Below are 57,671 nucleotides of genomic sequence, written 5' to 3' on the forward strand. Positions count from 1 at the left end.
TACAGTAATTTGGTGGTCATTATCTGCATCTTCGTAATTGGCATACAGCTCAGCAGCTAAGGCCGTAAGACTAATTTCACCTGTTTCGGGGTTAATCTCATATAAATCAAAAGCTTGATTATCTACTGTGACGGAAATATTTTCGGTGATAGCGTAGATCAAGTTTTCATTATCAACATCGGAAGCCTGAACTTTACCAATTACGTCATCTTTATCGCTATTTTCGTCGTAGTAAAAACTATATGTCGCAATAGTAGGATCTTCTCCTTCAACAGCTTCAGCTTCGTCGAAAGAGTTGCCTGGATTATATCCATCCTCAGAAGTTGCGTCGGTATAAATTGTCCCCTCAAAGACCGGAGCATCATTAGTACCATTAATTTTCACATCAACTTTGTGAGTTGCTCCATCATCTGATGTAACTTCAAAAGATAAGGTTAATGAGTCACCAGTGTTCATGCTGTTAAAAGCATCACTTGCCTCAAACTTCCAACCACTTTCTGTATAAGTCAACGTACCGAAATCTTCCGGATTATCAAAGCCATCTGGCAAACTGAAATCACCAACTTGATTAACACTCGTAGGCGCATATGCACCGAGAACAAACTCAGGAATATCACCGGCTTCAGGCACTTGAACTGCTATATCTACCATTACTGGTGAATCTGTTTCATTAACTTCTTCTAAAACATATGAACCGCTAACTTGATTCGACTCTTCAAGATAGACAGTGGCAATTGCACTTCCACCGTTGATATCAGTCACTGTCACTTCTATGGTATGTGAGTTATCAGCTAAACCACCTTCACCTGATTCATCTTCAAAATCATTAGTGAATGCCTGAGCTCCTTCGTTGGTAAGGTAGATGTTGCCATTGCTATCGATACCATACGCATCGTAGTCAACACCATCTATAGTTACCGTAACATTGTTTGTGATTTCATAGGTCAATGTTGCGTCATCACTATCGACATCAGTAGCGGCGACTTGCCCGACGACAGCGCCAGTAGGTGAATTTTCCTGATAAGTGAAATAGTAGCTATAGTTTGTATCTCCACCTTCTTCAGAATCATCAACAAAGTAATTGTCATCTTCTGCGTCTTCAGAAGTGTATTCACTTTCAGTAAAAACCGGCAGGATATTAGGAACATCTTCTACAGCAAACGGAGTTGTCGCAATTGTTGGCGGCTCATCTTGCACCAAATCTTCATTCAAACTTTCTGTCTGACTAAGACTACTTCTGGCAAAACCTTCTGTACTAAAAGCAGTTGCAGCAATTAGGCTTGCCAGTTGCATGATAACCGTACCACTAGTGCCCAGAGCAGAACCATTAGTTCCACCAGCCGCAGTTGCCTGATCCGGATTCAATGTTGGGTCTACACCATCCTCTAATTGAGCAATGATGTTCGCAATCTCTGCATCAAAATCGAGATTAAGTGGGGTTTGACCTTCATCACCCAAAACTTCTTGAGCAGTGACTTGAGGATTAGCACCATCTCCAACGGTAACAACAACCTCACCGGGAGCAGGCTGAGCACCAGCGATAAGTTCTCGAATTTGACCTTGCCTATCAATGACCAAAGTTATGTTAGCTAACATAAACTGGCTGAGTGTACGTGCATTCATGAGCCTATTCCCTATGTGCGTATCGATAACACGTATGAGCACCCTCTATACATTTTGCTTCTTCTCAGGTGTTCACACGCCACTGCGTGAGCGGTTTTTCATGCTTTAACATTAGTAATGGCTAATTGCACATTCAACTCATTTAGTAGAGTGAAGAACCAAACATCAACTAAGGTTTCAATATATAAGGAAAATTATCATTGGTACTTTCTTGAACTAAACTCACAAAATCCTATTTTATAAACTAAGCTTGCTTAAACTAAGGCATGACCTTTGGACGCTCGCCACCTACAAAATGAAGTATCTCAATGGTCGAGTAAGAGATAATTCCATACTTAAGGAGCTTCATAGTGAAACGGAACCTTTCATTCTTAACAGGATGTTTGATACTGGCTTCCGCCTCTGCTCACGCACAAACACTCGAGCAAGCAGTGGCAATCGCTTTTTCAAATAATCCTGATATCAAGGCTAGCTACAATCAATACGTCAGTACAGTGAATGACAGCAAGGCGTCAGGAGGAAAGTACCTGCCAACTATCGACTTAGATGCAGGTATTGGGTACGAAGGTATTCGTCCGGCATCAACAAGTGGACGTGAAGATACCGACCTCACCAGAAAAGAAGCAAGCATCATCCTTAATCAATTGTTATGGGATGGTAATGGTACGCTTAACGATATGGATAGAACGGCCGCTGAAGCTGAATCCACGAGATTACAACTGTTAGATGATGCATCGAACTTGGCGCTACAGGTAACCGACGTTTATCTAAACGCAGTGAAAGCGACAGAAATTCTCGCCCTTTCGGAAAGTAACCTAGCGGTTCACATAGACATTTATCGCGACATTAAAAAGCGAGTCGACTCAGGTGTAGGCTCAACGGCAGATTTAACTCAAGTAGAAGCTCGTATTGCCAAAGCTCAAGGCAACCTGCTTGCGGCTCAAAACAACCTTTTTGATACTCATACCCAGTTTCGCCGCTTAGTAGGACAAGAGCCACTAGGGTTAATTTACCCTCGCGCCGATGAATCTAAGATTCCTTTGTCCCTCTCAGATGCGTTAGTCGAGGCATTTGATAAACACCCTGTGATCAAAATTGCCAAAACAGATGTAGATGCTGCTCGATTCCAATACAAGCAATCTAAAGCTCCTTACTACCCCACCTTTTCCATCGAAGCTCGTCAAACATGGCGAGACGATGCAGGTGGTTATGAAGGTGATGCGGATGAAACCGTGGCGATGCTGCGGATGAGATATAACCTTTATAACGGCGGCAGCGATAGCGACCGTAGTGAAAGTTCAGCTTATCAACTGAATAAAGCAAAAGACTTACGAGATAGCGCTTATCGTCAAATAGAAGAGAGCTTACGGTTGTCTTGGAGTGCGTTGGATTTAACACTCCAGCAGAAAAACTTCCTTGCTGACCATGTAGACTCTGCGGCACAAACGGTTATTGCGTACGAAAAACAATACGGCATTGGCCAACGAACCTTACTAGACTTATTGAACACCGAAAATGAGCTGTTTGAAGCTCGCAAAGAATACCTCGATGCTCACTATTCTGAACAGTACGCCAAGTATCGTGTGATGAACGCGACTGGCGTATTAATAGACGCGCTTTTGGTTGATGTTCCCGAAGAGTGGACCAAGGAAGTGGAGTATTAATTATGAAGAAGAACATTCTATCACTAGCAATACTCGCTGGTCTTACCCTATCGATGTCAGTTTATAGTGCTGAAGAGTACGAATACATGGCAACACCTACGGCCAACCAAATTGCCGATCTACAAGATGATGACCAAGATGGTGTAGTCAATGGTCGCGACATTTGTCCTGGAACACCTTCGGGTTCTGAAGTGGATAATGATGGTTGTGGGGAAGTAAGACGCGCACAAGACCAACGTCAACTGCGTATTTTGTTTGCTAATGACTCCTATGAGATTAACCCCGTCTTCGCCAGCCAGATTCAAACCATGGCGGATTTTTTGAAGATATACAAATCTGCATCCATTGAAATCCAAGGCTACACCAGCAAAGTGGGTACAGATGAATACAATTTGGAGCTATCGAAAAAACGGGCAGAAGCCGTTGAGCAAAAACTTCTTTCCTATGATATCAGCCCTAACCGAGTCAGAATTGTTGGGTATGGTGAAAGTCGTTTAGAGGATGAAGGCGATGATCCTGCGGCGCATGCAGTAAACCGAAAAGTCACTGCAACTGTGGTCGGTCTAAAGGAAAAAGTTGTCGAAGAATGGACCATATTCTCAACACTCCAAAAGCGCTAGGATAATCAACATACTGGTCGCTTAATATTTAGATGTATTCAGATACAAACAGAAAAGCCCCTCAGACTGAGTCGAGGGGCTTTCTATTTTCAGCATAAATCGATAGCTATACTTCTTCGATTATGCTGATTTTTTCTTTGGCAATGAAACACTCAACAAGAAGTAACCGACGACCGCTGCCAAGGTTGAACCCATCAAGATACCAAGACGAGCATAAGTATCGAAATTCACGAAGTCAGCGCCAAACGCCAGCGATGAAATGAAGATCGACATAGTAAAACCGATACCACACAGCACAGACACGGCGAAAATATGTCTCATACCCACGCCTTCTGGTAATTTTGCAATACCAAGTTTTACCGCAACCCAGCTGAAGCTAAAGATACCTAACGGTTTACCAATAAACAGACCTAACGCTACACCTAGCGGCAGAGCTTGAGCCAGACCACTCAGGGAAACACCTTCAAGAGAAATACCTGCGTTAGCGAATGCGAACAGAGGTAAAATACCGAAAGCTACGTAGGAATGAAGACCATGTTCTAAGTGCTTAAGCGGTGAATGCTCTTTATCTTTTCCTTTCAGTGGAATAGAGAAACCAATCACGACACCTGCTAATGTTGCGTGAACACCGGACTTCAATACCGCTACCCAAAGAATGAAACCAACGATCAAGTAAGCGCTAATCTTGGTCACATGCTTAGCATTCATAAAAAACAGTACTGCCGTCATTAGGAAGCCAACGGCCAACGCCATCGTAGATAAGTCACCGCTGTAAAACAGTGCAATAATCACGACAACACCCAAGTCATCAATAATTGCCAAAGCAAGCAAGAACACTTTCAAACTGATTGGAACACGACTACCCAGTAACGCCATGATACCCAGAGCAAATGCGATATCCGTTGCGGCAGGAATAGCCCAACCTTGAATCGCCGTTTCGTTTGAAATGTTAAACATGACATAAATAAGTGCAGGGGCAAGCATACCACCTACGGCAGCGATTGCCGGGAAAATGGCAGTTTCACGCGATTTCAGAGCCCCCTCAAGCAACTCGCGTTTTACCTCAAGACCGATCAACAGGAAGAAAATAGCCATCAAGCCATCGTTGATCCAGTGTGAAACAGACATCCCCAAAATGTATGTGTGAAGACCCGCTTGGTAGAACTCATTAAGCGGAGAATTGGCAATTACCATAGCCACAGCTGCTGCAATTACCAGAATTATGCCACCAGCAGACTCCATTTTTAAAAAGTCGCGAATGATATCAGTCATTTATCGTCCTTATAATTTCGTTATGTCGATACATGAATCAGAACAGATACACAGGAGTTTAGTACTTTAGAACATTCTTGAACAATCGCTTGTAATGACTCAACACATCGGATTTTCCGAAACAAATGAACTTTTCGCACATATATTCCGTATTAATTGCTATTTGGTAAGTATAGGAAAGAATTAATGGTCTAAACAAAGTTAGTTATTGAAATATCTCACCTCCTGATATGGAAAAAGGAGCATTAGCTCCTTTTAAATATTCATTTTCACACAACAGTTAATAACCCGTTAACTGCATATAGCCGTGTGCGATATCAGAACCAGTGGTATTTATTGACCCTTCCCAGTAAGGAACAATGAAAGGCAACCAAGATTGTTTGTTCACTGGCGCTGTCTTCAGGTCGATATTGTATCTTGGCACCATGATACGCCATTCCAAAGGCATTACTCTCCCCCCCTCAATGACAGTTTTGTTGAGGGGCAGGATAACAATGTCTTTGTTATCTAAAACGATGGTTTTTTCTTTTGAAGATAAGCTACCAAACAGATATGGAAGCTCTTCGTCATGTCGATAACGATTTACTGACAAAGTGGTGTCGTCATCCAGTTTCAAGACAAACTTGTCCCAACCCTGTTGCGTATTCGACATCAAACCTGTGCCCCACTCTTTGCTCATGAAAGCAGTGCCTTCAACGGCTATCGGGTCAGTCTCTTTCGTCAACTTCAACTGACCATAAACCTTAAGAAATGGTGCTTGCAGATTGTAAGTCGCTGTAGGTTCTGTCTCGTGTTTTGTTTGAAAGCCTTGTTCTCCGGGTAGCACGTACGGACCATCCAAATCACTGTATAACGATAAACTAAACGTGTCCGTTTTAACATCAAGATGCCCGGGGAAAGGATTTCTACCCAGCGATCGCCAAGTCCAATCATCAATCCACATGCGCAGTGGCAAAGCACTCACTCCAGCTTGACCAATACCACCGCGGGCAACACGCTGCTCTCGCCAAATCTTTCTGCCGGTCGATATCACTACCGATGAGAAATAAACTTGTGAGTTTAACCAGCCGAGTTCCTCGACTCGCTCGTCATGAGCAATACGGAAATAGCTCCACTGAACAGAGTAAGGATGACCTTTTTTGTCACGCACATTAGCAAAAAAATGGAACCACTCATGCTGATGCTGCGGATGAAATGAAGAATCGTCCGGTAAAACGACAGGATTGTTAGGTAACACTGGCGCGAAAGCACGCTTCACATCCGCAGACAAAAGCGAGCTTAACTCACGGTTTGGTTCCACATCGTCTTCAAATTTGTAATCGCGAAAAACAATACTCGCTATGGAAACTATTGCGGCAAGGATTAAGAAACCAATCAAATATTTGAGGCTGACTCGAACTTTCATTACAAAGCGTCCCTCAATGACTTCATCGGTGACTTACGAAGTAAACGGATAATAGGCAGAGCTCCTGCAACGATCAGCGCTAGCATCGAAAGAATGGCCGTTTTTACATAGGTTATAGGAGAAACTATCAGTTCCATTGTCCAACCAAAAGAGTGACGAATCACCACATCTATAACCAGTTTCGCCAGACCTAAGCCTAGTGGCATCGCAATCAGCATCGATATCAAACCAAAAACAAACAATTGTAATGCACCTAAGCCAACCAATTCTTTTCCAGACACCCCTAAACAACGAAGCAATGCAATGTGTTTCTGGCGAGAAAGTTCACCAGCCAATGTTGCAAAAAAGATTCCGCATACTGCGATAAGCAAAGTAATGTTGCCTAAGGTATCAGCAATCACAAATGTACGGTCAAAAACGCGCATTGCCTGACGGTGAATCGCGCTGTTATCCATGAGTCGTTCAGCATCAAGGTGGAAAGCCGAATGCAGACGACTATTCAGCTTCTCACCGACTGCGCCTTCATTCAAAACAATAGCTAAAGCGACATCACCGGTGCCTGCAAAAGCGTGTAACCAGTTCGCATGTGACATCATGACTTGGTTGTAAGGGTTACCATAATCATAATAAACACCGACAATTTGCCAGCCAGCGCCAAGAGGCTCAGAGAGATCTACCGTATCGCCCGGTTTCAGGTTCAGTTTGATGGCCATAGATTCACTGATCATGATGCCTTTAGAGTGATGCAAGTAGTACCAGTAGTTAGGAACACCCAGTTTCACCGTCAATGAGTTCGCCTCACCTTCGGAATCACCCGTGCTCACGACTTGCAAGGTACCTTTGTTGGAAGGAAATTCTCTTTCCCAACGCCACCATACGTTTTTCACTTCAGCCTGATTACTTAACCAGCCACTGATCATAGAGGCTGAGCTGTTAGTCGGATACAGATACATATCTGCGGCTAATCGCTGATTAAGCCACTTATCAGTCGTATCTCGAAAGCTACCCACCATAGTAACCACACCAATATTGGCTGCCATGGCAATCATAAATGCCATGGTAGCAACACCACGATAGCTCATACTTGCCGCTGCATCGGCAAAAAACCAGCGAGCTTTTACCCAACGTAAGCTGTAGGAAAAGCTATTAAACAGCTTCCAGATAACGAATGGGGTAAACAGCGCGGCACTCACTAACATTAAAGCAATAATTGTATAGCCCGATGATTGTGTTTTTGGCGCTTGATAAATGGCGATGGCAGCGACAGCTAGAGCGCCACCTATAAAGGCCTGAATACTGAATTCGGAACCGGCAAATCTTGCAAGCGACAAACGAGTACTTAAACGAATAGGCTGAGATTTTAATAAACGTACCAGCGGCCAAGCGCAAGAAGCAAAAGCACCGCACACCGCCATAAGCAAACTGTAACTGCTCCACTCCCAATCCCACTGGATCGAAAGACCTACATTCGCGTTGTACAAATCGGCCAGACTGACAGACACGGAAGGAATTAACTTGTTTGCCAATAAGAGACCTAAGCCATTACCGCAAATCCAGCTTACAAACACTAACGCAAAGAGTTCGAGCATCAGAGCCTGCGCCAGTTGCCAGCCATTCACGCCGGTTTGGCGTAACATACCAACTAAACGCTGGCGCTGTATAAGCGAAAGAGACATCGCTTGGTAGAAAATAAACAACCCGACCAAGAAAGATAGCATGCCCATCGCCGTCAGATTCATGTGGAAAGCTTTAGTAAGAGATTCCAATTCTGAACGTGTACTGCGAACTAAAATCATGCCATTTGGCAAACTAGCCGCCAGTTTTTCAAGTTTTTCGTCAGGCATGGAGCCGCATGCAATAACTGAGAAACCGGAGCTTTTCTTCAGTTGTCGAACCAAAGACATATCAGAAACTAAACGAGTGCCACTCACCATCCCCTGACGATCAATAAGCAACGGACCAAGTTGTTCACCATCATGCAATTGAATCATATCGCCATCTTCCCAGCCTTGGTGAGCAGCTAGCTCTTGCCCAACCATAACCGGATAAGGTGGTTGCATCAGTTTTAGTGCGCTGATTTCGCTCAGTGTTTTTTTACCCATCACAGGAACAACAGCTAGCGGATCAATGCCAAGCAACGTCACGTCCGTACCGAGTTTTGTTGTAAAGCGGTAGCTGTCAAAAGGAACACATTGATGGAAACCATCACGGCGTAATTGGATATAGAAACCTTGGGGAATTTTATTGGCGACTTGTTTCGTACGAATGCGGTAAGGCAAAGGGTTGGCAAAAAGCTTTTCACCACTTTCATAACTTTGACGAGCGTGTTGGTTAATCGCTGTAACACCAACAAGAAGAGAAATACCAAGAGTAAGACCAAACCAGACGAGGATGATCTGCAGAGGATAACGACGATAATGACCGAGTAGTGCTTTAACTACGGGCCATAACATGAAGGTGTCCTCCTTGAAGACGAATACATCCTTCCATATGCTTTGCGACTTTCTCACTGTGGGTCACAAGAAACAGCGTACATTTAAGCTGTCTTGCCAGTGTCGTCAGGAGTCTCATGACCGCTTCTGCGTTACGTTCATCTAAACTACCTGTAGGTTCATCAGCTAGCAGGATTTTCGGTTCCATATATAACGCACGTGCAATAGCAGCCCTTTGCTGCTGACCGCCCGACGCCTCTTCAGGATATCGACCTAACAGTGGCATTAGATCAAGCGCAGAAATGATCTGACGCCATAATCCGGTATCTTCTGGTAAGCCTTTTAGCTGACGGCAAAAACGGATGTTATCAGCAATATTAAGCGTAGGTAGGAGGTTAAACTGCTGGAAAATATGACCGATGTTGTTACGACGATAAGCCGTTCTTTGGAATTCTGAAGTATTGTGCATCGCGAAATCTGGGAACCAAATTTCACCGGAGTCCACAACGTCTAAGCCAGCAATAAGGTTTAACAGCGTACTTTTACCAGAACCGCTTTCGCCCATTAGAGCCAGTTGATCGCCTTGATGAATCGTCAGTTCAGCGCCCTGCAGCACAGGATGGAATTCACCACCATCTACATATCCTTTGCTCAGGTTTACCAGCTGTAACATCAATCATCACCGTAGACTAAAATTGGACTCAGAATCTACACTAATTCCCTTTCAGTAGGAAGTATTTTGCGGCGTACTTACACCGAGTTGTTGCAAAATGCAGCAACTCGGTAGACAAAATTCAACTTCCGATTAAATTTCGCATCCACTTCTTACTTCTCACGCGATAAAAGCACCCAACCCACTTCACGACCTCTTCACTTAAAAACAACAAGTAGATCCATTCAGGGCTGGCATTAAGGTAAAGCGCGGCGAAAGCAGCAAGCGGAATACCAACAACCCATTGGGCAATTAAATCCTGACCTAGACAGAACTTCACATCACCGCCGGCTCGCAGTACACCGACAATCGCCACCATGGGTATTGAACGAAGTACGATACCCAAACTCAATATCAGCATAAATTCTTCAACAAGAACTCTAGTCTCTTCCGTTAGTGCACTAAACGAATTGAGAATCGGAATTTGCAGCAGATACAACAAGCCAGACATAAAAATCGCGGTGATAAAGTTAGCACCAATCACACCAATAGCTTGGTAATAAACTGCTTCATAATTTCGCGCGCCAAGCTGGTTACCAATTAATACTGCGGCGGCGTTAGACAACCCTATCAGCAGGCTCAATGAAATAGATTCGACCGGAGTCATAACTGATAGCGCAGCAAGTCCTTGCACACCAGTTTGTCCCATGATCGCGTGATAAACGAATAACCCGCCAGACCATGCAAGGAAGTTGAACGTGGTTGGCAGCGATAGTTTCAAAAATCGAACCACATTGCTTAGCTCGACCACTTTGCAAAGGTCTTCATAGCGGAACGCCAGTAGGTGTTTCTTGCTGTAAAGATAACCATATAGGCACGCGACTTCTATCGCACCACTTAGCACTGTGGCAATAGCCGCCCCCTTAATACCCAAAGCCGGAACGCCTAATTTGCCGAAGATGAAAACCCAGTTGAGCAATACGTTCGAGGCAATACCAATCGCACTAAAGAAAGTACTGATCCCCGGCTTGTGCATCGCTCGAAGCCCGACTGCCATACTGTTAGCGCTGGCAATGGCAAACATGCTTACGGAAGTAATCACCAAATACTGGCTGCCAAGTTCGTTGACCATGTCTGAATCTGTGGTCAAAGCCATAATGTCGTGCGGGAAAATAACAAACAGGACAACCGTAAACAAAGCAAATATCATCGACATTAGCCACGTCAAAGCTGTACTGCTTCTCAGCCCATCGCGATCACCAGCACCCCAGAATTGCGCGGAAAGCAAAGCGCCGCCCGCTGAGATACCAATCAACATAATGGTGGAGACAAATGTAGCTCGCGCAGCGACACCAACGGCAGCAATTTCAGCTTCGCCTAATTGACCAAGCATTAATACATCGACCAATCCACGGCTCGATAGCAGCAACATTTGTAAGCTGATAGGAAGCGCAATCGCAATTAAGCGACGCAAGAAATCTCCTTTTGTATGGAGCAGAACTTGGGATAACAGAGACAAACGACACCCCTAGAGAGAAAGGATTGATAGAAAGAGAAAAAGTAAGCGGCTATTATACTCATTAGTGCATAATCTAACCAACATAAAGCAAGGATAATGAATGAAAAAAGTACTCGTGCTTGGCGCATCTGGCTATGTTGGTTCACAGCTATTACCCTTACTGCTCAACGAAGGCTATGAAGTCACCGCCGCGGCTCGACACATTGACTACTTACAAGCGCGAGTAGCGCCCCATCCCAAACTGACCATCACCTATCTCGACCTTGCAGATAAAAAGGCAACGATGGACTTGGTTCCACAGTTTGATCTGGTGTTTTTCTTAGTTCATGGCATGGCTCAAGGTCATGACTTTGCAGAGTATGAACTCTCTTTGGCTAATAATTTCAAACAGGCGCTGGATATCAGTCAGGTAAAGCACGTGATTTATCTCAGTGCACTTCAGCCACAAACTGGGAATTCGGAGCACTTAAAGGCACGCCAACAGACGGGTGAAATACTGAGAAAAAGCCATGTACCAGTTACAGAACTGCGTGCTGGCGTCATTATTGGGCCGGGTTCTGCCGCTTTTGAAATCATGCGTGATTTCGTTTACAACCTGCCCGTTCTTATTACACCGAAATGGGTGGATTCAAAAGCCAACCCGATTGCATTGGAAAATTTGAATCACTACCTGCTGCAACTTGCCAAAGAACAACCTACTTCGCATCAGCTTTATCAGGCCGGAGGCCCAGATACTCTCTCCTATCGCGAGCAGTTTCAGGTCATTTGTGACCTCGCAAATAAACCGTTTCGGTTATGGTCAACATCACTGCTTACCCCGCAAATGGCCTCTTACTGGTTAGGAGTTGTTACTTCTGTTCCTTCTAACATTGCCCGTGCTCTGCTTGCAGGCTTAGAACATGACTACATAGCGGAATCAGATCAGCTAACTGCGCTTTATCCACAAACCCTGATTCCCTATCGTGATGCAGTTCGTAGCACTATCGAACATGAGGGGACATTTGTTCGCAGCAAGGTTTGGGGCTTTGAGCCTAACGCATTAAAGAGATGGCAACCGGGTTTTGGCTATTATCCAAAACAGGCTGGCGCAACAATAGAAACAGATTTAACCAACCGTGAATTATGGAAAATCATTAAAACTATCGGCAGTAGAGATGAAGGTTACTTTTTTGCTAACGTTCTTTGGCGTACCAGAGAATGGCTAGATATACTCTTTGGTGGTGGACACCCAGTTCGACGCAGCCCCGAAGGTCCAGAGCTCAAAGTTGGAGACTATATTGATTCATGGAAAGTTATACGCTGTGAACCTAATGAATTTCTATCACTGTTTTTCGGTATGAAAGGCCCCGGTTTAGGGCGATTAGAGTTCACCATTAAAGACCATGGTGACAAGCGCGAACTGAACGTTACCGCTTGGTGGCATCCTCAAGGTTTTCTCGGCCTCATGTACTGGTTTGTAATGATGCCTGCACACCTGTTTATCTTTAACGGCATGGTTAAAGCTATAGTCAGGAAAGCAGATAGTCAGAAAAGCAAAAGTCAAACCATAACTAAAGTGTAAAAAAGGCTCTGAGATTTCTCGCAGAGCCTTTTCATAACACGATAGTAAGCCGTTATTCCGTTTTGAATGACAACGGAATTTCAGCCAGTTGTTTACCCTGATTAGCAGGAAAAACAAGATATTCGCCGTGATATTTTACGTTCGACTTATAGTCAGTTTGCTTATGAACCATAAATCCGGCTGCGCTTGCCATTTCAACAAACTGGGCATGATTACCACGCACAAACCAGTTCATCGGCTTCACCATTAGTTCGCCATCAAAACAAGATTCACACTGTACTGAACATAAGGCTAACGAGTTTTGACCGTCGGTAAAGATCTGCACTTTGCCAACACCAACAAGAGGCTCAGAAGTAGAAACTTCCCAATCCGCCTGCTCCATTTGGTCTAAAAACGCTTCAATCTTTTTATCTGTGACGACGTTATTTGTTTCACTTTCAAAGAAGCTTTTATAAAAAGCTGAGATACGTTTGAAAGTAAACAGCAGCTCTGACTGATTGCCTTTAGAGCGTCCAGCCTTTAGCCAACGCGTTAAATCATCGACTACGCAACGATCAAAGCGCTGTGCTTTAATCGCTTTAGACACCCAGTGAACAAGAAAATGGTTGTTGGCAACTGGCGCATTAACCAGCTTTCCAGATTCATGCTCAGCGGCTAATTCACCCAGTGCTGAGTTAACGACATTTTGAATTTCTAAGTAATATTCTGACACTATGCTTTTCTTCCTAATGTCCAATAGAAGGTTGCTGAAAGTACTGAACAGGCTGACATCACCAATATCATTGGCCATGCCACACCGCTAGGCATTGCTGCTACAACAGCACCTATCACCGAACCGGTACCAAATCTTAACGTTCCCGCTAATGACGATGCCGTACCCGCCATTCTTGGATAACGGCTTAATAATAGCGCCATAGAGTTACTGCCGATGGTTGAGATAGTACCCACAAACATCACTACAAATGGCACTGTACCCCACAGTCCCCAGCTCATCAGCCAGCTGATGAACAGGCCAAAGCCCGCCATTAACTGAATGAACAGACCAAAACGCAACATGGCATGAGAACCGACTTTCTTGACGAAACGTCCGTTAAGGCTGGTCATAGCAATCATAGCGACAATGTTAAGACCAAACAGATAACCGAACTCACTTGGGCTAACGCCATACAAATCAATATAAACGAATGAGCCTGCAGTCAGGAAAGCAAACATACCGGCAAACGAGAACGCACCAGAGAAAATCAGTCCCATCGCAAAGCCAGCACGGCACAGCTGTACATAGTTGCGAATAGTACTACGGAAATGCAGAGGTTGACGATTCTCGGCTGAAAGCGTTTCTGGAATTTTCCATAACACCATAGCAATAACTACCAAAGCAAAGCTTGCTAATACCCAGAATATCGAACGCCAGCCAAACCACACGGCTAAGTGTCCACCGATCATGGGTGCCGCTAACGGTGCCAAAGTGATCACTAGAGTGACGAATGACATCGCACGTGCGAAATCTTCGCGGTCATACATATCTCGCACAACCGCCTGAATCACTACCGCCGCTGCAGCACCAGCAAATCCTTGCGCAGTACGGACATAGGTTAATGCATCAATACCATTGGTGGTAGCACTCACAATAGAAGCGATAGCAAATAATGCTATACCCACTAGCATCACAGGTCGACGACCATAACTGTCGGCCAGTGGACCATGCAGTAACTGACCAATAGCAAAACCTGCGGTGTAAGCAGTCAGCGTAATTTGCACCGCACCCGCGCTCACACCTAAATCTTTGGCTATCGCAGGCATAGCCGGTAGATACATATCAATAGCAAGAGGCGTCAATGCGCCTATCGCTCCTAATACGATAAACATTACAAAGCTGATTTTAGCGGCGTCACTAGCGGGCGACGTAGTATTCGAAGTCATAAATCTCCGTTCGATGTTAGAACCAGTGCATCACGTGAATGACGCACTCAATAATAGCTTAAAGGAAGGACACGAAGTCCAAGCTACGAGAACTGTGAGGAATGTTTTCTTGTAGAGGAAGCAGAGGCTTCCTCATGATTCACTTGTATGACAAGAGCAAACAAGTAAATCCGCAATTACTTCCAGATTGAAGCAACTTCTTCTTCGGTAAGATAGCGATACTCGCCAGGTTCTAATGACTCATCCAGAACGATGTTACCTACTCGTTCACGGTGAAGCCCCACGACCTTATTACCTAGCGCTGCAAACATTCGTTTCACTTGATGATACTTACCTTCATGAATGGTCAGCAGTACTTGCTTCTCATCAATCACTTCCATTTGTGCAGGAAGTGTCAACTCGCGTTCATTACGTAGCTCAATGCCTGTTGCAAACTTCTCTTGATAGTCAGGCTGAATAGGGTCATCAAGCCAGACACGGTACAATTTGTCACATTTGTGCTTTGGTGAAGTAATACGGTGCGACCATTGACCATCATCCGTGATAAGCACTAAGCCCGTCGTATCGACATCCAATCGCCCTGCAAAATGCAAGTCACGCATATTTACTTCATCAAGCAGAACAAAAGCTGTGTGGTTGAAACCGTCTTCGTGCGAGCAAACATAACCTTGTGGCTTGTAAAGCATGATGTAACGCGGACCACTGATTCTAATTTCACGTCCTTGCCACTCAACGTCCGATTGCTCAGTAACCTTAAATGAACCAACCTTCTGAACTTCACCATCAACGGTGACTTCGCCACTTTTAAGAATTTGAGTCGACTCTTTACGCGTTGTTCCTAGCGCGTCACACAAAAATTTATCTAAACGCATGAATACCTCATCTGCTTGAAGTCGGGTATTATACGCAAGTCACTCAAATTAGTTGAGCTATTTCACAGAATTATTCGCCCAATTGCATGTATACACTTCGCCCATACCAAGCAGACTCAGTTAAAGCTGTTATTCACTACTTTCGCAAGCATTCCACACCAGCAGTCATAGTGCTGCCAACGGGTGCGGGCAAAAGCTTGGTGATTGCAGAACTGGCAAGATTAGCGAAAGGTCGTGTTCTGGTGCTTGCTCACGTAAAAGAGCTGGTTGAGCAAAACCATGCGAAGTATGAAGGCTATGGTTTAACCGGTTCGATTTTCTCGGCGGGTTTGGGGCGAAAAGAAACCGATCAACAAGTGGTGTTTGCGTCCGTGCAATCTGTGGTGCGTAATTTAGATTCGTTTAAAAACCAATTTTCCCTACTGGTTATCGATGAGTGCCACCGCGTTCCTGACGATAAGAGCAGCAGCTATCAGAAAGTGATTGCTCATCTTCTAGAGCTAAATCCGGGAATGAAAATGCTAGGTTTAACGGCGACACCTTATCGCTTAGGGATGGGCTGGATTTATCAGTACCATACTCGCGGACTGGTGCGTAGCGAAGAGCCACGTTTCTTCCGCGACTGCATCTTCGAGTTGCCTATACAGTATTTACTGGATGAGGGATTTTTAACTCACGCCCGCTTAATTGACGCGCCCGTTCTGAGCTATGACTTTTCACAGCTCAAACCCGCTAATACTGGACGATATAAAGAATCTGAACTGGATTTAGTTATTGAACAGTCTAAGCGAGCAACACCGCAGATTGTGGCTCAAATCATTGAGCTTTCCAAAGACAAACAAGGTGTGATGGTTTTTGCTGCCACCGTGCGTCATGCGCAAGAGATCATGGGGTTATTGCCTGAAGCTCAGTCTGCACTAGTGATTGGTGACACCCCTTCTCCAGAACGTGACCGTATTATTCAGGCATTTAAACAGCGTGAAATTAAGTATCTGGTCAACGTGTCAGTACTGACAACTGGGTTTGACGCACCACACGTAGACTTGATTGCCATTCTGAGACCGACAGAATCCGTCAGTTTGTATCAACAAATTGTTGGGCGTGGGCTTCGTTTATCTGAAGGCAAAAATGAGTGTCTCGTGCTCGACTATGCAGGTAACACCTACGATCTTTATCAACCCGAAGTTGGCGACCCTAAACCGGATTCCAGCAGCGAAATTATCACTATTCCCTGCCCCGCTTGCGGATTCAACAACAACTTCTGGGGCAAGCTCGACACAAACGGCTTTCTCATTGAGCACTATGGACGAAAATGCCAAGGCTACTTCACCGATGAAGAAACCAACGAGCGCGAACATTGTGGATACCGTTTCAGAGCCAAGTACTGCGGTGAGTGTGGTGCAGACAACGATATCGCTGCGCGCATCTGCCACGAGTGTGATGCCACATTAGTCGACCCAGACAAAAAGCTTAAAGAAGCGTTGAACCTAAAAGATGCCTTGGTTTTCGAATGTTTAAATATGGATTTGAGTGTTCACAAAGATGATAAAGGCAAGTCGCAGTTAAGAGTGACTTATATTGGTGACAACAACGCTCAAGTTCATGAATTCTGGGCATTGACCACACCTAAACAAAAAGCCGTATTTAAAGAACGCTTTGTCCGCCCTCATTTAGCAGACAGACACCGTCCTTTCGAAGAGGCATCTCCATCAAAAGTGGTCGATAATCAACATCGCTTCCGTCCGCCACAGTTTGTGATCGCCCGAAAATCTGGCCGCTTCTGGAAAATGCGCGACAAAATATTCGCAGATGAGCTAGTGTAACTTCCAACTCTTTTAGGACGATTGAATTCACATCCTATTCATATTGCGATTTTTATACTGCACCAATCATGACGTAACGGACGCTTCACATGCTTAATTCAAAACTCCATACCGCTACTTTGATTGCTCTTCTAACGGGCTTTTGTTCTGCAGGTGTAACCTCACTGGCCTTTGCCGAGCAGCCTGTGCTTAACGATCCCATTCAAGATACCTACAAAGAAGGGACTCAAGTCAAAATCGACGAAGATCAGGATGAAGTGTACGTCGCGGTACAGAAAGGTCTGATAAAACCCTTTTCGGAACTGTACGCAGCTATAGACAATGAACTTTATGGTCGCCTTATTAAAGTTGAGCTTGAAGAAGATGACGATGAATGGATCTACGATTTAAAATTAGTTCATGAAGATAAAGTGATACGTGTTGAATACAACGCAACAACTCTTGAGCTAATGTCTATCAAAGGCAGAGACGTGCTTAGCATAATAAAAAACCGAGACGCACAATGAAGATTCTTGTAGTTGAAGACGACCAAAAACTCAGTGAACAAATTACAACAGCGCTAGAAGACGCTGGCTGGGTGCCAGAAGTTTCTTATGACGGCGAAGACGCACTGTACAGAGCAACGACCGAAGAATGGGACTGTATCGTTCTTGACTTAGGTCTGCCTAAGCTAGACGGTATTTCGGTACTAAATAACCTGCGCGACCAGCAAATCAATACACCTGTGATCATTCTCAGCGCCCGCGACACACTCACTCAACGCGTCGAAGGCTTAAACGCAGGTGCGGACGATTACCTAACTAAACCCTTTGAACTGGTTGAACTGATTGCACGAATTCGTTCTCAGTTACGTCGAGCTTCCGGTAACGCATCACCGGTTTTACAAGTTGGGAACTTAAGTCTCGACACCAGAAGTTCTGTTGTGATGTGGAAAGACCAGCAGTTAAACCTCACTGCATTGGAATACAAAGTGATCGCTTATTTCATGCATAATCCGGATAAAGTCATCTCACGTACTGAATTAGTTGAACACATCTATAAACAAGATTTCGACCGCGATTCCAACACAATAGAAGTGTTCATTGGCCGAATTCGCAAAAAAGTGGCGCCTGATGTCATCAAAACAGTGAGAGGCTTGGGGTATCAATTGCATGCCCAATAAACACTTTTCGTTAAGACACTCTCCGTTGAAACACCTTAGTATTAAAAACCGCTTACTGCTGGCTGCGATCCTTTGGCTGAGCGCCATGATACTAGCAGCCGGTTATCTTATCCCTAGCATGGTAAAAGACTACTTGGTTGAAGATGCCCAAAGTCAGTTGCGTCTTTCAATGGATGAACTCACCGCTAATTTGGAAGCAGATAGTAACGGCAGACTTAGTCTTAGCCGACGTCTTTCCGACCCCAGATTCAACCAACCCTACAGCGGTGTTTATTGGTCTATGACGATTGGTGAGAACAGTGGCGAAAACTCAATTCGATCCAGATCACTCTGGGACAAAACTCTGGTTAAAGAGCAACACGGGCACAAAACCCTTTATAAGGGAGCAAAAGACGAAAACTTAGTTGTTCTCACTCAAAGCATCTTTTTGCCTGAGTATTCTCGTCCAATACAAATCATCGTTGGTATGGATGAGTCACCGATTCAAGAGACTCTCAAACAAGTCATTGGTCAACTTTGGATCATTCTTGCCCTGCTCTTTTCCGGCGTACTGATACTGATTAGCGCACAGATTTCTTGGTCTTTATGGCCGCTTGGGAAAATGCAAAAAGAACTCGCTTTGCTGCGCAAAGGTGAACAGTCCAGTCTCAATGAAAATTATCCAAAAGAAGTTTACCCGCTGGTAAAAGATCTCAATGCACTGCTGTTCCACTATCAAGAACTACTAGAGCGCGCACGCAACCATGCGGGAAATTTATCTCATGCTTTGAAAACTCCACTTTCCGTGCTTAAAAACGAAGTGGCAAAACTGAGTGACGAACAGAAGCTGGCACTGCAAGAACCTATCGAACAGATTCAGCAACACATCGATTATCATCTGGGCCGTGCGCGCATGGCAGGCGCAGCAAATATACTTGCAGTGAAAACCTTACCCAGCGAGCGAGTGGATGCCATCTCAATGGCTTTTGATAAAGTTTATGCAGCGCGAGAAATCACCTTAGTCAACGAGTTGGACTCCAATCTTTGTGTGGCGGTAGAACCGACAGACTTCGATGAAATGATCGGTAACTTGCTCGAAAACAGTTACAAGTGGGCAAACTCACTCATACGGGTTTACAGCGTTGCTGAAGGTAAAGAGCGGATCAATATCTGTATTGAAGATGATGGTGCGGGTATCAGTGAAGAAGATATAGAGCATGCAATAAAGCGCGGGATTCGCTTAGATGAAACCGTACCGGGAACAGGTTTAGGACTCAATATCGTTAGCGAAATGGCACACAGCTACCGGGGGAAATTGACTCTCTCTAAAGGGCAATTAGGCGGATTAAAAGCAACCTTAACGCTACCTGTACCAACCACTTGATGGATCCTTGCTCAATAAGGGATTCATCTGGATAAGATTCTCCTCAGTAGCGACTTTTTTATTGCTACATCTCTGATTGAATGATAGTATCCGCGCTCGTTTTGATAGACATATTTGATTTATCAAACGTTATTACAACACAAGGTCGCATTGTGTTGTGCATCCAATTTTTACTAATTTTGAGAGTAAATACTATGAAATTTGAAGCAGTAGTACGTACTGAACTAGGTAAAGGTGCGAGCCGCCGCCTACGTCACGCTGGCCTATTCCCTGCTATCGTTTACGGTGGTGAGGCAGCGCCTGTATCAATCACTCTAAACCACGACGAAATCATTAACCAAATGGATAAGCCTGAGTTCTACGAAGGTATCGTTCTAGTGATTGATGGTGCTGAAGTTAAGGTTAAGCCACAAGACGTACAACGTCACGTGTTTAAGCCAAAAGTTGAGCACATGGACTTCATCCGTATCTAATTCCCTACCAAGGAATTAGCTGGATAGAATCCACCTTTTGCATATATAAGATAAATCAGCCTTACCATCTGATAAGTCTAAAAATTCGAAACCCCGATGCTACCAACATCGGGGTTTCACCGTTTTGGATCTTCCAAAAGTCAATTCATAGCACCTACGTTCCACCCACTCTTTTCAACTTAAACCTCTTCTTCAATCAAATAACACTCTGCAACCAGTCAGCATTTAAAAGTTATTATTTTGTTAATACTAAATATAGTGATTACTATTAGATGACGAACCAAGAGGCGATAGTCTTATTGCTCTTTAGAGATAGTGGTCATAGCTGAAGTAAGCCTCATAACAACACTTTACGCAGTCTAACTTTGTGGCTGCACAAATATCAGTGAAGGGAACATAAGTTATGCTCAAAGGATTACGAAACTTAACCGTGGTCATTACGCTGGCCACTGCACCTATTGCGGTTGCTCAAACAATCACAATGACCGATTTAAACACCAATAAAAGCGCCGGTACTATTGAACTCTCAGAGAGCAAATACGGTGTCGTATTTACTCCGAATCTTTCAGGTATCACTCCTGGGACGCATGGATTCCATGTGCATACCAATCCCTCGTGTGACAGTACACAAAAAGATGGAAAAACTGTGTTAGGTGGAGGTGCTGGAGGTCATTACGACCCCAAAGGTACAGGTAAACATGGATACCCGTGGACTGATGATAATCACTTAGGTGACTTACCCGCGTTATACGTGGGAATGGATAATAAAGCCGTCCAACCTGTTGTGGCCCCACGTATAAAACTTTCCGACTTAAAAGGAAGAGCTCTGATGATTCACGCAGGTGGTGACAACCATTCCGATATGCCATCTGCGCTCGGAGGTGGTGGCGCGCGTGTTGTTTGTGGTGTTATAGATTAAGGCTTCAGCAACACAAAGGCTTTCCAATAATTGTCGAGGTTGCGTTAGCACCCTCGACAAGTTTAAATCCTTATTGCTTCTGGCTTTGATGGCTTATATCCAACAAAACTTGGCAAATACCCTCAAATGTTGGTCGAGCCATGATTTCAGGAGCCAAACATTGAGCAACCAGTGCGTCTAAATTCTTTCTAACATCTTCAGCTAAATCATCACAGCGCGCTATCAACTCTTCTAGCAAACATCCGAACGCCCTTGTCTCTAAACGCTGCAACCTCGCCGCTTGAAAAGATTCGTCTGCATTAAAAAAGGAAGCTGCACCATAATCACTTAGTAATGCCTCACCCGATGGCGTTGTCAGTATGTTATGAGCATACAAATCACCATGCATTACACCTTGTTGATGAAGATGATTTACAGCGTCTGCAATAGCACCTGCAACTTTAAATAACGCTGAAGTGGAAAATTGCTTGTCTGAGGAATAAACATCACGTGTACAAGATTCAAGACTTGGCGGCTGAGCCAAGTTATTAAACTCATTAGGGATAAGTTCCATTACAAGGCCATCTGTACCGGAAGGATGATGCTGAATACGTCCAAGAGTCTGCGTTAAAGCATAATGCTGGCCAGCTTTCATAGTTGAGGCCATCTCGCACATTGGCAAACCATCACTGGTCATTGAACCTTTAAACAGTTTAACGGCAACCGGATGGCTCACCTCTTCACGAGACAAACTAGCTCGATAGATCAAGCCTGATGCGCCTTCACCGAGCAACTCATTCATATCTAGTTGATGCCAATTAATGCCCGTCATCGAGTTTTCTAAAGCTTGTGTTTCCAAACGCTCTGTAAAAGGATTTCCGGCATAAGCTAGCCAAGTTAACTTGGGCAAAGTGAATATCCACTCAGGCAGAGCTTCAAGCTGGTTCGCTGACATGCGGATCAATTCCAAACGATGGCAGAGAGCCAAAGATTCAGGCAAAGAGGAAAGCTGGTTTCCCGCCAACATCAGTTTCTGCAGCCTAGAACATTGCCCAATATTGTCAGGCAGGGATTGAACACGATTATCCGTCAAAATAAGCCAGCGCAGCTGGGCAGGTAAAGAGGCGGCGGGGACATCTGCAATCTGATTGGATTTAAAACCCACCATACTTAGCGAGTTGCATCGTCCTAGTACTTCAGGTAATTGTGTAAATTGATTCTGTGAACAAAAAATAACTTTGAGATTGATGAGTTGTTCCAGATCATCTGGAAGTGACGAGAGTTGATTCCCTGTCAGGTCAAGAATCTCTAACGTATCCGACAACGAGAAAATTTCGCGAGGAAACTCAGTTAAACCACAGGATAGCTTCAGTCGACGAAGGCCTTGTAACTCTCCAGAGCGCAATTGTTCAAGTGTGTGCATTATCAACCCGATCAAAAAGAAACCGCGGTAGCGGCGTTCCTAAATTCAAAAAGGGTTGGATTATAACTTAATCGCTTTGGTTACGTAACACGAAGCAAGCCATCATAGCGAGAATCCGAACTGACTATTTTGGGTAGAGTTATACAGTAAGGACGAGCAATAGACTGATTTTATAACCCCACCCTTTATCAGACAGTGGTTTCACCATTTTAGGCTATAACTAGTATCTCCCCATCCCATGGAACACTCCACCGAATAGAGCCATTAGTAACGAAATTATTAGGCTCAAAATAATGAAGGCTGGAATTGAGGCAATGGCAAACTTCACCATAAATACAACCATCGACATAAATGGCATTTTGATATCGACAACCGTCACTTCCTGTTTACCGTTTTCTTGGGACATAGCACTTTCCTTGCAATTAAAAATCAGTGATTACGTTAACGTAATCAGTTTAGTAGTTCTTTGATATAACTACGATTTTCATTTCAGTCAAAATTCAAAAAATAAATGTGATGATGTGTTGCTTAACAATGCTACAAAGCTGTAGACACAGGAAAAAGTACCTACAAATAAATACTTACTGAGTGTTTTATTAATCTATATACCTTCTTCACGCGATAGCCGTCTCAAAGCTTACATTCTACGTTCAGGTTTTATTGGCTACCAAAGCTCTCAGTGTTCATTTATGTATACTGGCTCAACCGTCCTTATATCTCGTTCAATAACTGCAACGCACAGAAAACTAATAGAGAGAAGCGAATGTTCAAAATACTACTCAAAATCGGAGTACTTTTTATCGTCGTCAGTGCGGCTGCCTACTTAGCAAAAATGAACTTCATCTACTTAACCGAAATCGCACTTATCGATTACATCACCTACAGCGGTATCGTCTCATTGGCTATCGCCTTGCTTGCTTTTGATGGCAATCATCCATCAAATCAACATTTTCTATCCATGATAGTGCACAAAGAGTTAGTGCCTAAAGTGAATGACCAACAAGATTACGTAAACAAAGTTAGTTTCTCTCTGTCTTTAGGGATAGTCGGTGTGATATTCATTTTCATCAGTGGTGTTATGGCATGGTTAAACTGATTAAACATGTAATTCTGATTAATGCTCTGGCGATGCTGACAGTCTTTGTTCTATCCCATTATGTTGAACAGTTTAAGACTACTCGGTTCGAAGATTTTCTATTCTATGTTGTGGTCGTAATATGGATTTTTGCAAAGCTGCTTTGGACAGGCGGTATGCACAATAAAAATACTCGAATCGACGATGCAAAAACCGATAGCGTGTATAGTATGGTCAACGAGCACAATTTCGAACAAGAAGAGAAACAGCATTACAGACAAAATTATCAAGCAGGTTTCGTGCTGTTTATTGCAGGATTACCAGCTTTGATTATCGCTTTAGCAATGCATTTTCTTTAGGCTCAGTGTATAACTCTCTATACATGTAAGAGGTAAGTATTACTGAGAGACCTAAGTCGTGAAAATAACCGAATTAAAACCCGATCCCCTTGTTTGCCCGTTGTGTGGTAAGCCCAACGCCTGTATCAACTTAGGCGCACTAGATATCAAGAAATCCTGTTGGTGTAACGATCCCGCAATTTCTTTTCCCGAGGAATTGCTTTCGCGAATTCCACCAGAGCTAAGAAGAAAAGCATGCGTCTGTAGAACTTGTGTATTGAACTATCATATAGAACAAAAACTAGGCTAATTCCCTACTCGTTTATAATTTAATAAAACGCAAACGCTATTAAAAAACTGTTTTTCAGGTTGTATAACAACATTATTTCTAGCACCTATAGAATGGATCACGTTGTTTTAATTAAATATAAACTCAATTACAAAACCTCATATCCGCACTATTAAAAATAAGAAATAACCTCGTTAAAAACAGGAGTAAAATAGAGTAATAATTCTAAACCACCCTTTGTAGAATGTTTTAATAAAACCACAATTTTTTAGTGTTTAATTTTAGAGAAAAATATCAATGAGAAAAGCTAAAAACGATTGTAACCAAAAGAAACAAAGTAATACAAACACAACAAAACCATTTCATCCAATTGATTTGTATAAAGTTATTAGTTAAGCAACCTTAAATCAACCAAGTATTTGCTCTAAAATAATTTCTTTTTTACAAACACAAGCACTAATAAAACACTTGAAGAACAATATGCTACACACATTCATATTTCAAACGTAGATATCTCTATTTCATCAGGATTAACATTTTATCGACATGCGATTGTGTATTGATGCATATAGGGCGAAACGTTGCAGTTATTTTATTTATCACTTAAATTTAAACAAATAATAAGAAAAATAGATCGTCAGTGTTGTATTTGCATTTTTGTCACATGAGGTGATTTATGTTCGGGATAGTAACAAAGAGCATTAGATCCAAACTTTCTATATCAATGGGGATTGCTGTTTTATCGCTCATTATCTTATTTCTAAGTTACGGAACACTAACCAAAAAGCTAAACAAAGGCGTAGATGATTTCGGTAATCAATTCCTTCCTTCTGTTTCTTTCGTCTTGAATGCAGACCGAGATTTATATCAAGCTTATGTTGCTCAACTTCATTATTTGCTTAGCCCGGGTCAAGACGATTTAAAAGACTTCAAAGACAATGCCAAGCAAGCTTATGACCGCATGATGAAGTTTAAAAAATTGATGGATGACCACCCTTTAATCACCAACAAAGTCAGTGACTTCGAAAACCGATTCAAAAAATGGGAACAGTCATCTAACGAGTTCTTCAAACTTGTTGACAGTGGCAACACCAAAGATGCTGAGGCATTACTGGGTTCAACAGTTTCTGATGATTTTCAGAGCCTACGAGATCTCTATGATATTGCCAGCCAAGAGTTAGATTCACAGGCCAACGTCGAAGTGACTGAATTCTCAGAAGAGACTTTAAAGATGGAAGTCTATATGCTGATTTTCGTTGCTTTCATCATCATTCTTACTGGTGCACTTAGCTATGTCGTTCCTAAAGTGCTGGTCAGCAGTGTCAATGATCTCACTCGACGTATCAAAGAAATCAGCGAAGGAGATGGTGACTTAACACAGCGCATCAACTCTAAACGCACCGACGAACTGGGTAAGCTGGCTTCGGCATTTGATGACTTTGTGGCTAAGCTACAAACCCTAATTTCTGAAATCTCATCAAGCAGCACGTCGTTGGAACACAATGCAGTTCAACTTACAAATACTCACGAAAATGCTCAACGCGTAAGTAATGAACAAACGAGAAGCATTGAGCAAATTGCTGCAGCAGTGAATGAATTCAGTGTATCCATTCGCGAAGTGGCAGAACGCACGCTAAGCACAGCGAACGAAACGGATCACACCGCCGAGCTTACCACTCAGGGTATGAAAATCATTGATAACTCGGTAGATGAGATTAACCAACTCGCAAACTCCATCAAAAAAGCCAACCAAGTGATCGAGCAGTTGGCGAGCGAATCAAACAATATCGCTACGGTACTCGAAGTGATTCGTAACATTGCAGAACAAACTAACTTGCTCGCTCTTAATGCTGCAATTGAAGCAGCACGAGCTGGTGAACAAGGAAGAGGATTCGCGGTTGTTGCTGACGAAGTTCGATCTCTGGCAAGCAAAACACAAAAATCCACTGAAGAAATTCAGAACATGATCGACAAGTTACAAAGTGGTGTGAAAGACGCTGTGAGTTCAATCTTAGATGGTTCAAATCGTGTCGAGAAGAACGTTGAACTTTCAGTGAACATTCAGCAAATGTTCGAATCAATTCAGTCTTCTGCAACGATCGTTAGTGACATGGCAACTCAGATAGCCACTGCGACGGAGCAACAAAGCAGTGTGTCAGAAGAGTTAAGCACCAACCTAGAACACTTAAACGAGCAAAACCGAGTGAGTCAAGGTTTGTCTAACGAGATTAACGAAGTAGCGAAACTGGTAGGCAGTTCAGTTAATAAACTGTCTAAAGATGTGGGCCAATTTAAGGTCGGTTAACCCTCATTCCCGAGCATAGACAAAGGAGCACTTATCTGTGCTCCTTTTCATTTTCTCATCAATAATACTGGTAAAAAATAAGGGATTAGGAAGTATATGTACTTAGTTTCATGGTTATAATGACGTTATCTCCCATGTACTAAGGCAAAATGATGAAAGCAAACACACTCTCCCGCAGATTATCCACTTTGGGGCTACTATTCTCAATGTTTGTTAGCGCCTCTGTTCTTGCAACCGAAGCACCGTCAGTAGAAGCAACTAAACCCGCTAAATCACCGGTTCTTGATGTCAAAGTCAACTCAGTCAATGTTGAGTTAACCACCGTCGGTGAAGCCACTAAACAGTTAGCGGAAGCCATGCAAGCCTTGTCTGGCTCACTGGACACCTTAGCGAAAAGTGATGTGGAACTGTCGCCGGAGAACCAACAAAAGCTATCAGAAATGATTGGTAGTGCTACTCAGTTGACCAACTCTGTGAATACCATGCTGGAGACTATTCCTAACACGGCTCGCGAACTGCCTCAGGTTAACGACTCGTTAGCAGGAATTGCGCTTAGCCTTCAATCCATCAACAACGACGTTATCGAAATGCTGGCTCAGTATCCTGATTTTGTCAGCAACACTGAAAAGCTGTTTGATGTATCCAAAGACCATATTCCAAGCATTTCATTGAATGTGTTGGATAACGTAATGTGGAAACTGATAATTACCCTGATTATCGTGGTGTCTATCATTCTGCTTTTGGCGGTTGGCCTGCCAGTTGCTTTCATTTACGGCGTAGTGGCTAAACCCAAAAAAGCGCTGCTGGACAAACTGGAAGCTAAGCAATAGAAGCATTTAATAAATAGGAATACTGAACGCTAAGGCTGCTTCGTTATCGGTTCCATATTGCGAAGTGGCTTTTTCGGCATGAAGTACTCACAAGCTGCTCTCGTTGCAGAGGTAGGCTGCTCCCATGCACCACACAAATCTTTTTGATTGTCGGGCGTGCGGGAAAATTGTCGGCACTGTCCACATTTGTTCATGTAAGTTGTCTCCTTCAACTCAGCGAAAACTGTGTTTACCTTAGCGTCAACCCACCCACTCTACTTTGATCCAAAACAGACGAAACAGGCTTTGTGTTATTGGAAGAATGGCAACAAAGTAATAACGATAAAAAACGGTGGTCATTGACCACCGTTTGTACTTCAACAACATTTATTTGTTGTTCATCACTCTGCTATTTCGTATCTACCACTCGTTCGATTGCTAGAATCGGAATTTGCTCGGTTTCATCCGATCCGAAAGCGACAAAGCCTTCGCTTGCATTCTCAAGCATCAAGCTTAAAACACCTTGCTTACGAGCCATTTCAACAAGTTCTGTCACGTCTAACTCAACCCACTGTTTCTTGTCTTTGTCACTAATGGTTAGTGCCTGATTGGTTGGCAATGCCGTGCCATCAACATCATTCCATGTAACGTAACTTTCGTGCCAGTCGATATTGTCCAGTTTAAGTAAGTTGATGATTTGCTCTGTCGCGCCGCTAAAGTCACGGACATGAAGTTTCAACGTCGCTTTCTTAACTGGCGTATTCGTTAATCGTTCTAGGTTGAACTTAAGCAGTGATTTTGAAGTCTTGGTAGCGTTAGCATCTTGCGATTCTTTGTCGGTTATTTGACCGACATACAAATCCCAGCGAGAAACGATATCGAAGTTTTCATCTGCATAGCGACCGCCTTGAACTTCCGTATCCGCTGCGGCTAGCAGTTCAAATTCACTTTGACTCGCTAACACTTTCTGTTGCTGTACTAACATTGAATGACGAGACGAGTTATCAATCTTCTCATCCCAAGCAAACGTCAGTGTTTTTCCAGTATCTGCCTCACCACTCGGAGTCAGAACTGAATGCGTTACATTTCCATACTTAGCAGACACAAGCGTCAGCTCAAGCGGCGCAAAACTTTGACCTGGAGTGGACACGCTCAAGGTAGGCTTTTCACCGCTTTCATCAAGGATAAGCACAGATGGAAGGTTGGCTTTAACAAAGGTTCCTTCACCCAGCTCTACTTCCCCTGCTTGGTGGAAAACAATGCCCGTCACATTCAAACCTTTATGTACAACCGCTTGAAGCTTCTCACTGTTTGCCAGAACCGATACCGGAATGTCCGAAGCATAAACCGCGACTTGTTCAACATTTGTTCCCGGAACAACAATGTACTGATAGTTTTGATTTTCGGGCTTGGAGCCATGACTGATCGACAAAGCAAACACTTCTTTACTTACTGATTCCGGCTTATTTGCAGTGCGAATCGAGTTCCAATCACCAGATTGTGTCTGATTGGAAAGCTTGCCATGCCAGTTTTCAGGGAACACGTAACCTACGTTGTCGTGGTGAACCCATTTAGTGTCAGTAAGCGCACGTTGCCCATGTTCAATCGTCTTTCCATCAACCGTGACCTGCCCATTGAGCAGAACTTGGTTAACAGAGGTATTGACGTTTTCATGGTTGGTTGAATAGATACCTGCGCCAAGTGCAACCACTTCGTCCGAGAAACTAAACCAAGCTTTCTTGGCTTTTGTTCTTCCTTTCCCTTCACCGTACTTGTAGAAATTTGGCTGAGTTGAATGGGCCGTTTCTGCATGGCGTATGTTGATATCCATATCCATCACGGTAACGCCAAACTTGCCGTTAGACACGCCACCAACAAATGACACATCCGGCTGCATGATGCGACCCCAATCTGCGGCTTGTCCTACGTATTCAGGTGCAGTAACACCCGGTACAAGTGTCCAGTCCCAAACAGGAAAGATATTGTGATACTCGTTACCACGTTGCAACAGGAAGGTACTGCCGAATCCTAGCCAGAATCCTTTCAAGTTTTCGCCATTCCCCGCTTCGGCAGGTTCAACACGTTGCGAGTTCATACCGATACTGAACATATGCCCGTCGGCAGATTTCACTGAATAGTCACTGCGCCAGAAGTGCTTAAAACCATTCAAGCCTGAACCGGCATCTCCAAACTCATGGCGTTTAAAGTTTTCCGCATCCTTAGCACGTTCTGGAGCCCATTTCGCAATCAAATCCATAGGTGTGTTTTCAGGAAGAGCCTTTGCAGCCTCCGCCATGTATTCCGTGGCTTTGACTCGGCTAATTCCTCGGCTCATTGTGTTGTAGTCCCACTGTCCATGACGTTTGGACCAACGCTGTCCATCCATCATGTACGACACGAGAATCTCTGTTTTTTCTGCCGAAAACTGCCATGGTAAGCCATCCACAAAGCTCGCCCATTTGGCTGCGGCACCAAACCATACCGGACCGTAACCCGAGGTATAAAGCTGTGGACCGTGCTGATGGAACGAGTAATCGTGTTGAATACCTTCTGCCGTGCTAACCGTTATAGTGTCTTCAATATCTGAAATAGCTTTGCCGACCATTTCGGCATCTCCGGTGAGTAGACCTCTGTTTAACACCGCCAAAGCAATATCTGTTCGGTTCGCCGCTTTCGGAATCGGGCTGTTAGGGTTATTTGGAGAGAAATTTGGGGCATCAGGCAAATAGCGAGCAATACGTTCTAATAGAACGCTATCCAAAGCATCTTTAGCCATGACTGCACTGTAACCTATACGTTTTGGAATACCGATGTCGTGCCACCACCAGTTCCAACTTTTCGGATCTGCGTCTAACCAATATGTGAGTGCATTACTCACTGCTTTACCCAGTTCCGGTGTCGGATTTTTATTGTACTGTGCCGCTAGGACAACTAATCGATCCAAATGCAAGCTCGGCTGCCAGCCCGGCTTTTCAACTTGTTGATAATTGACATCCACCCATGAGCCTTGCTCTGAAATCGAAGCCAGATATTCATCACTCAATTCTGCCAGAGTCTTACCCTGCTTCTTCGCTGAAGCTTCTGAACTTGCAACGAAATCAGGTATCACCCTTTGCTTCAGTGTTGCAAAATCTTGGGCGTTAGCTTTTCTCTCCTTACGCTCAGTTGCATTGTTTTGAGTCACTTGGGTAGCGTCATTTACATTCTTTTGAGCCTCTGTGGAGGGAGTACTCTCTTTACAACTCATCACCGCCATTAACGAAATGGCTAAAAGTGAATATTTGAAATTTTTCACGTTTTATCCTTATTTATTAACCAGTTGACAAACTGGAACACATCATAAAAAGGAAGCTAAACCGTACGTTACTGACTCTTTGGTTTTCTGAGACTGATTATGAAAATTGGTTAGATGTTCAATAAATAACTGCGAAGCATATTCAATCAAAATCAGCATTGCCAAGTTAGCCATGTAGTATTAATTTGATTGCATAAAATGCGGTTTCACAGCTCACACCCTTTGTGAATAATGAGTGCAATAAAGCCCTTAATGAACATAAACTTATACGATTCAGTTAATTCTTGGACTTCTAAGGAGCCTGTTATGAAATCACTCGGCGCATTGTTGCTCCTACTTCCGATGCTTGTTGCTTGTACTGCTGACGAAGGCTCACAAGCTCTCGGGACTCTAGAACGAGACAGAGTAACCTTTTCTGCCACCAGCAATGAAATCATCAGAGAGCTTCCAGTGAAGGAAGGTAGCCAAGTAAAAATAGGCGACATCTTGGTTAGGTTAGATAGTACCAGCCAAGAAGCGATGCTTGCCCAAGCCATTGCCCAGCAAGCAAAAGCCAATGCTTATCTGACCAAACTGACCAATGGTGAACGACCAGAAGATATCGCGGTAGCACAAGCTAAAGTCACCTTAGCAACGGCAAAATTGACTGAAGCCAACAAAAACTATCGCCGAAAAGCAGAACTGGTGTCGAAAAATCTCATCAGTGAATCTGAAAAAGATACAGCCCTGTCTGCCAGAGATTCAGCCAGAGCCGAACTAGACTCGGCGAAAGAAGAATTTGCAAAACTCACCGCAGGTGCTCGCGTAGAAGATATTGAGCAGGCGAAAGCTGAACTTGATGCAGCGATTGCTAACTCTGCTGTGCAACAACAGAAGCTCGACGAGTTGACCATTGTATCCACGCGTGATGGTGTGCTTGATAATCTGCCTTACAACTTAGGGGAACGGGTTTCTGTCGGCAGTATCGTTGCTGTTGTGCAAGCGGACAATTCGCCGTTTGCTCGTGTATACGTACCAGAACCTTTTCGGGTTAAGTTAACACAGGGAACAAGCTTACAAGTGCATGTGGATGGTGTAGAACAAACTTACCAAGGCACTGTGCGCTGGATAGCGAATGAACCTTCATTTACGCCTTACTACGCGCTGACAGAAAATGAACGAGCGCGATTAATGTATCTGGCAGAAATTGATTTATCCGATGATGCGCAAAACTTGCCATCAGGCATTCCCGCTCAAGTAGATTTGCCCTAGGAGCGATGATGACGGATTACGCAATTCACGCAGAGCAAGTCGTTAAAAAATTTGGCGATTTTACTGCAATAGAAGGCATCAATTTAAGCGTCCCAAAAGGCAGTATATATGGCTTTTTAGGCCCGAATGGCTGCGGTAAATCAACTACCATCCGAGTGCTCACCGGCTTACTTAGCCCGACTTCTGGTTCTGTTAATGTTTTGGGCTTAGAGATTCCCAGACAATCAGAACAACTGCGTTTGAAAATTGGTTATATGACGCAAAAATTTTCTCTCTACGACGAACTCACCGTTGAGGAAAATTTGCAGTTTATGGGGCAGATTTTTGGTATGAACCGAAAAGCGCTCACACAACGAACCAACGAACAGCTAAAAACTTACGGCTTAGATGAACGCAGAAAACAGCGTGTATCAAGTATGAGTGGCGGACAAAAACAACGTCTCGCTCTCGCAGCAGCCACTATGCATAATCCTGAGCTACTGTTTCTGGATGAACCGACCTCTGCGGTTGACCCTGAAAACCGCCGCGAGTTCTGGGAACAGCTATTTGATCTCTCCTCTCAAGGCACAACCATTCTAGTTACTACCCATTACATGGACGAAGCGGAACGCTGCCATAGGCTTGCGATTATGGAGTCTGGTGAAATTCGCGCTGATGACGAGCCGGAAAAACTCATGCAGCAAATGGGCGTGAATATTGTTGAAGTAAAAGCGCCGAATCTTCGCAAACTCAAAGAATCGTTAACATCATATCCGCAAGTTCGCTCAGCGGCGCAACTTGGTGTTCGACTGCGTGTGCTTATTCATCGCGAAGTCACCCATCCAATCGAATGGCTCAAATCCGTCGAACCGAGTTTAGCCAACGCCGAGCTGACAATTGCCCGCCCTAGCTTGGAAGATGTATTTGTCTCAGTCACAGGGAAAGGCCGCCAATGAATAGTCTGTTTCGAATGAAAGCCGTAATGATCAAGGAACTGCGCCAGTTATCCCGTGACCGTATCACGTTTGGCATGGTGGTCATGATTCCTCTGATTCAGTTGTTGTTATTTGGGTTTGCCATTAATACGGATGTTCGCAACATCCCCGTTGCTGTCGTCGACCAAAGTCAGAGCGCATTTGGGCGCTTACTTACAGAATCAATCAAAGCGACCCAAGTGGTTACTGTAACTAAGCAGTACCCGACCGCCAAACATGCAGAGCAAGCCATTGAACAGGGAGAAGTTCGTGCGGCTTTGATCTTGCCAAAAGACTTACTTCAACGTTTGCAGCAAGGCAGAGAATTGGGACAATGGTTGGTCGATGGTTCGGACACCATTATCGCAGGATCTATCCTAGGTCTTAGAGCCATGCCTCTCACTGATTTTGATTTCAAAATCAAACCTGCAAGCACGTCCACATTTGAGGTGACTTTGCTGTATAACCCGAGTCGCCGCTCGGCCGTCAATATTGTTCCCGGTCTTTTGGGCGTCATATTGACCATGACGATGATCCTCTTTACCAGCGCTGCAATCGTTAGAGAAAGAGAACGAGGCAATTTGGAACTGCTGATCACAACGCCAATACACCCTATCGAACTGATGGTTGCGAAAATTGTTCCGTATATCTTTGTTGGTCTGATTCAGGTGTTCATTATTCTCGGCTTAGGGCACTACATTTTTGCAGTACCCATTAACGGTGATATCAGCCAGATTTTATTTGGTACCTTGTTGTTTATTTCCGCAAGCTTAACTCTCGGTTTGATGATTTCAACGCTGGCAAATACTCAACTTCAAGCCATGCAAATGACGGTGTTTATCCTCCTGCCTTCCATTTTGCTTTCGGGTTTTATGTTTCCATATGAGGGAATGCCCGTCGCCGCGCAATGGATATCAGAAGTATTACCGGCAACCCATTTTATGCGCTTGATTCGGGGGATTGTGTTAAGAGGGGCAGACTTGACAGACCTCTGGAAAGACACGCTTTGGCTGGCAGGATTTACTTTATTAGGGCTGGTTATCGCGTCTTTGAGATTCAAAAAATCCTTGGATTAGCGCGAAGCATTATGTTGTGAGAATCTGTCGCAACTCATAATTGATTAATGCTTGCATGGTGTCTCAAACAACTTTGTGAACGATTACGCATTAGAAAAAATATGGGAGGATCTGCGTTGACTAAAAAATGAGCAGATCCTAACTTTTTTAATGGTCACATCGTTTACGGAGGTCAAAATGAAACGCGCGAGTAACAGCTACCGTTTGCAGCTCATCAAAGAAGTTGCTATCAGAACACAAGCATCCAACGCGGATCCTACTGACCCAATGGCTTGCCATATACGAGCAATCATGTCCGAACAACGTAATTCAGAACCTTTTAAAGATGTGAACAGCAAATTTAGCGGAGTGCACTTCGACGCTCACGCTGGTGGCTGGGTCAGTGATCTTTGGTCTTTAAAATAGGCCAAGTCTTTATTACATCGTCCTAAAACAATGGTTGTTGCGGGCTCTCGGATTCGGGAGCCCCTTCGTTTAATGCTTTGTTTTGCGCTATTTTTCGGCGATAACGTTGCCTGCACAGTTTGATGACGTGAATTTGCTGAGCTGGCGTCATCTCCAACCAACCAAATCTTTCTTCACGCTTGCGCATGCACCCTCTGCAATACCCTTTCTCGTCCATTGAGCAAACACCAATACAAGGACTGGGCACAGTAAAAAATTCAAGCTGCTCCATGAGTATTCCTTCTGTTCGGTGATTGAGTCATCAAGCCTTATCTTAAGCCTCAACGAGGTTACTTCTGGCTTGTGTTTACAGTTATAAGTATAGAAAAGGGAACTTTCAATCAACAAATTCTAACCAATCTGTGTGATTCAGCGATTCCTGCGCAAGTTTGCCCGATTCAGGTGCATTAAAGTGGTAAACAAAGTGATTTTGATCACCTAATCTTCATCCTATCAATAAAATTCGTCGATCATTATCACACAAGATATTTCTCTCACTGTTCAACTTCAATTTAATGGCCTAGATTTCATCGAAACGTTTCGATGAACTGTTTTTTTACCGTTAAAGCGATAAAAACACCTTGTTCCAAAGACAAAACATTTGCGATTACATAGGTAAAACAATGAAAAAAAGCGCCCTACTGAACTCAGAACTCTCTTACTTGACGGCAACACTAGGTCATACCGATGAGATCACTATTTGCGATGCTGGTTTACCGATTCCGGACGAAACACAACGCATCGATTTAGCCTTGACTCATGGTCTGCCGAGTTTCTTAGACACCGTTCGCGTCATTCTTTCTGAGTCTCAAATTGAAGGTGTCGTAATGGCCAGTGAATTTTCTCAGGTTAGCCCAGAGCTTCATGCTGCTTTACTTCAAGAACTCAAAAACGAAGAGTCACGCTGTGGCAAAGCCATCAATATTGCTTACGTGTCGCACGAAGAATTCAAAGTACGCACTCAAGATAGCCGTGCGGTTATCAGAACGGGCGAATGTACCCCGTACGCAAACGTCATTTTCCAAGCTGGTGTGGTTTTTTAATTCCATCTCCCACTCAACAATTGAGGAAAGAGCATGACTCAACCAATTTTAGCGCTAAGCAACATTGATAAAGCCTTCCCGGGGGTTAAAGCGCTCGACCAAGCCGGTCTGAATGTTTATCCCAGCCGTGTCATGGCGCTTATGGGCGAGAATGGCGCTGGCAAATCAACCTTGATGAAAGTGTTAACAGGCATCTACACCAAAGATGCCGGTGACATTCAATATCAAGGACAACCTGCGTCGTTTAAAGGACCACGAGATTCTCAGCAAGCTGGTATCAGTATTATCCACCAAGAACTTAACCTGATCCCAGAACTGACGATTGCTGAAAACATCTTTCTCGGTCGCGAAAAAACCAGCCCTATGGGCCGCATCCTGTGGAATGAAATGTATCAGCAAGCGGACAAGTTACTCGCTCGCCTGAACGTAAAATACAGTTCTAAAACTCAGTTAGGCGCGCTGAGTCTTGGCGAACAGCAGATGGTAGAAATCGCCAAAGCGTTATCGTTCGAATCAAAAGTCATCATCATGGATGAACCTACTGATGCGCTTACAGATACTGAAACAGAGTCGTTGTTCAAAGTAATCAACGAACTGCGTGAACAAGGTTGCGGCATTGTCTATATCTCTCACCGTTTGAAAGAGATATTTGAAATTTGTGATGACGTAACGGTACTGCGTGATGGCAAGTTTATAGGCGAATGCCCTGTTACTGACATCAACGAAGATGGCCTGATTGAAATGATGGTTGGCCGTAAACTTGAAGAGCAATACCCACGTATTGACGTTAAACACGGCGATACTTGCTTAGAAGTGATTGGTTTAACAGGCTCCGGTGTTCACGACGTCAGCTTTACACTCAAAAAAGGCGAAATCCTTGGTGTTTCTGGCTTAATGGGCGCGGGTCGAACTGAATTGATGAAAGTCATTTACGGCGCTCTACCTTCAGAACGTGGCGTAATTAATTTAGATGGACGCACTATAAACCCAGTCACTCCTCAAGACGGTTTGGCTAACGGTATCGCATATATTTCTGAAGACCGTAAAGGTGACGGCCTGGTATTAGGGCTTTCAGTGAAAGAAAACATGTCGCTTTGCGCATTAGATAAGCTCTCTAAAGGTATTCAGCTGCAACACAACGATGAAGCCATTGCAGTGGAAGACTTTATCCAGCTCTTCAATATCAAAACACCATCGAGAAATCAGATCATTGGCAATTTGTCTGGTGGTAACCAACAAAAAGTGGCTATCGCTAAAGGTTTAATGACCCGTCCAAAAGTATTGATTCTTGACGAGCCAACTCGCGGTGTTGATGTAGGCGCAAAGAAAGAAATCTATCAGTTAATCAATAAGTTCAAAGCAGAAGGCATGAGTATCATTTTGGTGTCTTCAGAAATGCCAGAAGTCTTGGGTATGAGTGACCGCATCTTGGTGATGCATGAAGGTCGAATCAGCGGCGAGTTTTCAGCTAAAGACGCCAACCAAGAAAATCTATTAGCGTGTGCCGTCGGTAAAACGGTGAACGAGGAAGCAGCATGAGTACTAACACTATGAATAAAACAAATTCTGTCAGCGAAAAGAAGTTGCTGAGTAAAGAATGGCTGATCGAACAGAAATCACTTATCGCTTTGCTGTTTCTGATCGTGGTTGTCTCTTTTTTAAACCCAAACTTTTTTACCATGGATAACCTGATGAATATTCTTCGTCAGACATCGGTAAACGCCATCATCGCCGTAGGTATGACGTTAGTTATTCTGACTGGCGGTATCGACCTGAGTGTCGGTTCTGTACTTGCTCTTTGTGGCGCTTTTGCCGCAAGCCTTATAGCTATTGAAGTTCCGGTATTAATCGCTGTACCAACAGCACTTATCGCAGGAGCTGCACTAGGGGCAATCAGTGGTTTCGTGATTGCCAAAGGTAAGGTTCAGGCGTTTATCGCAACCCTAGTTACCATGACTTTACTACGCGGTGTGACCATGGTTTACACCGACGGTCGACCAATCTCTACTGGCTTTACCGATACTGCGGATGCATTTGCATGGTTTGGTACAGGCTACATGCTAGGTATTCCAGTTCCGGTATGGTTGATGGCAATCGTATTTGCCGCAGCTTGGTACCTTCTAAATCACACTCGTTTTGGCCGCTACGTATATGCGTCAGGCGGTAACGAATCAGCGACACGTCTTTCAGGTATCAACGTAGACAAAGTCAAAATCGGCGTTTACGCAATCTGTGGTCTTCTTGCAGCTCTAGCGGGCATCATCGTGACATCACGTCTATCGTCTGCACAACCTACTGCAGGCATGGGCTATGAGCTTGATGCTATTGCAGCGGTAGTGTTAGGCGGAACAAGCCTACTGGGCGGTCGCGGTAAGATCATGGGCACACTGATTGGTGCTTTGATTATCGGCTTCCTGAACAACGCACTAAACCTACTAGATGTGTCTTCTTACTACCAAATGATTGCAAAAGCAGTGGTTATCCTGCTTGCAGTACTTGTAGACAACAAAAACAAATAACCCGTGAAACAACAGACCTAATTTCGGTTAGGTCTCCCCCAGCATAAGGAAATTAAAATGAAAAAATTGGCAACTCTGATTTCAGCTGCACTGTTATCAACCTCTGTTTCTGTCTCTGCATACGCGCAAGATACGATGGCAATTGTCGTCTCTACGCTGAACAACCCATTCTTCGTTACGATGAAAGATGGCGCAGAAGCAAAAGCAAAAGAGCTCGGCTATAACATTATCGTTTTAGATTCACAAAACGACCCAAGTAAAGAGCTTTCAAACGTGGAAGACCTTACTGTTCGTGGTGTGAAAGCAATCCTAATCAACCCAACGGATTCAGATGCGGTATCGAACGCAATTCGCATTGCAAACAACGCTAAGATTCCAGTATTGACTCTGGACCGTGGTGCAAGCCGTGGTGACGTAGTGAGTCACATTGCATCTGACAACATTGTTGGCGGCGAAATGGCAGGTCACTTCATCATGGAAAAAGTGGGTGAGAAAGCCAAAGTTATTCAACTGGAAGGTATTGCTGGTACTTCTGCGGCGCGTGAGCGTGGTGAAGGCTTTATGAACGCAGTTAAAGGCAGCCAAATGCAGCTACTTGCTAGCCAACCAGCCGACTTCGACCGCACTAAAGGTCTGAACGTAATGGAAAACCTACTAGCAGCGAACCCAGATGTTGAAGCGGTATTTGCACAGAACGACGAAATGGCACTAGGCGCACTTCGCGCAGTTCAGGCTTCTGGTAAAAACGTAATGATTGTTGGTTTTGACGGCACAGACGACGGTATTGCAGCGGTAGAACGTGGCAAACTGGCAGCAACGGTTGCTCAACAACCAGATATGATCGGTGCGTTAGGTGTAGAAACCGCTGACAAAGTACTGAAAGGCGAAAAAGTGGAAGAGTACATCCCAGTTCCACTAAAAGTTATCACTAAGTAATTGCGTATCAATACTTAATTGCTAATCACACCCTCTCCTCACGGGGAGGGTGAAAAAAGACAGCTTTAATGTTTTAAACTTTAACGTGTTAAGTAAATAAAGACTTTAAACCTCTCTTTTTTATTCCTAAAACACTGAGGACTTCTTCTATGAATAAGTTGGTGGTATTCGGTAGTGTCAATGCAGACCACGTTCTTCAAGTACCGACTTTTCCTCGCCCAGGCGAAACACTTCACGGCCGCAATTACCAAGTTATCCCAGGAGGCAAAGGCGCAAACCAAGCTGTAGCGGCTGCTCGTTTGAAAGCCGATGTCGGTTTTATTGCTTGTGTGGGTGATGACTCGTTTGGCATTAACATTCGCGAAAGCTTTAAAGTCGATGGCATTAACGTATCAGGGGTCAAGCTACAACCAAACTGCCCTACTGGTATCGCGATGATTCAGGTTTCTGACAGCGGTGAAAACAGCATCTGTATTTCTGCCGAAGCGAATGCAAAGCTCACCGCAGAAGCCATTGAGCCGCATCTTGACCAAATACGTAATGCACAATACTTCCTTGCTCAACTTGAAACACCGCTAGACGGTATTATCCAAGCCGTTCAAGTGGCAAAAAGTGCGCAAACTCAGGTGATTCTAAACCCTGCCCCTGCACGTGAATTGCCAGATGAACTGCTTAGCTGCGTCGATATCATTACTCCGAACGAAACTGAAGCTGAAGTGCTGACAGGCATCACCGTCTCCGACGATGAATCAGCACAAAAAGCGGCGGATATTCTTCATAGTAAGGGGATCGAAACTGTCATGATTACTCTCGGAGCCAAAGGCGTTTGGTTGAGTCAGAATGGTAAAGGCGTCATTATTCCGGGATTCAGAGTAAAAGCGACCGACACAACCGCAGCTGGCGATACCTTTAACGGCGCTTTTGTTACTGGCTTGTTAGAAGAAATGCCTTTAGAATCAGCGATTAAATTTGCACACGCCGCCGCAGCGATTTCTGTTACCCGTTTTGGCGCGCAAACCTCTATTCCACAACGCTCTGAGGTTGATGCATTCTTAGCTGAACAAAAGTAAAGGATACTGATGACATGGCAACAATGAAGGATTTAGCAAAACTCGCCGGAGTTTCAACATCGACTGTTAGCCATGTGATCAACAAAACCCGTTTCGTAAGCGATGAGATTGCGGAACGGGTTAACAAAGCCGCTCAAGAACTCAACTACGCTCCTTCCGCTCTAGCTCGCAGCCTTAAAATGAACCGCACCAAAACCATCGGAATGTTGATGACAACATCAACCAACCCATTCTTTGGTGAAGTGGTCAAAGGTGTCGAACGTAACTGTTACCAACAAGGTTATAACTTGATTCTGTGTAACACAGAAGGCGATCACGAGCGCATGAAAGCCTCAATCAATACCCTGCTGCAAAAACGCGTAGACGGTATTATTTTGATGTGTTCTACATTGGTGGGTGAACGTATTGATGAGTTTGAACGTTACCCAGATATCCCTGTCGTGGTGATGGATTGGGGGCCGATGTTATTTTCCAGCGATAAGATTCAGGATAACTCTCTGCTTGGTGGGTACATGGCCACCAAACATCTGATTGAGAGTGGTCATAAAGAGATCGGCTGTATTACGGGGCCTTTGAATCATCATCAGGCACAGATGCGTTATGAAGGCTACAAACGTGCGCTGCGTGAAGCTAATTTGGAAATACACCCTGAATGGGTCATGGAGTCGAACTTTGAGTGCCAAGGGGGCTACGACACGTTTATCAAGCTGATGAAGTTAAATTCGTTGCCAAGTGCTCTCTTTGTGAGTAACGACATGATGGCAATGGGTGTGATTAACGCAGCAAATGAAAACAACCTCTCAATTCCGGATGACATCTCCATCATAGGCTACGATGACATTCACATTGCCAAGTTTATGTCTCCGTCGTTAACCACCATTCATCAGCCTAAATACCGCTTAGGAAAAGCGGCTGTTGATACACTGCTTAAAAAGATCAATAAGCTGAGCAATGAGCCTGAGATTATTCAACTCGAACCAACACTTATCGTTCGTAAAAGTGTTAAGCAAATTTAGGAATTGTCTTACACACGGCAATTGACAACCCAACAATATTTATACATTTCAATAAGTAACAAGCAGATTGATGTGATTTGAGACTCAATCTATGACCTCATGCTGACAAAAACAGTGTTTTATTGACTATACTGAGCGGAATTTCCATATTCGGAGTGAATCATATGAAGCTGATTTCAAAATCGCTACTTGCAGCGGTAACGCTGCCTGTAATTCTAACGGCTTGTCAAAGTACTGGTGATGAAGTGCAAATTACGGCTCAAGACCTACAACACCACAACTGGGAACTTACTCAAGTTGATGGTAAAGACGTAGTGAAGAATGAACGCTTAAGAACTCCTAACCTAGAAATTGGCGAAAAAATGATTGCCAATGGTAACGCTGGCTGCAACAACTTTTTCGGCCAAGCGGAAGTGAAAGACAACAAGTTCCGTATTGAGAAAATGGGCAAAACCATGAAGATGTGTATCGGTGACATCATGGATACCGAACAAGCAGTTTCTCAAACGCTACAAGATTGGAGCGATATGACGCTAACGAAAGATTCATTGGTACTGAAAAACGATGTCCACACACTGACATTTAAACTTAGCGACCATATGAATTAAGCGTTTATAAACACATAAGTGAATCATAAAAAATAGCAGCCATTGGCTGCTATTTTTGTTTTCGGTTTAAACGCACATCTAAACGTCCGCTAGCTAAATACTAAGGCTTTCAGTGCTGACTCAGAATTGATATCTGCAAACTCTGGCGGGTTATCGAGACGATATTGGAAGTTCAAATCTGGAGCTTCAGCTTTCATTCCGTCAATCAGAAAATCACTGCTTACCATTGGCGAGTTAACGCAAGCCAACACTTCCCCTCCTTCCGTCAATAGTTCTGGAAGACGACGAAGAATTCTTTGGTAATCTTTAGTCAACGCAAAGCTACCTTTCTGAAAAGAAGGCGGGTCAATAACGATCAGATCATAAGGTCCAGCTTTTTTGATTTTCCCCCACGATTTAAAGATATCGTGTCCTAGGAAACTCACTTTACTGACATTGTGATCATTAATCAGATGGTTTTCTCGCCCTTTCGACAAAGAACCTTTTGCCATATCGACATTGACGACTTTATCGGCCCCACCCGCTATCGCTGCCACGGAAAATCCACAGGTGTAAGCAAACAAGTTAAGTACGTTCTTATGTTTGGCGTGTTCTCTCACCCAGTCTCGGCCTAAACGCATATCGAGGAACAAGCCAAAGTTTTGGTTTCTGCCAATATCAAGCTGATACTTCAAACCACTTTCAACCACAACAGGTCTTGAATTCAACTCTCCCCAAAGTACTTGGGAAGGAGCTCCGTCAGCGTAACGGTGTTGAAGCAAAATACAGCTGCCGTTTCGCTGTTGCCATAAGGATGATTGCGATAACGCTTGCAAACCTTGTTCGAGTGCTTGAAGAAACTCTTCTTCCACTTCTTTGAACAAGTTTACAACCAGTTGTCCCTGTAGCCAGTCACAAGTAATTTGCTCCAAGCCTTCCCAACGTTGACCTCGACCATGAAACAGTCGACGAACTTCATCAGGGGCTTGTGTGAGCTGAGCATTAAGCTCTTCAAAAAAAACGGGTAAAGCTGAAAGTTGCATAATATTACTTTTTCACTGTTGGCCAGTTAAGTGACCAAGGTTGTAACCATAATTCGATGTTTTGACTCACCACTTCGCTGTTCCATTTCTGCCCAAGGTACTCTTTTTCTCTTGGGTCACAGAGAAACTGAAAGGTTTCGCCAGCATAAATAAACTTAAGAGCAAAGGCGTGTAAATATCCACGGTCAGCTTCATCGGAAGCGTTATAAATAGGGTCACCTACAATTGCTGAACCAATCGATTTAAGCGCTACACGAATCTGATGCGTTTTTCCTGTGTGAGGCTTACACAAAAACAATCTCTCGCCTGGCTCTGCTGCGGCTGAGAAAAATTGGGTCACCGCCGGATTCTGCTGAGTCGCAAGCAGTTTCCAAGAAGCACGACGAGAGCGCTCCATATCCCCGCTGATCAGGCCTTGTTTTTTCTTTGGCTTCTTACTGCTAAGAGCTAAATAGAATTTTTCAACATCACGATGAGCAAAGGCTTGAGAAAGTTCGCTCGCTGCTTGAGCATTACGCGCAAGCAATAATATGCCTGACGTCATCTTATCGAGTCGATGAACTAAATAAAGCTGAGAATCACCGCTGACTTTGCCAACTTCTTGTAACAGCATGGTATCGCCATCATCTTTGTGTACCGAAACATTCGGATGCTTATTGATGACGATAAAATCAGGGTGAGTAAATAGAATATCGAACATGATGCCCCTCAATAATGGACGGCCATTATACTCAACTGAGACTAAAGGTCAGTAAAACATTATGTTGCCGCCTTCAGATAGACATAAAAGGATAGAGATAAAACAAAGGCCGCTAAAAGCGGCCTTATGAAATCAAACATCTTAATGATGCGAACAGCTGATTATGCGAAGAACACTAACAGCATCAGTACCGGACATACGAAACGCACGTAAGTCGGCCAAATTTTCCAGAACCAGCTACTCTCAATTTCTGGGTAGCCTTGCTTCAGTTCATTCAATACTTGGTTGCGGTTCCAAATCCAACCTGCAAGAAGCGTAATCAGCAGTGCAATGATTGGCTGTGAGTAAACCGTCGTGAATTGAATCACCAAACCAAATAGGCTTGAGAAGTTCATAACAATCACACCAGAGGCAATCGTTACCAAACCACCAATCCAAAGTACTGCTGTATTACGGTTCTGTTTTAGCTCTTCCGTCGCACAAGAAACCGGAACTTCTAGCATTGAAATCGATGACGTCAGCGCCGCAATGATCATCAGTAAGAAGAACACGACACCGACAATTGCACCAACCGCGCCCATGGTATCGAACATGGCTGGAAGTACAGTGAACACAAGCGTATCCGAGTTCAAAAGATCGCCAGATTCAGAGAAGATTTCAACACCGTGATTTTTAGCAACAAACATAGCAGGCAGAATCACTAGACCTGCGATAAATGCAACGCCAGTATCGATCAAAGCCACTTGAGCCGCAGTCTTTGGAATGTTGGTATCTTTCTTCAGGTATGAACCGTAAGTGGTCATTACACACACACCTAAAGATAGTGAGAAGAACGCTTGCCCCATCGCACCCACAATTAAAGAAGGCGTGAAATGAGAAAAATCAGGGATGAGGTACATCTTCAGGCCTTCCATCGAGCCTTCTTGAGTAAAGATGTAAACCGTTAGCAGAGCGAACAGAGCAAACAATACTGGCATCAAACGGGTTGACCATTTTTCGATACCATCGGCTACCCCGCTACGCACAACATACATAGTGATCGCCATGAATGACACCATCAGTACTAAATTGCGTTCAGTACCAAAACTGGTGAGCCAATGTGCCGCGCTGTCCATCCCAAGCAGAGTTAAGCCGCTGCCAAAGAACGAGCCAATCAACCAGCCTGCAACGATCGCGTAGAAAGCCAGAATCAAAGAGACAACGGTTAAGCCGACAACACCAAGCAAAATAGCGCCAGCTTTACCCTTAGGCCAAACAGATTTAAACGAACTGATTGAGTTCGACTGACCATAACGGCCAATGGTGAGCTCTGCTACTAACATTGGAAATGCAAGTAGGAAAACCATAAGCAGATAAACAAAAAGAAATACCGCGCCACCATTGCTGGCCGCCTGAGTGGGGAAACCCCAAACGTTTCCTAAGCCTACAGCAGAACCTGCTGCTGCCATGATGAAGCCAAATCGAGAGGTGAACTGCCCTCTAGAACTACTTGCCATAATTTTTATACCGATGTGTGTGTTTGCATTATATGTTTGTCGATAGCTACATTTGCGTGTAAATTTAATTTTACATAAACAAAAATATCAATAGATATCGAAGTGGTGGCAAGTAAAACAGTTTGAGAATAAAATTGGAAGCCCGAACAGACTAATTTATGGCATTCATGTCTATTTAATAGATTAAATGATGCTTTTTTGGTCTTTTTGTAAGAATTTATTCCTACATCATCTGCGCATCAAAAAGCATCCATCTACATATCTTTTACATTCATTTACGCTAATTTCTTTCTTCACATATGCTTTCGACTTAATATCAGCACTAGGTATTTTATATATAAGTGACTCATGGATAAGGTTTATCATTTCTTAACACTCGCAGGCATTGCTCTCTACTGGTTCCTTGTGGCCGGTGTCACTATACGTGTGGTACTTAAACGCAACGCAGTTAGTGTCTCTTTGGCCTGGCTGATGGTCATTTATATCCTGCCGATACTGGGTGTGATTTGCTATTTCCTTTTTGGTGAACTGAATCTAGGACGAAAGCGCGCTGACAGAGCGAAAGAGATGTTCACTCCGTTTGGTGAGTGGTTTAAGTCCTTAAATGCCTGTCAGGCACACATGCCTGAAGCCATGGGTGCACATATTTCTAAGATTGATGAGCTGTGTAACTACCGAATGGGTATCCCAGCGTTATCGGGAAACACCTTGTCACTATTGAATTCACCCAACGAAATCCTTCACTCCATCATTGAGGATATCGAACAAGCAAAGTCCACAATACGAATCGTTTTCTACATTTGGCATCCGGGTGGATTAGCCGACTCCGTTGCTTCCGCACTCATTCAGGCGGCGAAACGAGGTGTTGATGTCAAAGTACTTTTAGATTCCGCTGGTAGCCCTCGTTTTTTCCGCAGTCATTGGGAAAAGATGATGCGAGATTCAGGTATTCAACTGATTCAAGCTCTCGAAGTGAGCCCGTGGCGTATATTCCTGCGTCGTCTCGATCTTCGCCAACATCGAAAAATCATCGTTATTGATAACAAAGTGGCTTATACCGGTTCGATGAATATGGTTGACCCTGCCTATTTCAAACAAGATTCTGGTGTCGGTCAGTGGATTGACATTATGGTTCGGGTAACAGGCCCAACAGTAAATGTACTTTCTGCCATTCATTGCTGGGACTGGGAAGTTGAAACCGGAATACGTGAACTTCCGCCACAACCTGAATGCCAGATAAACCCGCTTCTACCTCAACACCCTGTTCAGGTTGTTCCTTCCGGCCCAGGGATGCCCGAAAATCTAATTTCTCAGGTTTTAACTTTAGCTATCAACCAAGCGAACGAGTCTGTGTGCATTACGACACCTTATTTCGTGCCAAGTGCTGACCTGCTATCAACCTTAAAAATGACGGCGCAACGAGGCATTAAAGTCGACTTAATCATTCCAATGAAGAATGACTCCTTTATGGTTCAATGGGCATCTCGATCTTTTTACGGCGAACTATTGGAAGCCGGCGTCACCATCCACAAGTTTTATGGTGGCCTCCTGCACACGAAATCCGTCGTGATTGATAGAAAGTTCTGCTTGGTTGGAACTGTTAATCTGGATATGCGCAGCTTGTGGCTCAATTTCGAGGTAACACTGGCTGTGGACGACCAAGAGTTCACTGAAGAAATGTACTGGTTACAGCAAGGCTATATGGAACAATCTCAGCAAGTTGAGTACGAGAACTGGGAAAAACGTCCCCTCGGGCATCGGTTCCTCGAACGTGTCTTCTACCTGTTTAACCCACTTCTTTGATCTTTTTGCCTTTGCAGGGTTGCATTTAAACATGTCTCCATGTTTTAAATAGTCAAACGATGCATTTAACAAGGACAAACCATGGCAGAAGGAAAAAAAACTACGCTTGTAACCGCTGGTCGCAATAAGAAATGGACCAACGGTGTAGTTAACCCGCCCGTTCAACGAGCTTCAACAATTGTGTTTAACAGCGTTGCGGAAAAAAATCACGCAACCGCAAACCGCGCTAACAAAACTCTGTTTTACGGACGCCGTGGCACAACAACACATTTCGCTTTTCAGGAAGCAATGAACGAGGTTGAAGGCGGTGCTGGCTGTGCGCTCTACCCTTGTGGTACCGCTGCGATAAGCAATACTATTTTGTCTTTTGTTGGGACAGGTGACCATGTTTTGATGGTGGATACCTGTTACGAACCTACTCGTGATTTCTGCGAAAAAATCCTTGCGAAGCTAGGCGTAGAAACGACCTACTTCGACCCAATGATTGGCGAAGATATCCGAACGCTCATCAAACCAAACACTAAGATGCTGTTTTTGGAATCTCCGGGTTCAATCACGATGGAAGTTCAGGATGTTCCACTGCTATCCAGCATCGCTCACGAGAATGACATTATTGTCGTGTTGGATAACACTTGGGGCGCAGGTGTGAACTTCTCACCATTCGATCATGGTGTCGATATCTCTGTTCAAGCGGCAACGAAATACATCGTTGGTCACTCAGACGTAATGTTAGGCACCGCAGTGTGCGTTGAAAAGTACTGGCCTCAGTTGCGTGAGCAAAGTTACCTGATGGGACAATGCGTATCGCCAGACGATGCGTATCTAGGTTTACGGGGTTTACGCACTCTTGATGTTCGCCTACGCCAGCATGCTGAAAGCAGCATTAAAGTCGCTGAGTGGCTTGCAGAACGACCAGAAGTCGATCATGTTCGTCATCCGGGTTTACCTTCTTGTCCTGGTCACGAAATTTTTAAACGTGATTTCACTGGTGGCAACGGTCTGTTTTCATTTGTGCTGAAGACAAGCTGCCCTAAAGCAACTACCGCTCTACTGGACGGAATGAAACACTTCAGCATGGGTTATTCATGGGGTGGATTTGAAAGCCTGATTTTAGCCAATGAACCAAACAGCTTTAACAGCCTGCGTACGGTTGCAAACCCTAACTTTGAAGGTACGTTGATTCGTCTGCATATTGGTCTGGAAGATGTGAACGATTTGATTGCAGATTTAGAAGCAGGCTTAGCTCGCTATAACTCCGTTATTTTGGAGCAAGCGGTTACCGCCTAGTAGTAACCATTACCCAAAAAGCAACAAAGAAAAAATGCAAAAGAGCACCTAAGTGCTCTTTCTTATTGCTACTGATTCTTACTGCAATGATCTGCTCTACCGCTTATTTTTTGGGGCAATGCTCAAGGTGATCGTTCACCATGCCAACGGCTTGCATGAGGGAGTAGCAGATGGTTTCGCCGACAAACTTAAAGCCTCGCTTCTTAAGAAACTTACTCATGGCTTTTGACTCTTCTGTAGAGACGGGCACTTGGCTCATATCCTGCCAATGGTTGATTTTAGGTTGACCGCCGACAAACTGCCATAGCGCTTTATCTAACGAACCAAACTCTTTCTGAAGTTCAATCGCGGCACGGGCGTTAGAAAACACAGACGCTATTTTCCCTTTATGCTTAACCACATCAAATTGGTCGATAATCTTTTGAACGTGCGATTCATCGTACTGCGCTAACTGGTTAATATCGTAATTTTCAAACGCTTGGCGATAGCCTTCTCGCTTCTTCAAAATCGTTATCCAACTTAAACCAGCCTGTGCGCCTTCTAGAGTGATAAATTCGAACAACTTAACGTCATCATGCACAGGAACACCCCATTCTGCGTCATGATACTCTCGCTCTAGTGGATTTTTCATTGCCCATGCACACGTGTTATCTGCCTTATCTGACATGCAATTGTTCCTTGTTATTCCGCTCAATGGGTGGATTATAACTTATTGAATTCTCGATTCACTTTAAATGCGTCTGAAGTGACATACGCCTCCATATTGCGCACCCGTTTTTCTACTTTAGTTAAGTCTTCATTCAAAGTATTGAGCAATGCACCAGGGGTTTGACCTTGCTCCCACGGCTTACTTTTCAACGTGTGTTCGCGTTGTGACTTGACGCTTTGCTCGTATTGATAAGGCTGCTTCTCTAGCATCAACATTAATGCTAGGTAAGCTAATACAATCAAAAAGCCGCCACCCAATAGCCCTGCAGAGATAACCAGTATGCGAACAATCCATACCTCTAAGCCAAAATAGTTCGCCAGACCAGCGCACACGCCACCTATCTTGCCATTTACTGGGTCGCGATATAATTCTCGGCTAGTCATAGTTACGTCTCCAATTTGGAGATTCCGCGTCCAGAATCCGCTCAAGTGTTTCTACTCGCGACTGCAAGCCACTCGCTTTTTCCGAAAGCTGCTGCAGCGTTTCATAGTCTTCTGAAGAAAGTCCGCTGCCCACTTTTCGTTTGCTGCGATAGTGTAGAAGCAGCCATAGTGGGGCGACAAAAATCAGAAAGACAATGAGTGGTCCAGCAAAAAATACTGAGGTCATAGTCTACTCCTATTATTTATTTTATTGTTCTACTGCTGATCTTGTTTCATTTGCTGTTTAAGTTTTGCCAGTTCTTGCTCAATTTCATCCTGAGCTTGAAGTTCTGCAAACTCTTGGTCAAGAGACTTACCTTGCGCAGACTGAGCGTAAAGATCCGCTTCTGCTTCTAATTCATCCACTTTACGTGAGTATTGCTCAAACTTCGACATTGCTTCTTCGGTACGGCTAGTATGCAAGTGACGTTGCACATTACGACGATTTACCGCCGACTGAGAGCGAATAGCCAACGCCTGTTGCTTCGCGCGAGTCTCAGTGATTTTGCTTTCTAACTTAGTGATTTCGCCAGTGAGTTTATCAATGGTTTCTTCTACTAAGGTTTGTTCCGTGTGTAAGCTTTTCAGAACTGATTGCAACTTCTGCTTTTCAATCAAAGCTGCGCGAGCCAAATCGTCACGCTGCTTGTTCAATGCCAGCGTAGCTTTGTTTTGCCAGTCTTCGATTTGATCATCGATACTTGCTACTTTACGTGCGAGTTCTTTTTTATCTGCTATCGCTTTGGCGGAATTAGTACGAACTTCCACCAACGTATCTTCCATCTCTTGAATAATGAGACGAATCATTTTTTCAGGATCTTCCGCTTTATCCAGCAAAGCGCTGATATTGGAATTTACGATGTCTGCAAAACGAGAAAAAATGCCCATATTTGACTCCTTAGTTATCCATTCGCTGTTCAAACCTGTCACAGCCTAGTTACCTCTTGTGTACTCCAAGTTCCATGCCAATTTTCATGGCTTTATTTTTCAGTAGCTTACATTGAATTACTAAAAAGACAGGACTATGCTATAAACGATTTAACCAACAGTTGGTAAATTTCACCAACTATTTCATCCGTTACTTAGCGAAACAGATGCGGTGACCGATAACGTCTTGTTATGGATAAAGAGAGATAACTGTGCAACAAAATTTAATTGGGGAATCCCCAGCGTTTCACGCCGTTCTGGATAAAGTCTCTCGTTTAGCACCGATTGAGCGTCCAGTTCTTATCGTTGGCGAGCGCGGTACAGGTAAAGAACTTATCGCCCAGCGTTTGCACTATCTTTCAAAACGTTGGGACCAGCCGTTAATCTCACTCAACTGTTCAACACTTAGCGAAGGCTTAATCGATTCCGAGCTTTTCGGCCATGAGTCTGGCTCTTTCACGGGTTCGAAAGGCAGGCACCAAGGCCGCTTTGAACGCGCAGAAGGCGGTACGTTGTTTCTTGACGAACTCGCCACAGCACCATTGTCGGTACAGGAAAAATTGTTGCGGGTCATCGAATACGGACAATATGAACGTGTCGGCGGTAACCAAGCCCTCAATGCCAATGTACGCTTAGTGTGTGCGACCAATGCAGACTTACCAAAGCTTGCACAAGAGGGCGACTTTAGAGCTGACCTACTCGATAGGTTAGCATTTGATGTTATTCACCTTCCGCCACTTCGGGAGCGGAAAGAAGACATTGGCCTACTCGCTGAGTATTTCGCTATTCGTATGTGCCGAGAACTCGAACTGTCTTTCTTTGCTGGCTTTACACCTCTAGCAATACAAAGTCTTACGAAATATCCATGGCCCGGCAATATTCGAGAGCTTAAAAACGTGGTAGAACGAGCGGTATATCAACACGGTACTGCTGACTCCCCTATCGATTCATTGATTTTTGATCCGTTCCAAAAACATTGGCAAGAAGAAACTCAAGAACCTTCTGCGACACTCCCCAAGCAAGAAGAAAACCAAACTGAGCTTGCATTCCCGATGGATTTCAAACAGTGGCAGGAACAACAAGATAAATATGTCATTAATGAATCGCTAAAATTTGCCAAGTTTAATCAAAGACAAGCCGCTAAGTCGCTCGGATTAAGCTATCATCAATTTCGAGGGCTGATGAGAAAGTATCAACTCACAAAAAATGAATAACCCTATATTTTCTACGTAGAATAACTATGTATTCAAATCAGTGCCTTGCCTAAGAGGGAATTAATTCTCGCTGAACAAGCATCGTGAGGTTACTTGGGTATACGCAGTAACCTTTTTCTTGGTTTAACACCCGAAAGAATGGTAAATTAGCAGGATTTTGAGGCAAACGTGATTGCTACTTTTAGCGCTTATCGACAACAGATCGCTTTCTACTTTAATGGAATAGTTACTTTGCTTCGTTTCCCACACTGTTTTTCTATATGAACACTTTATTACGAATCACGCTCGGATTATGCGGACTAAGCCTTCTTGCTGGCTGTGGAGAAGAAATTGATCATACAAAAATCCGCCAAAGCGGTTTTGTTTATTGTGGTCAAGGCAGCCCTAGTACCTTTAATCCTCAATTAGTCGATAGTGGTATTACTTCTGAAGCATTAAGTCCGCAGTTGTACGATACGCTGTTGAAGCTTGATCCGGATACACACTCTCCCATCCCAAACATTGCGACGAAATGGCAAGTCAGCGAAGACGGGACAGAATATACGTTTAGTTTACATACTGGTGTTAATTTCCATACTACTTCTTGGTTCACCCCTACTCGTACAATGAATGCCAAAGATGTAGTCTTCAGCTTTAAGCGCATCATTGATCCGACGCATCCTTACCACTACGTAAGCAATGGCAACTATCCTTGGTTTGCAGGTATTAACTTTCGCAGTCTTTTGAAAAGTGTCATCGCCGTTGATGACCAAACAGTAAAGTTCACTCTTAGCCGTCCTGACAATAGCTTTTTATCAAACATTTCAACCACTCATGCGGTTATTTTGTCAGAAGAATATGGGCAGCAACTGCAGATTAAAGACGAAAAACACAATATCGACGATTTTCCAGTTGGTACCGGACCTTTCCTCCTTGATGAGTTTAAAGTCAACGATTTAGTTCGTTTGCGTCGCCATGAAGGATATTGGAATAGCCCTGCTATTATGAAGCAGGTGGTGTTCGATATTTCACAACGTGGTACAGGCACGTTAGCCAAACTTTTACGTAACGAATGTGATGTGTTGAGCTTCCCAATTTCCAGCCAAATACCTGTTATTCAAAAGCAAGGCAATATCGATCTTTCGATTAAGCCAGCGATGAACGTGGCTTTTATTGCTGTTAACACCTCGCATCCAGCGCTGAATGATGTACGTGTGCGTAAGGCGTTAAACTTTGCTATCAACCGTCAAAACATCCTTGATTCTGTGTATTACGGCACTGGCAGTATTGCTTACAACATTTTGCCACCAAGTTCATGGGCTTATCAGAAGGACGATATCCAAATCCGTTATGACCGTAATTACGCGCTTGGTTTGTTAAGAGATGCTGGTTATGCCAATGGCCTTGAATTGTCGATGTCTGTGCCTATTGAGCCTCGTTCTTATAACCCGAGCCCCCGTAAAATGGCAGAAATGATTCAGTCGAATCTTGCGGATGTTGGCGTCACTCTACACCTGATTACTGAAAGTAATGTCAACCGTTCTCAGTTGGCGGAGAAGAGTCACATTGACCTGTTTCTAAGAGGCTGGACAGGTGATACCGGTGACCCAGATAATTTCTTGCGCCCACTGCTTTCATGTGGAGCAAACCGTGCAGGGCTTAATGCGTCTATGTGGTGTAACAGTGATTTCGATTTCTTACTCGATTTGGCGTTAGAAGTTGATCGACCTCGATATCGACTCAATCTTTATAAACAGGCACAAACCATTTTGAACCAAGAGTTTCCTGTCATTCCGATTGCGCACGGAATGCAATTTAAAGCGTATAACAAAACGTTAACTGGTTTTCGTTTAAGCCCGTTCAGTGTCGAACCGTTTAATAACGTGAAGAGGATTACCGAATAATGTTTATCTATACGGTACGTCGCTTCAACCTGTTTATCATCACTCTACTGATCCTGACTTTGGTGGGTTACAGCCTGATGCGTCTTGAACCCCAATCACCTTGGGCAATTCAGGATTTCTGGCGCGGTTGGTGGATGTATTTAGGCGAGCTTTCTCAATTCAATTTTGGCACAACGAAGAGTGGTGTTGATATTGCCTCTGAGTTAGTTAAAGTCTTCCCAGCAACACTTGAACTATGTTTGATTGCCTTTTTACTTTCTCTCTTTATTGGTTTACCGATTGGTACCATTGCAGGCATGAAGCAAGGCAAATGGATTGATACTATTATCTCCTTTACTTCGATGATGGGTTACTCGGCTCCGCTGTATTGGATAGCCCTGATGATGATCATGATCTTCTCGCTGCATTATGGCATGTTCCCTGTCTCAGGACGCTACGACCTATTGTATGAAGTAGAACCAGTTACTGGCTTTATTCTTATTGATGCGTTCTTCTCCAAAGGCGTTAATAGCGCCAACATCCTGCATAGCGTATTTCAACACATGATATTGCCTTGTTTTGTGCTGGCACTAGCTCCGACCACTCAGGTTATTCGCTTGATGCGTTCTTCTGTTGCAGATGTCATGTCTCAGAACTACGTCCGTGCAGCGCGAATTAAAGGTTTGTCCTATTACAAAATCATTACTCAACACGTATTGCGTAATGCGATTCCGCCTATTATTCCAAAATTTGGTGTTCAGCTATCGAGCATGCTGACTTTAGCTATCATCACTGAATCGATTTTCAACTGGCCGGGCATTGGTCGTTGGTTGCTTGATGCATTGTCAAATAAAGACTACATGTCTATTCAGGCGGGAGTAATTGCAGTGGGTTCTTTAGTATTAACCGCGAATATCCTATCGGATTTGATCGGCGCGATGATCAACCCTCTGGTGAGAAAGGAATGGTATGCTAACAAATAATATTTATCAGGAAGAGCACATTCCCACTCAGTTTGAACGTTTTTGGCGTAGCTACAGAGCCAATAGCCTCGCTATGTTTGGGCTCTGGAGCTTGGGTTTAATTATCCTCATCACGCTCATCTCTCCTTGGTTAATGCCTCATGATCCGCACGGTCAAAGTGGCCACCTTTTAATGCCACCTTCTTGGGACCCGTCAGGTTCAGTTGAGTATTTCCTAGGCACAGATGACTTAGGTCGCGATATCTTGTCACGTCTTATTGACGGTTCTCAGCTCACTTTTGGTGCTTCGGTCATCATTACCTTTATTGCTGCATTTGTTGGCTGTCTTATCGGTATCCTTGCGGGAATGACGAAAGGCCTGCTGTCCAGTATTCTGAACCACCTGCTAGACACAGTAATGTCAATTCCATCACTGCTGCTGGCGATTATTTTCGTAGCCTTTCTTGGTTTTGGTGAGTTCAACGTATTGCTGGCTATCTGTCTCGCTCTGATTCCAAGGTTTGTACGTTCCGTTTATATCGCCGTGCACAGTGAAGTAGAGAAAGATTACATCATGGCGGCCCGTCTTGATGGCGCGAGCGACGTGTACCTGTTATGGCATTCAATTTTGCCCAATACGCTGCCAATGCTTGCTCAAGAAGTTACTATGGCGCTGTCTATTGCTATTCTTGATATAACAGCATTAGGTTTCTTGGGCCTTGGAGCACAAGCGCCAAGTACTGAATGGGGTGCTATTCTGGGTGACTCTGTAGAACTTATCTACCTTGCGCCTTGGACAGTGACCCTACCCGGCCTCGCGATCATGTATACCGTCGTAATGATCAACCTTGTCGGTGAAGGCGCACGCCAAGCATTAAATGCAGGAGTCGAATAATGCCATTATTAGATATTCGTCATCTGACTATTGAAATTGATACCCCACAAGGCCTCGTTAAAGCGGTCGATCGCATGAGCCTCACCCTTAACGAAGGTGAAATTCGTGGCCTAGTGGGTGAATCCGGCTCTGGTAAGAGTTTGGTCGCGAAAGCGATTGTCGGTGTTTGTAAAGACAACTGGCGAATTACCGCAGACCGCATGCGTCTGGGGAATATTGATTTACTGCAACTGACACCACGAGAAAGACGTCGTGTCATTGCCCGCGATATAGCGATGATTTTTCAAGAGCCATCAACCTGTCTGGACCCTTCTGAAGAGGTGGGCAAGCAGTTGATAGAATCTATCCCGACACGCACATTTGAAGGCAAATGGTGGCAACGCTTCACTTGGCGTCACAAGCAAGCAGTGGCGTTGCTGCACAAAGTAGGCATCAAAGATCATAAGCGTCTGATGGGAAGCTACCCATATGAACTGACCGATGGTGAATGTCAAAAAGTTATGATTGCAATGGCGATTGCTGCCAAACCCAAGTTGCTTATTGCGGATGAACCAACCAACGACTTAGATCCCATTACGCAGTCGCAAATTTTGCGTTTATTGAGTCGTATGAATCAGGTCAACAATACCTCGATTCTGCTTGTCGGCCATGACTTAACCACTATTACTCAATGGGCGAATCGCATTACCGTAATGTACTGTGGTCAATCGGTCGAGTCTGCTGATACCAACAAAATTCTCACTGAGCCAAAACACCCTTATACATCAGCATTGCTCAAAGCGATGCCGGATTTCAGTGACTGGATTCCGCATAAACAGAAGCTACATTCTCTGCCCGGTTCCATTCCTCCATTGCAGCATTTACCCATTGGCTGTCGTTTGGGTCCTCGCTGCCCATACGCAAAGAAACAATGTGTTGAAGTACCGAGAAGTCAGATCATTAAGAACCATAAGTTTGCCTGTCACTTCCCTCTTAACGTAGAGCAAAAATCATGAGCGTTTCACTATTAGAAGTCAGTGACCTTAAAAAGAACTTTGTAACGCGCTCTGGTCTTTTCCGTAAGAAAGTACAAGAAGCAGTTAAACCTGTCAGTTTCACTCTTGAAGCGGGTCAAACCATCGGCTTTATCGGGCAAAATGGTTCTGGTAAATCCACTCTTGCACGTATGCTGGCGGGAATGATTGAACCTACTGGTGGAGAAATTCGCGTTAACGGCGAATTGCTGGAGCACAAAGATTATTCAACACGCTGTAAGCTGATACGAATGATCTTCCAAGACCCGAACACGTCGCTCAACCCTCGTATCCAAATAGGTCGCATTTTGGAAGGCCCGCTAAAACGAAATACCAGTATGCCACCGGAAGCGCGAGAAAAACGCGTCAAAGAGACATTGCTCCGAGTAGGCTTACTGCCGGAGCACGCCTACTTTTATCCGCAGATGCTAGCAACGGGTCAGAAGCAACGGGTGTGTCTTGCGCGAGCTCTGATCTTGCAGCCTTCTATCATCATCGCGGATGAAGCTCTGAATGGTTTGGATATGGCTATGCGCTCGCAGATCATCAACTTGTTCTTAGAACTGCAAGAAGAGATGGGCGTATCGTTTATCTACGTTTCACAACATATCGGTGTGATTAAACACATCACAGATAAAGTGATGGTTATGCACGAAGGCGAAGTGGTTGAATCCGGAAATACGCTGGAGGTGTTGTCTGAACCACAGCACCCTATTACTCAACGTATGATTGAGAGCCATTTCAATAAGGCACCATGCTTCAAATAGGCCGAGTTTGTATCGTCCTATCGTCTCTTCTGGTGCTGCTCGCCAGCACCAAAGTTATTGCTCAGAATAACTGGCAAGACACCTCATTCGTAGAACGGGCCTTTATTCATGTGGCTCTGAGAAATGAATATTCAGTGGGTAAGAAACCATTAGTAAAGTGGCAACAACCCATCAAAATCTGGATTCAGCATAAAGTCGGTGATCAAGCCTTGCATGACGAGCTGGCCGATGCGCATATCAAACATCTAAATCAAATCATTGGCCACCCTATCTACCGAGTACAAACACGCCAAGAAGCCAACGTCGTTTGGATTTTCACCCAACAGAAAAACTGGGGTGAAGATGTTGAGCGTGAGATGGGTAAAGAGTCTGCCAAACATATGTTTGGCGCCGTATGCCAAGCTGGCTACAAAACAAACCCGAAGACCCATGAGATTATCTCTGCAACTGTGGTCATCCCTGTAGACCAAGCACGCAGCCACGGAAAACTCCTAGCTTGTATTGTCGAGGAAATTACGCAAACTCTCGGTTTGCCTAACGACTCTGAATTCGCCTACCCTTCGATTTTTAACGATAAAACACCCGAAGATTTGCTCTCACCTCTGGATATAGTTTTGCTGAAGTTACTCTATGAGCCAGAGTTAAAAACCGGCATGACCGAATCACAGGCTCGCCCTGTGCTCAGAAAATTAATAAACCAGTATCAACAAAAAGGCCTGCTAAAGCAGGCCCTTAAAGAATCTCAGTCATCACCACTCTATCAGTGGTTTCGCTAATTAGCGACGAGCGTTCTGCTTGTCGAGTTCAAAATCAAACTCGTCAGGAAACAGCACAACACCTTCTTCGCTTTCGTTTGGAAAAACAACCACTGACAAGTCATCTT

Annotated in this window: 56 protein-coding genes (2 of these 56 running past the window's edge); 34 read left to right on the forward strand and 22 right to left on the reverse strand. The window is 44.1% G+C overall.

The window, feature by feature from the left end:
* Window positions 1–1,623, reverse strand: partial view of a VCBS domain-containing protein gene (locus L3V23_RS00495; protein ID WP_102965931.1) — the 5' portion only. It extends 1,437 nt beyond the left edge of the window; only the first 1,623 of its 3,060 coding nucleotides appear in the window; its start codon is at window positions 1,621–1,623; the stop codon falls past the left edge of the window.
* A gap of 350 nt (window positions 1,624–1,973) precedes the next feature.
* Here L3V23_RS00495 and L3V23_RS00500 point away from each other — a divergent pair, with 350 nt between their 5' ends.
* Together L3V23_RS00500 and L3V23_RS00505 are read left to right on the forward strand one after the other, a co-directional pair.
* Window positions 1,974–3,287, forward strand: coding sequence for a TolC family outer membrane protein (locus tag L3V23_RS00500; RefSeq protein ID WP_042487766.1), 1,314 nt, complete (start codon window positions 1,974–1,976; stop codon window positions 3,285–3,287).
* 2 nt (window positions 3,288–3,289) lie between these two features.
* Entirely contained in the window at window positions 3,290–3,907 is a 618-nt protein-coding gene (locus tag L3V23_RS00505) for an OmpA family protein (RefSeq protein ID WP_042487768.1), read from the forward strand.
* A 120-nt stretch (window positions 3,908–4,027) separates the two neighbouring features.
* Here L3V23_RS00505 and nhaA read toward each other — a convergent pair whose 3' ends face one another.
* From nhaA to L3V23_RS00530, 5 genes are all read right to left on the reverse strand, one after another.
* On the reverse strand, window positions 4,028–5,179 hold the full coding sequence (nhaA, locus tag L3V23_RS00510) for a Na+/H+ antiporter NhaA (protein WP_042487769.1): 1,152 nt from the start codon (window positions 5,177–5,179) through the stop codon (window positions 4,028–4,030).
* A 280-nt stretch (window positions 5,180–5,459) separates the two neighbouring features.
* Window positions 5,460–6,584, reverse strand: coding sequence for a lipocalin-like domain-containing protein (locus L3V23_RS00515; protein WP_237291779.1), 1,125 nt, complete (start codon window positions 6,582–6,584; stop codon window positions 5,460–5,462).
* On the reverse strand, window positions 6,584–9,037 hold the full coding sequence (locus L3V23_RS00520) for an ABC transporter permease (RefSeq protein WP_237291780.1): 2,454 nt from the start codon (window positions 9,035–9,037) through the stop codon (window positions 6,584–6,586). Before L3V23_RS00520 ends, L3V23_RS00515 begins: the two co-directional genes overlap by 1 nt.
* Window positions 9,018–9,689, reverse strand: a complete 672-nt coding sequence (locus L3V23_RS00525; protein WP_042487774.1) for an ABC transporter ATP-binding protein — start codon at window positions 9,687–9,689, stop codon at window positions 9,018–9,020. Before L3V23_RS00525 ends, L3V23_RS00520 begins: the two co-directional genes overlap by 20 nt.
* 121 nt (window positions 9,690–9,810) lie before the next feature.
* Window positions 9,811–11,187, reverse strand: coding sequence for an MATE family efflux transporter (locus L3V23_RS00530; RefSeq protein ID WP_102965935.1), 1,377 nt, complete (start codon window positions 11,185–11,187; stop codon window positions 9,811–9,813).
* 100 nt (window positions 11,188–11,287) lie between these two features.
* Between L3V23_RS00530 and L3V23_RS00535 the strand changes: the two genes are divergently transcribed.
* Window positions 11,288–12,748, forward strand: a complete 1,461-nt coding sequence (locus L3V23_RS00535) for a DUF2867 domain-containing protein (RefSeq protein WP_102965936.1) — start codon at window positions 11,288–11,290, stop codon at window positions 12,746–12,748.
* A 52-nt stretch (window positions 12,749–12,800) separates the two neighbouring features.
* On the opposite strand, the gene L3V23_RS00540 is transcribed toward L3V23_RS00535, so the two are convergent.
* From L3V23_RS00540 to rsuA, 3 genes are all read right to left on the reverse strand, one after another.
* Window positions 12,801–13,460: a DUF2913 family protein gene (locus L3V23_RS00540; protein ID WP_180980303.1), complete on the reverse strand. Its 660-nt coding sequence runs from the start codon at window positions 13,458–13,460 to the stop codon at window positions 12,801–12,803.
* Window positions 13,460–14,668, reverse strand: coding sequence for a Bcr/CflA family multidrug efflux MFS transporter (locus L3V23_RS00545; RefSeq protein ID WP_102963355.1), 1,209 nt, complete (start codon window positions 14,666–14,668; stop codon window positions 13,460–13,462). The genes L3V23_RS00540 and L3V23_RS00545 overlap by 1 nt, the downstream gene beginning before the upstream one ends.
* A gap of 176 nt (window positions 14,669–14,844) precedes the next feature.
* On the reverse strand, window positions 14,845–15,540 hold the full coding sequence (rsuA, locus tag L3V23_RS00550; protein ID WP_042487786.1) for a 16S rRNA pseudouridine(516) synthase RsuA: 696 nt from the start codon (window positions 15,538–15,540) through the stop codon (window positions 14,845–14,847).
* Between the two features lie 86 nt (window positions 15,541–15,626).
* Here rsuA and L3V23_RS00555 point away from each other — a divergent pair, with 86 nt between their 5' ends.
* The 6 genes from L3V23_RS00555 (at window position 15,627) to L3V23_RS00580 (ending at window position 21,280) form a co-directional block, all read left to right on the forward strand.
* Entirely contained in the window at window positions 15,627–17,363 is a 1,737-nt protein-coding gene (locus L3V23_RS00555) for a DEAD/DEAH box helicase (RefSeq protein ID WP_102965938.1), read from the forward strand.
* 89 nt (window positions 17,364–17,452) lie between these two features.
* On the forward strand, window positions 17,453–17,869 hold the full coding sequence (locus L3V23_RS00560) for a hypothetical protein (RefSeq protein ID WP_102965939.1): 417 nt from the start codon (window positions 17,453–17,455) through the stop codon (window positions 17,867–17,869).
* Window positions 17,866–18,525 carry a response regulator transcription factor gene (locus L3V23_RS00565; protein WP_102965940.1) on the forward strand — a complete coding sequence of 220 codons (660 nt, stop codon included), beginning with the start codon at window positions 17,866–17,868 and terminating at the stop codon, window positions 18,523–18,525. The genes L3V23_RS00560 and L3V23_RS00565 overlap by 4 nt, the downstream gene beginning before the upstream one ends.
* Window positions 18,515–19,888, forward strand: coding sequence for an ATP-binding protein (locus L3V23_RS00570; protein WP_102965941.1), 1,374 nt, complete (start codon window positions 18,515–18,517; stop codon window positions 19,886–19,888). Before L3V23_RS00565 ends, L3V23_RS00570 begins: the two co-directional genes overlap by 11 nt.
* 194 nt (window positions 19,889–20,082) lie before the next feature.
* A complete protein-coding gene (rplY, locus tag L3V23_RS00575; protein ID WP_042487803.1) occupies window positions 20,083–20,361 on the forward strand; it encodes a 50S ribosomal protein L25 in 279 nt (92 codons plus the stop codon).
* Between the two features lie 403 nt (window positions 20,362–20,764).
* Window positions 20,765–21,280: a superoxide dismutase family protein gene (locus tag L3V23_RS00580; protein ID WP_237291781.1), complete on the forward strand. Its 516-nt coding sequence runs from the start codon at window positions 20,765–20,767 to the stop codon at window positions 21,278–21,280.
* A 70-nt stretch (window positions 21,281–21,350) separates the two neighbouring features.
* On the opposite strand, the gene L3V23_RS00585 is transcribed toward L3V23_RS00580, so the two are convergent.
* Both L3V23_RS00585 and L3V23_RS00590 read right to left on the reverse strand, forming a co-directional pair.
* Entirely contained in the window at window positions 21,351–22,682 is a 1,332-nt protein-coding gene (locus tag L3V23_RS00585) for a leucine-rich repeat-containing protein kinase family protein (RefSeq protein ID WP_237291782.1), read from the reverse strand.
* 220 nt (window positions 22,683–22,902) lie between these two features.
* On the reverse strand, window positions 22,903–23,088 hold the full coding sequence (locus L3V23_RS00590) for a hypothetical protein (RefSeq protein WP_042482150.1): 186 nt from the start codon (window positions 23,086–23,088) through the stop codon (window positions 22,903–22,905).
* A gap of 357 nt (window positions 23,089–23,445) precedes the next feature.
* Between L3V23_RS00590 and L3V23_RS00595 the strand changes: the two genes are divergently transcribed.
* The 5 genes from L3V23_RS00595 to L3V23_RS00615 all read left to right on the forward strand — a co-directional run bounded on the left by L3V23_RS00595 (window position 23,446) and on the right by L3V23_RS00615 (window position 27,519).
* Window positions 23,446–23,778 (forward strand): hypothetical protein, encoded by a 333-nt coding sequence (locus L3V23_RS00595; protein WP_237291783.1) that lies wholly within the window; start codon window positions 23,446–23,448, stop codon window positions 23,776–23,778.
* Window positions 23,766–24,116, forward strand: coding sequence for a hypothetical protein (locus L3V23_RS00600; RefSeq protein WP_237291784.1), 351 nt, complete (start codon window positions 23,766–23,768; stop codon window positions 24,114–24,116). The genes L3V23_RS00595 and L3V23_RS00600 overlap by 13 nt, the downstream gene beginning before the upstream one ends.
* 58 nt (window positions 24,117–24,174) lie before the next feature.
* Complete coding sequence (locus L3V23_RS00605) at window positions 24,175–24,405, forward strand: cysteine-rich CWC family protein (protein WP_081878664.1); 231 nt, start codon at window positions 24,175–24,177, stop codon at window positions 24,403–24,405.
* Window positions 24,406–25,060: 655 nt separating this feature from the next.
* The gene (locus tag L3V23_RS00610) at window positions 25,061–26,689 is read left to right on the forward strand and encodes a HAMP domain-containing methyl-accepting chemotaxis protein (RefSeq protein ID WP_237291785.1); all 1,629 of its coding nucleotides are present in this window, start codon (window positions 25,061–25,063) and stop codon (window positions 26,687–26,689) included.
* Between the two features lie 152 nt (window positions 26,690–26,841).
* Window positions 26,842–27,519, forward strand: coding sequence for a hypothetical protein (locus L3V23_RS00615; protein WP_237291786.1), 678 nt, complete (start codon window positions 26,842–26,844; stop codon window positions 27,517–27,519).
* 29 nt (window positions 27,520–27,548) lie between these two features.
* On the opposite strand, the gene L3V23_RS00620 is transcribed toward L3V23_RS00615, so the two are convergent.
* A complete protein-coding gene (locus L3V23_RS00620; protein WP_167828594.1) occupies window positions 27,549–27,713 on the reverse strand; it encodes a hypothetical protein in 165 nt (54 codons plus the stop codon).
* 194 nt (window positions 27,714–27,907) lie between these two features.
* A complete protein-coding gene (locus tag L3V23_RS00625; protein ID WP_237291787.1) occupies window positions 27,908–30,793 on the reverse strand; it encodes a polysaccharide lyase family 8 super-sandwich domain-containing protein in 2,886 nt (961 codons plus the stop codon).
* Window positions 30,794–31,135: 342 nt separating this feature from the next.
* Here L3V23_RS00625 and L3V23_RS00630 point away from each other — a divergent pair, with 342 nt between their 5' ends.
* From L3V23_RS00630 to L3V23_RS00645, 4 genes are all read left to right on the forward strand, one after another.
* Window positions 31,136–32,044, forward strand: a complete 909-nt coding sequence (locus tag L3V23_RS00630) for an HlyD family efflux transporter periplasmic adaptor subunit (protein WP_237291947.1) — start codon at window positions 31,136–31,138, stop codon at window positions 32,042–32,044.
* An 8-nt stretch (window positions 32,045–32,052) separates the two neighbouring features.
* On the forward strand, window positions 32,053–32,979 hold the full coding sequence (locus tag L3V23_RS00635; protein ID WP_237291788.1) for an ABC transporter ATP-binding protein: 927 nt from the start codon (window positions 32,053–32,055) through the stop codon (window positions 32,977–32,979).
* Window positions 32,976–34,073, forward strand: coding sequence for an ABC transporter permease (locus tag L3V23_RS00640; protein ID WP_237291789.1), 1,098 nt, complete (start codon window positions 32,976–32,978; stop codon window positions 34,071–34,073). Before L3V23_RS00635 ends, L3V23_RS00640 begins: the two co-directional genes overlap by 4 nt.
* A gap of 177 nt (window positions 34,074–34,250) precedes the next feature.
* On the forward strand, window positions 34,251–34,478 hold the full coding sequence (locus tag L3V23_RS00645; protein ID WP_042482134.1) for a hypothetical protein: 228 nt from the start codon (window positions 34,251–34,253) through the stop codon (window positions 34,476–34,478).
* 22 nt (window positions 34,479–34,500) lie between these two features.
* Here the strand turns inward: L3V23_RS00645 and L3V23_RS00650 are convergent, their stop codons facing one another.
* The gene (locus L3V23_RS00650; protein WP_237291790.1) at window positions 34,501–34,749 is read right to left on the reverse strand and encodes a DUF1289 domain-containing protein; all 249 of its coding nucleotides are present in this window, start codon (window positions 34,747–34,749) and stop codon (window positions 34,501–34,503) included.
* 391 nt (window positions 34,750–35,140) lie between these two features.
* Here L3V23_RS00650 and rbsD point away from each other — a divergent pair, with 391 nt between their 5' ends.
* The 7 genes from rbsD (at window position 35,141) to L3V23_RS00685 (ending at window position 41,709) form a co-directional block, all read left to right on the forward strand.
* On the forward strand, window positions 35,141–35,560 hold the full coding sequence (rbsD, locus tag L3V23_RS00655; RefSeq protein ID WP_237291791.1) for a D-ribose pyranase: 420 nt from the start codon (window positions 35,141–35,143) through the stop codon (window positions 35,558–35,560).
* A 33-nt stretch (window positions 35,561–35,593) separates the two neighbouring features.
* A complete protein-coding gene (gene rbsA / locus L3V23_RS00660; protein WP_102953045.1) occupies window positions 35,594–37,099 on the forward strand; it encodes a ribose ABC transporter ATP-binding protein RbsA in 1,506 nt (501 codons plus the stop codon).
* Window positions 37,096–38,079 carry a ribose ABC transporter permease gene (gene rbsC / locus L3V23_RS00665; protein WP_042482126.1) on the forward strand — a complete coding sequence of 328 codons (984 nt, stop codon included), beginning with the start codon at window positions 37,096–37,098 and terminating at the stop codon, window positions 38,077–38,079. The genes rbsA and rbsC overlap by 4 nt, the downstream gene beginning before the upstream one ends.
* A gap of 57 nt (window positions 38,080–38,136) precedes the next feature.
* Window positions 38,137–39,015 carry a ribose ABC transporter substrate-binding protein RbsB gene (gene rbsB, locus L3V23_RS00670; RefSeq protein ID WP_102941729.1) on the forward strand — a complete coding sequence of 293 codons (879 nt, stop codon included), beginning with the start codon at window positions 38,137–38,139 and terminating at the stop codon, window positions 39,013–39,015.
* A 149-nt stretch (window positions 39,016–39,164) separates the two neighbouring features.
* Window positions 39,165–40,085 carry a ribokinase gene (gene rbsK / locus L3V23_RS00675; RefSeq protein WP_042482122.1) on the forward strand — a complete coding sequence of 307 codons (921 nt, stop codon included), beginning with the start codon at window positions 39,165–39,167 and terminating at the stop codon, window positions 40,083–40,085.
* 14 nt (window positions 40,086–40,099) lie between these two features.
* Window positions 40,100–41,101, forward strand: coding sequence for a substrate-binding domain-containing protein (locus L3V23_RS00680; RefSeq protein ID WP_102953042.1), 1,002 nt, complete (start codon window positions 40,100–40,102; stop codon window positions 41,099–41,101).
* A 164-nt stretch (window positions 41,102–41,265) separates the two neighbouring features.
* Window positions 41,266–41,709, forward strand: a complete 444-nt coding sequence (locus L3V23_RS00685) for an META domain-containing protein (protein ID WP_042482118.1) — start codon at window positions 41,266–41,268, stop codon at window positions 41,707–41,709.
* An 89-nt stretch (window positions 41,710–41,798) separates the two neighbouring features.
* On the opposite strand, the gene L3V23_RS00690 is transcribed toward L3V23_RS00685, so the two are convergent.
* The 3 genes from L3V23_RS00690 to L3V23_RS00700 form a co-directional block, all read right to left on the reverse strand.
* Complete coding sequence (locus L3V23_RS00690; RefSeq protein ID WP_102953041.1) at window positions 41,799–42,731, reverse strand: class I SAM-dependent methyltransferase; 933 nt, start codon at window positions 42,729–42,731, stop codon at window positions 41,799–41,801.
* A gap of 4 nt (window positions 42,732–42,735) precedes the next feature.
* Complete coding sequence (locus L3V23_RS00695) at window positions 42,736–43,431, reverse strand: TIGR01621 family pseudouridine synthase (protein WP_102953040.1); 696 nt, start codon at window positions 43,429–43,431, stop codon at window positions 42,736–42,738.
* 161 nt (window positions 43,432–43,592) lie between these two features.
* Window positions 43,593–44,927 (reverse strand): sodium-dependent transporter, encoded by a 1,335-nt coding sequence (locus L3V23_RS00700; protein WP_102965953.1) that lies wholly within the window; start codon window positions 44,925–44,927, stop codon window positions 43,593–43,595.
* Between the two features lie 348 nt (window positions 44,928–45,275).
* On the opposite strand from L3V23_RS00700, the gene cls reads away from it, so the two are divergent.
* Both cls and L3V23_RS00710 read left to right on the forward strand, forming a co-directional pair.
* A complete protein-coding gene (gene cls / locus L3V23_RS00705) occupies window positions 45,276–46,730 on the forward strand; it encodes a cardiolipin synthase (RefSeq protein ID WP_102963334.1) in 1,455 nt (484 codons plus the stop codon).
* An 81-nt stretch (window positions 46,731–46,811) separates the two neighbouring features.
* Entirely contained in the window at window positions 46,812–48,017 is a 1,206-nt protein-coding gene (locus tag L3V23_RS00710) for a cystathionine beta-lyase (RefSeq protein WP_102965954.1), read from the forward strand.
* Window positions 48,018–48,120: 103 nt separating this feature from the next.
* On the opposite strand, the gene L3V23_RS00715 is transcribed toward L3V23_RS00710, so the two are convergent.
* Genes L3V23_RS00715 through pspA form a run of 4 tightly spaced genes read right to left on the reverse strand, consistent with a single transcriptional unit; the run spans window position 48,121 to window position 50,036 of the window.
* Complete coding sequence (locus tag L3V23_RS00715; RefSeq protein WP_102965955.1) at window positions 48,121–48,684, reverse strand: DNA-3-methyladenine glycosylase I; 564 nt, start codon at window positions 48,682–48,684, stop codon at window positions 48,121–48,123.
* Window positions 48,685–48,719: 35 nt separating this feature from the next.
* Window positions 48,720–49,109, reverse strand: a complete 390-nt coding sequence (gene pspC, locus L3V23_RS00720; RefSeq protein ID WP_042482100.1) for an envelope stress response membrane protein PspC — start codon at window positions 49,107–49,109, stop codon at window positions 48,720–48,722.
* Window positions 49,102–49,335, reverse strand: a complete 234-nt coding sequence (gene pspB, locus L3V23_RS00725) for an envelope stress response membrane protein PspB (RefSeq protein ID WP_102941718.1) — start codon at window positions 49,333–49,335, stop codon at window positions 49,102–49,104. The genes pspC and pspB overlap by 8 nt, the downstream gene beginning before the upstream one ends.
* Window positions 49,336–49,364: 29 nt before the next feature.
* The gene (pspA, locus tag L3V23_RS00730) at window positions 49,365–50,036 is read right to left on the reverse strand and encodes a phage shock protein PspA (RefSeq protein WP_102953034.1); all 672 of its coding nucleotides are present in this window, start codon (window positions 50,034–50,036) and stop codon (window positions 49,365–49,367) included.
* A gap of 251 nt (window positions 50,037–50,287) precedes the next feature.
* On the opposite strand from pspA, the gene pspF reads away from it, so the two are divergent.
* The 7 genes from pspF (at window position 50,288) to L3V23_RS00765 (ending at window position 57,564) form a co-directional block, all read left to right on the forward strand.
* Complete coding sequence (gene pspF, locus L3V23_RS00735) at window positions 50,288–51,289, forward strand: phage shock protein operon transcriptional activator (RefSeq protein WP_102965956.1); 1,002 nt, start codon at window positions 50,288–50,290, stop codon at window positions 51,287–51,289.
* Window positions 51,290–51,549: 260 nt separating this feature from the next.
* Window positions 51,550–53,172, forward strand: coding sequence for an ABC transporter substrate-binding protein SapA (gene sapA / locus L3V23_RS00740; RefSeq protein ID WP_102965957.1), 1,623 nt, complete (start codon window positions 51,550–51,552; stop codon window positions 53,170–53,172).
* On the forward strand, window positions 53,172–54,134 hold the full coding sequence (locus tag L3V23_RS00745) for an ABC transporter permease subunit (RefSeq protein ID WP_042482089.1): 963 nt from the start codon (window positions 53,172–53,174) through the stop codon (window positions 54,132–54,134). Before sapA ends, L3V23_RS00745 begins: the two co-directional genes overlap by 1 nt.
* Window positions 54,121–55,008: an ABC transporter permease subunit gene (locus tag L3V23_RS00750; protein WP_042482087.1), complete on the forward strand. Its 888-nt coding sequence runs from the start codon at window positions 54,121–54,123 to the stop codon at window positions 55,006–55,008. The genes L3V23_RS00745 and L3V23_RS00750 overlap by 14 nt, the downstream gene beginning before the upstream one ends.
* On the forward strand, window positions 55,008–56,003 hold the full coding sequence (locus L3V23_RS00755; RefSeq protein ID WP_042482085.1) for an oligopeptide/dipeptide ABC transporter ATP-binding protein: 996 nt from the start codon (window positions 55,008–55,010) through the stop codon (window positions 56,001–56,003). Before L3V23_RS00750 ends, L3V23_RS00755 begins: the two co-directional genes overlap by 1 nt.
* Window positions 56,000–56,788, forward strand: a complete 789-nt coding sequence (locus L3V23_RS00760) for an ATP-binding cassette domain-containing protein (protein ID WP_042482082.1) — start codon at window positions 56,000–56,002, stop codon at window positions 56,786–56,788. The genes L3V23_RS00755 and L3V23_RS00760 overlap by 4 nt, the downstream gene beginning before the upstream one ends.
* Window positions 56,776–57,564, forward strand: a complete 789-nt coding sequence (locus L3V23_RS00765; RefSeq protein ID WP_102965958.1) for a DUF2927 domain-containing protein — start codon at window positions 56,776–56,778, stop codon at window positions 57,562–57,564. Before L3V23_RS00760 ends, L3V23_RS00765 begins: the two co-directional genes overlap by 13 nt.
* Here the strand turns inward: L3V23_RS00765 and L3V23_RS00770 are convergent, their stop codons facing one another.
* Window positions 57,565–57,671, reverse strand: partial view of a DUF2750 domain-containing protein gene (locus tag L3V23_RS00770; protein ID WP_102965959.1) — the 3' end only. 283 nt of this gene lie beyond the right edge of the window; the window shows 107 of its 390 coding nt (coding positions 284–390); its start codon lies off the right edge, out of view; its stop codon occupies window positions 57,565–57,567.

The sequence above is a fragment of the Vibrio sp. A1-b2 genome (assembly GCF_021726015.1).
In the GTDB taxonomy this organism is placed as follows: Bacteria; Pseudomonadota; Gammaproteobacteria; order Enterobacterales; family Vibrionaceae; genus Vibrio; species Vibrio diazotrophicus.

Coding starts and splice junctions, on each gene's coding strand:
- L3V23_RS00560 (WP_102965939.1), top strand. CDS start 17,453: ATGCTTAATTCAAAACTCCATACCGCTACTTTGATTGCTCTTCTAACG.
- L3V23_RS00685 (WP_042482118.1), top strand. CDS start 41,266: ATGAAGCTGATTTCAAAATCGCTACTTGCAGCGGTAACGCTGCCTGTA.
- L3V23_RS00760 (WP_042482082.1), top strand. CDS start 56,000: ATGAGCGTTTCACTATTAGAAGTCAGTGACCTTAAAAAGAACTTTGTA.
- pspC (WP_042482100.1), bottom strand. CDS start 49,109: ATGACTAGCCGAGAATTATATCGCGACCCAGTAAATGGCAAGATAGGT.
- L3V23_RS00555 (WP_102965938.1), top strand. CDS start 15,627: ATGTATACACTTCGCCCATACCAAGCAGACTCAGTTAAAGCTGTTATT.
- rbsA (WP_102953045.1), top strand. CDS start 35,594: ATGACTCAACCAATTTTAGCGCTAAGCAACATTGATAAAGCCTTCCCG.
- L3V23_RS00600 (WP_237291784.1), top strand. CDS start 23,766: ATGGTTAAACTGATTAAACATGTAATTCTGATTAATGCTCTGGCGATG.
- cls (WP_102963334.1), top strand. CDS start 45,276: ATGGATAAGGTTTATCATTTCTTAACACTCGCAGGCATTGCTCTCTAC.
- L3V23_RS00680 (WP_102953042.1), top strand. CDS start 40,100: ATGGCAACAATGAAGGATTTAGCAAAACTCGCCGGAGTTTCAACATCG.
- L3V23_RS00505 (WP_042487768.1), top strand. CDS start 3,290: ATGAAGAAGAACATTCTATCACTAGCAATACTCGCTGGTCTTACCCTA.
- L3V23_RS00650 (WP_237291790.1), bottom strand. CDS start 34,749: ATGGAGCAGCTTGAATTTTTTACTGTGCCCAGTCCTTGTATTGGTGTT.
- L3V23_RS00580 (WP_237291781.1), top strand. CDS start 20,765: ATGCTCAAAGGATTACGAAACTTAACCGTGGTCATTACGCTGGCCACT.
- L3V23_RS00635 (WP_237291788.1), top strand. CDS start 32,053: ATGACGGATTACGCAATTCACGCAGAGCAAGTCGTTAAAAAATTTGGC.
- L3V23_RS00590 (WP_042482150.1), bottom strand. CDS start 23,088: ATGTCCCAAGAAAACGGTAAACAGGAAGTGACGGTTGTCGATATCAAA.
- L3V23_RS00520 (WP_237291780.1), bottom strand. CDS start 9,037: ATGTTATGGCCCGTAGTTAAAGCACTACTCGGTCATTATCGTCGTTAT.
- L3V23_RS00745 (WP_042482089.1), top strand. CDS start 53,172: ATGTTTATCTATACGGTACGTCGCTTCAACCTGTTTATCATCACTCTA.
- L3V23_RS00695 (WP_102953040.1), bottom strand. CDS start 43,431: ATGTTCGATATTCTATTTACTCACCCTGATTTTATCGTCATCAATAAG.
- L3V23_RS00710 (WP_102965954.1), top strand. CDS start 46,812: ATGGCAGAAGGAAAAAAAACTACGCTTGTAACCGCTGGTCGCAATAAG.
- L3V23_RS00700 (WP_102965953.1), bottom strand. CDS start 44,927: ATGGCAAGTAGTTCTAGAGGGCAGTTCACCTCTCGATTTGGCTTCATC.
- L3V23_RS00750 (WP_042482087.1), top strand. CDS start 54,121: ATGCTAACAAATAATATTTATCAGGAAGAGCACATTCCCACTCAGTTT.
- rbsK (WP_042482122.1), top strand. CDS start 39,165: ATGAATAAGTTGGTGGTATTCGGTAGTGTCAATGCAGACCACGTTCTT.
- L3V23_RS00640 (WP_237291789.1), top strand. CDS start 32,976: ATGAATAGTCTGTTTCGAATGAAAGCCGTAATGATCAAGGAACTGCGC.
- L3V23_RS00715 (WP_102965955.1), bottom strand. CDS start 48,684: ATGTCAGATAAGGCAGATAACACGTGTGCATGGGCAATGAAAAATCCA.
- rsuA (WP_042487786.1), bottom strand. CDS start 15,540: ATGCGTTTAGATAAATTTTTGTGTGACGCGCTAGGAACAACGCGTAAA.
- rbsD (WP_237291791.1), top strand. CDS start 35,141: ATGAAAAAAAGCGCCCTACTGAACTCAGAACTCTCTTACTTGACGGCA.
- L3V23_RS00630 (WP_237291947.1), top strand. CDS start 31,136: ATGCTTGTTGCTTGTACTGCTGACGAAGGCTCACAAGCTCTCGGGACT.
- L3V23_RS00525 (WP_042487774.1), bottom strand. CDS start 9,689: ATGTTACAGCTGGTAAACCTGAGCAAAGGATATGTAGATGGTGGTGAA.
- L3V23_RS00545 (WP_102963355.1), bottom strand. CDS start 14,668: ATGACTTCGAATACTACGTCGCCCGCTAGTGACGCCGCTAAAATCAGC.
- L3V23_RS00515 (WP_237291779.1), bottom strand. CDS start 6,584: ATGAAAGTTCGAGTCAGCCTCAAATATTTGATTGGTTTCTTAATCCTT.
- L3V23_RS00645 (WP_042482134.1), top strand. CDS start 34,251: ATGAAACGCGCGAGTAACAGCTACCGTTTGCAGCTCATCAAAGAAGTT.
- L3V23_RS00595 (WP_237291783.1), top strand. CDS start 23,446: ATGTTCAAAATACTACTCAAAATCGGAGTACTTTTTATCGTCGTCAGT.
- L3V23_RS00535 (WP_102965936.1), top strand. CDS start 11,288: ATGAAAAAAGTACTCGTGCTTGGCGCATCTGGCTATGTTGGTTCACAG.
- L3V23_RS00615 (WP_237291786.1), top strand. CDS start 26,842: ATGAAAGCAAACACACTCTCCCGCAGATTATCCACTTTGGGGCTACTA.
- L3V23_RS00565 (WP_102965940.1), top strand. CDS start 17,866: ATGAAGATTCTTGTAGTTGAAGACGACCAAAAACTCAGTGAACAAATT.
- nhaA (WP_042487769.1), bottom strand. CDS start 5,179: ATGACTGATATCATTCGCGACTTTTTAAAAATGGAGTCTGCTGGTGGC.
- L3V23_RS00610 (WP_237291785.1), top strand. CDS start 25,061: ATGTTCGGGATAGTAACAAAGAGCATTAGATCCAAACTTTCTATATCA.
- rbsC (WP_042482126.1), top strand. CDS start 37,096: ATGAGTACTAACACTATGAATAAAACAAATTCTGTCAGCGAAAAGAAG.
- sapA (WP_102965957.1), top strand. CDS start 51,550: ATGAACACTTTATTACGAATCACGCTCGGATTATGCGGACTAAGCCTT.
- L3V23_RS00620 (WP_167828594.1), bottom strand. CDS start 27,713: ATGAACAAATGTGGACAGTGCCGACAATTTTCCCGCACGCCCGACAAT.
- pspB (WP_102941718.1), bottom strand. CDS start 49,335: ATGACCTCAGTATTTTTTGCTGGACCACTCATTGTCTTTCTGATTTTT.
- L3V23_RS00755 (WP_042482085.1), top strand. CDS start 55,008: ATGCCATTATTAGATATTCGTCATCTGACTATTGAAATTGATACCCCA.
- rplY (WP_042487803.1), top strand. CDS start 20,083: ATGAAATTTGAAGCAGTAGTACGTACTGAACTAGGTAAAGGTGCGAGC.
- rbsB (WP_102941729.1), top strand. CDS start 38,137: ATGAAAAAATTGGCAACTCTGATTTCAGCTGCACTGTTATCAACCTCT.
- L3V23_RS00690 (WP_102953041.1), bottom strand. CDS start 42,731: ATGCAACTTTCAGCTTTACCCGTTTTTTTTGAAGAGCTTAATGCTCAG.
- L3V23_RS00570 (WP_102965941.1), top strand. CDS start 18,515: ATGCCCAATAAACACTTTTCGTTAAGACACTCTCCGTTGAAACACCTT.
- pspA (WP_102953034.1), bottom strand. CDS start 50,036: ATGGGCATTTTTTCTCGTTTTGCAGACATCGTAAATTCCAATATCAGC.
- L3V23_RS00585 (WP_237291782.1), bottom strand. CDS start 22,682: ATGCACACACTTGAACAATTGCGCTCTGGAGAGTTACAAGGCCTTCGT.
- L3V23_RS00765 (WP_102965958.1), top strand. CDS start 56,776: ATGCTTCAAATAGGCCGAGTTTGTATCGTCCTATCGTCTCTTCTGGTG.